Origin of the sequence: Leptolyngbya sp. FACHB-261, from assembly GCF_014696065.1 — a bacterium.
GTDB lineage: Bacteria > Cyanobacteriota > Cyanobacteriia > FACHB-261 > FACHB-261 > FACHB-261.
On the sequence record NZ_JACJPL010000026.1, the window covers coordinates 806,416 to 856,983 of the forward strand.

At 52.0% G+C, this 50,568-nt stretch carries 31 protein-coding genes and 1 pseudogene (1 of these 32 only partly in view); 11 read left to right on the top strand and 21 right to left on the bottom strand.

Going from position 1 to position 50,568, the window contains the following annotated elements; translation table 11 throughout:
- The 3 genes from H6F94_RS19590 to H6F94_RS19600 form a co-directional block, all read right to left on the bottom strand.
- On the bottom strand, positions 1-301 hold the beginning of the coding sequence (locus H6F94_RS19590) for a GAF domain-containing protein (protein ID WP_190803895.1). It extends 4,244 nt beyond the left edge of the window; 301 of the gene's 4,545 nt are visible here — the first part of the coding sequence; it begins with the start codon at positions 299-301; its stop codon lies off the left edge, out of view.
- 375 nt (positions 302-676) lie between these two features.
- Positions 677-1,807 (bottom strand): hybrid sensor histidine kinase/response regulator, encoded by a 1,131-nt coding sequence (locus H6F94_RS19595; RefSeq protein ID WP_190803896.1) that lies wholly within the window; start codon positions 1,805-1,807, stop codon positions 677-679.
- Between the two features lie 4 nt (positions 1,808-1,811).
- On the bottom strand, positions 1,812-4,025 hold the full coding sequence (locus H6F94_RS19600) for a histidine kinase dimerization/phosphoacceptor domain -containing protein (protein ID WP_190803897.1): 2,214 nt from the start codon (positions 4,023-4,025) through the stop codon (positions 1,812-1,814).
- A 560-nt stretch (positions 4,026-4,585) separates the two neighbouring features.
- On the opposite strand from H6F94_RS19600, the gene H6F94_RS19605 reads away from it, so the two are divergent.
- Complete coding sequence (locus tag H6F94_RS19605) at positions 4,586-6,730, top strand: sensor histidine kinase (RefSeq protein ID WP_190803898.1); 2,145 nt, start codon at positions 4,586-4,588, stop codon at positions 6,728-6,730.
- Positions 6,731-6,827: 97 nt separating this feature from the next.
- On the opposite strand, the gene H6F94_RS19610 is transcribed toward H6F94_RS19605, so the two are convergent.
- Both H6F94_RS19610 and H6F94_RS33610 read right to left on the bottom strand, forming a co-directional pair.
- Positions 6,828-10,670 carry an ATP-binding protein gene (locus tag H6F94_RS19610; protein WP_190803899.1) on the bottom strand — a complete coding sequence of 1,281 codons (3,843 nt, stop codon included), beginning with the start codon at positions 10,668-10,670 and terminating at the stop codon, positions 6,828-6,830.
- 565 nt (positions 10,671-11,235) lie between these two features.
- Positions 11,236-11,333: pseudogene (locus H6F94_RS33610) on the bottom strand (DNA-binding response regulator); the annotation flags it as partial.
- A gap of 296 nt (positions 11,334-11,629) precedes the next feature.
- Between H6F94_RS33610 and H6F94_RS19615 the strand changes: the two are divergent.
- Positions 11,630-18,334, top strand: coding sequence for a HAMP domain-containing protein (locus H6F94_RS19615; protein ID WP_190803900.1), 6,705 nt, complete (start codon positions 11,630-11,632; stop codon positions 18,332-18,334).
- Positions 18,335-18,557: 223 nt separating this feature from the next.
- On the opposite strand, the gene H6F94_RS19620 is transcribed toward H6F94_RS19615, so the two are convergent.
- Both H6F94_RS19620 and H6F94_RS19625 read right to left on the bottom strand, forming a co-directional pair.
- Positions 18,558-19,673 carry a DUF1822 family protein gene (locus tag H6F94_RS19620; protein ID WP_199320513.1) on the bottom strand — a complete coding sequence of 372 codons (1,116 nt, stop codon included), beginning with the start codon at positions 19,671-19,673 and terminating at the stop codon, positions 18,558-18,560.
- Positions 19,674-19,680: 7 nt separating this feature from the next.
- Positions 19,681-21,153, bottom strand: coding sequence for a hypothetical protein (locus H6F94_RS19625; RefSeq protein WP_190803901.1), 1,473 nt, complete (start codon positions 21,151-21,153; stop codon positions 19,681-19,683).
- 1,170 nt (positions 21,154-22,323) lie between these two features.
- Here H6F94_RS19625 and H6F94_RS19630 point away from each other — a divergent pair.
- The 3 genes from H6F94_RS19630 (at position 22,324) to H6F94_RS19640 (ending at position 28,718) form a co-directional block, all read left to right on the top strand.
- Positions 22,324-22,542 (top strand): hypothetical protein, encoded by a 219-nt coding sequence (locus H6F94_RS19630; protein ID WP_190803902.1) that lies wholly within the window; start codon positions 22,324-22,326, stop codon positions 22,540-22,542.
- 598 nt (positions 22,543-23,140) lie between these two features.
- Positions 23,141-25,543 (top strand): two-partner secretion domain-containing protein, encoded by a 2,403-nt coding sequence (locus H6F94_RS19635; RefSeq protein ID WP_190803903.1) that lies wholly within the window; start codon positions 23,141-23,143, stop codon positions 25,541-25,543.
- A 643-nt stretch (positions 25,544-26,186) separates the two neighbouring features.
- Entirely contained in the window at positions 26,187-28,718 is a 2,532-nt protein-coding gene (locus tag H6F94_RS19640; protein WP_199320514.1) for a CHAT domain-containing protein, read from the top strand.
- A gap of 71 nt (positions 28,719-28,789) precedes the next feature.
- On the opposite strand, the gene H6F94_RS19645 is transcribed toward H6F94_RS19640, so the two are convergent.
- The 6 genes from H6F94_RS19645 to H6F94_RS19670 all read right to left on the bottom strand — a co-directional run bounded on the left by H6F94_RS19645 (position 28,790) and on the right by H6F94_RS19670 (position 36,254).
- The gene (locus H6F94_RS19645) at positions 28,790-29,590 is read right to left on the bottom strand and encodes a DUF928 domain-containing protein (RefSeq protein ID WP_190803905.1); all 801 of its coding nucleotides are present in this window, start codon (positions 29,588-29,590) and stop codon (positions 28,790-28,792) included.
- 18 nt (positions 29,591-29,608) lie between these two features.
- Positions 29,609-32,083, bottom strand: coding sequence for a CHASE2 domain-containing protein (locus tag H6F94_RS19650; protein WP_190803906.1), 2,475 nt, complete (start codon positions 32,081-32,083; stop codon positions 29,609-29,611).
- Between the two features lie 357 nt (positions 32,084-32,440).
- Complete coding sequence (locus H6F94_RS19655; protein WP_190803907.1) at positions 32,441-33,958, bottom strand: DUF2264 domain-containing protein; 1,518 nt, start codon at positions 33,956-33,958, stop codon at positions 32,441-32,443.
- 451 nt (positions 33,959-34,409) lie between these two features.
- A complete protein-coding gene (locus H6F94_RS19660) occupies positions 34,410-35,201 on the bottom strand; it encodes an intradiol ring-cleavage dioxygenase (RefSeq protein WP_190803908.1) in 792 nt (263 codons plus the stop codon).
- A 186-nt stretch (positions 35,202-35,387) separates the two neighbouring features.
- On the bottom strand, positions 35,388-35,720 hold the full coding sequence (locus tag H6F94_RS19665; protein WP_190803909.1) for a YnfA family protein: 333 nt from the start codon (positions 35,718-35,720) through the stop codon (positions 35,388-35,390).
- 87 nt (positions 35,721-35,807) lie between these two features.
- Positions 35,808-36,254 (bottom strand): GNAT family N-acetyltransferase, encoded by a 447-nt coding sequence (locus tag H6F94_RS19670; RefSeq protein WP_242041266.1) that lies wholly within the window; start codon positions 36,252-36,254, stop codon positions 35,808-35,810.
- Positions 36,255-37,196: 942 nt separating this feature from the next.
- On the opposite strand from H6F94_RS19670, the gene H6F94_RS19675 reads away from it, so the two are divergent.
- Complete coding sequence (locus tag H6F94_RS19675) at positions 37,197-37,523, top strand: hypothetical protein (protein ID WP_190803910.1); 327 nt, start codon at positions 37,197-37,199, stop codon at positions 37,521-37,523.
- A 36-nt stretch (positions 37,524-37,559) separates the two neighbouring features.
- On the opposite strand, the gene H6F94_RS19680 is transcribed toward H6F94_RS19675, so the two are convergent.
- The 4 genes from H6F94_RS19680 to H6F94_RS19695 form a co-directional block, all read right to left on the bottom strand.
- Entirely contained in the window at positions 37,560-37,808 is a 249-nt protein-coding gene (locus H6F94_RS19680) for a hypothetical protein (RefSeq protein ID WP_190803911.1), read from the bottom strand.
- A 91-nt stretch (positions 37,809-37,899) separates the two neighbouring features.
- The gene (locus tag H6F94_RS19685) at positions 37,900-38,196 is read right to left on the bottom strand and encodes a hypothetical protein (RefSeq protein WP_190803912.1); all 297 of its coding nucleotides are present in this window, start codon (positions 38,194-38,196) and stop codon (positions 37,900-37,902) included.
- Between the two features lie 338 nt (positions 38,197-38,534).
- Entirely contained in the window at positions 38,535-40,205 is a 1,671-nt protein-coding gene (locus H6F94_RS19690; RefSeq protein ID WP_190803913.1) for a ShlB/FhaC/HecB family hemolysin secretion/activation protein, read from the bottom strand.
- 352 nt (positions 40,206-40,557) lie between these two features.
- A complete protein-coding gene (locus tag H6F94_RS19695; protein ID WP_190803914.1) occupies positions 40,558-41,058 on the bottom strand; it encodes a heavy metal-responsive transcriptional regulator in 501 nt (166 codons plus the stop codon).
- A gap of 143 nt (positions 41,059-41,201) precedes the next feature.
- Between H6F94_RS19695 and H6F94_RS19700 the strand changes: the two genes are divergently transcribed.
- The 4 genes from H6F94_RS19700 to H6F94_RS33615 all read left to right on the top strand — a co-directional run bounded on the left by H6F94_RS19700 (position 41,202) and on the right by H6F94_RS33615 (position 44,553).
- Positions 41,202-41,396, top strand: coding sequence for a heavy-metal-associated domain-containing protein (locus H6F94_RS19700; RefSeq protein WP_190803915.1), 195 nt, complete (start codon positions 41,202-41,204; stop codon positions 41,394-41,396).
- 49 nt (positions 41,397-41,445) lie between these two features.
- Entirely contained in the window at positions 41,446-43,698 is a 2,253-nt protein-coding gene (locus H6F94_RS19705) for a heavy metal translocating P-type ATPase (RefSeq protein ID WP_190803916.1), read from the top strand.
- A 21-nt stretch (positions 43,699-43,719) separates the two neighbouring features.
- Complete coding sequence (locus tag H6F94_RS19710) at positions 43,720-44,244, top strand: cupredoxin domain-containing protein (RefSeq protein ID WP_190803917.1); 525 nt, start codon at positions 43,720-43,722, stop codon at positions 44,242-44,244.
- 123 nt (positions 44,245-44,367) lie between these two features.
- A complete protein-coding gene (locus H6F94_RS33615) occupies positions 44,368-44,553 on the top strand; it encodes a DUF3703 domain-containing protein (RefSeq protein WP_396426448.1) in 186 nt (61 codons plus the stop codon).
- A gap of 63 nt (positions 44,554-44,616) precedes the next feature.
- On the opposite strand, the gene rppB is transcribed toward H6F94_RS33615, so the two are convergent.
- Together rppB and rppA are read right to left on the bottom strand one after the other, a co-directional pair.
- Entirely contained in the window at positions 44,617-45,939 is a 1,323-nt protein-coding gene (gene rppB, locus H6F94_RS19720) for a two-component system sensor histidine kinase RppB (RefSeq protein WP_190803918.1), read from the bottom strand.
- Between the two features lie 12 nt (positions 45,940-45,951).
- Positions 45,952-46,647, bottom strand: coding sequence for a two-component system response regulator RppA (gene rppA, locus H6F94_RS19725; protein ID WP_190803919.1), 696 nt, complete (start codon positions 46,645-46,647; stop codon positions 45,952-45,954).
- Between the two features lie 175 nt (positions 46,648-46,822).
- Between rppA and H6F94_RS19730 the strand changes: the two genes are divergently transcribed.
- Positions 46,823-47,497 (top strand): DUF305 domain-containing protein, encoded by a 675-nt coding sequence (locus H6F94_RS19730; protein ID WP_190803920.1) that lies wholly within the window; start codon positions 46,823-46,825, stop codon positions 47,495-47,497.
- Between the two features lie 528 nt (positions 47,498-48,025).
- On the opposite strand, the gene H6F94_RS19735 is transcribed toward H6F94_RS19730, so the two are convergent.
- Both H6F94_RS19735 and H6F94_RS33620 read right to left on the bottom strand, forming a co-directional pair.
- On the bottom strand, positions 48,026-49,591 hold the full coding sequence (locus tag H6F94_RS19735) for a hypothetical protein (RefSeq protein WP_190803921.1): 1,566 nt from the start codon (positions 49,589-49,591) through the stop codon (positions 48,026-48,028).
- A gap of 264 nt (positions 49,592-49,855) precedes the next feature.
- Positions 49,856-50,248, bottom strand: coding sequence for an HAD hydrolase-like protein (locus tag H6F94_RS33620; RefSeq protein ID WP_396426446.1), 393 nt, complete (start codon positions 50,246-50,248; stop codon positions 49,856-49,858).
- Positions 50,249-50,568 lie beyond the last annotated feature (320 nt).

Consider the following 50,568-nt stretch of genomic DNA (forward strand, 5'->3'; position numbering starts at 1 on the left):
TTAAACCCTCTGGGCAGGGGTCGATATTGATTTCTAGCCAGAGATTTAAGGGCTCATGTAAAATTTCAAACTGGGCTCCTACCTGTTCAGCCATTGCACGGCGATATTCTTGTTCGATCTGGGTGCCAATGGACCAGGGCCACAACTCCCAGCAAGTTTTGCCAATCATTGCCTCAGGCGAAAGGTGATTAAGCTGAGCCATCTCCCGGTTAACCTGGGTGATCCGCCACTCGTGGTCAAGCGTCACTAACGCATCACCAGGATTTGCGGCGCCGAACTGCACAGAGGTAGCAGAGTTCATCTTTTGTAATGTTTCGAGCTCAAGTAGTTAAATTTGTACCTAAGGCTCCGAGAGCCGGTAAGCCCTTCTCCAATACTTATACTTACTTGAGATTTTAGAAGAAGCAGGGCAACAAGATGATAAGTATTGAGTCAAGACGCCGGGTTGGTGGACAGGAACAAATGGGGTGAAAGCAAACCCTGTTGGTCAGGTGTTTTCTAGAGCAAAGGTGAGCAGCTAAATCTTCTGCTATCTTCAATGCTTCCCGTACAAAACGCTTCCCGTACAAAGCCTGGAAGATAAAGCTTTAAAGATTTTCGCTGTTACTAAAGGAATTATTTTAAAATTGTTGGCTGACGGTTTTAGAATTTATTTAAAATTTAATGGCTTTGCTAATTAATGACTTAGTGGTTGATTGGCGACTAACAGATCACGATTGAGGGGCAGCTTCACGGTAAAAACTGTACCAGCGCCAAGTTCACTGTTGACTGAAATCTGACCCCGGTGTAACTCTAGGCATTTTTGGACCATCGTTAGGCCCAAACCCGTACCAGGAATCCTGCCAACATTCTCAGCTCGATGAAAAGCTTCAAACATGTGTAGTTGATCGGCTGGAGGAATGCCAATGCCGGTGTCTCTCACCTGGAAGACGGCCTCTTCATTGGGGCAGGAAAGCTCTAAATAGACATTGCCTCCCCGAGGGGAATACTTGATTGCATTAGAAAGCAGATTGCTCAGAATATGTCGCAAAAGATTGGCATCTAGACAAACATCCACGCACTGTCCCTGGCTCACGAAGACAATGTGATGGTCTGAGCTGGTTGTGAACTGTAACTCCTCAATCAATCCCCAACAGAAGCTCTCTAAATCAAGAGGAGCAGGGCGGAATTCTAATCTACCGCCTTCGGCTTTGCCAAGCGCTAAAACATCATTCAGCAGCTGATCCATTGCTTCAACAGATCTTTGAATTACATATAAATACTCCCGTCTTCTCTCTTCTGGTAATTCGCGATTGTGCCTTTCCAGTAACTGAGCCGAAGACAGAATAGAGGTCATGGGGTTACGAAATTCGTGAGCGACCATCGACCAGAAACGGGATTTAAGTTCGCTCAGCTCCTTTTCCTTCTGTAGGGCCACCCGAATAGCTACTTCCGATAGACGTCTGCGCAAGGCTACTTCAATTGCAGCATGGAGATCTCGTTCGTCAAAGGGTTTGACAATATAGCCGAATGGCTCTGTCAGCTTAGCCCGCTGCAAGGTATTTTCATCTGCATAAGCAGTCAAATAAATTACAGGAATATCAAAATTAGCTCGGATCTGCTCAGCCGCTTCTATGCCATCTAGGTTGCCCCTCAGTCGAACATCCATCAAGATCAAGTCTGGCTGTGTCTCGGCTGCTTTCCGAACCGCTTCTTCGCCGGAGGCAACGCTGCCTATGACGATGTAGTCCAATTTTTTTAAGCTTTTCTCGATGCCCTTAGCAACGATCCTTTCGTCTTCAACGATCAGGATTTTTACATTCGCCATATAATCACCCCTCTCCGCTTTCTAGCTCTGCAAACGTAACTGTAAAGGCTGTGCCCTGACCGCTATCAAGCTCAATATTTCCTTCCAATTGCTCTGTGAGGGTGCAGACCAATTCCAGGCCTAGAGACTCTGTGTTCCGAAAGTCTAAATTTTGAGGAAAGCCAATTCCATTGTCCCTGATGGTCATGGCAAATCTGTTGCCACTTTCTACAATGGTAATTAGAATTTCACTCTTATCACTGACCTCCGGGAAAGCATGTTTTAGAGAGTTAGAAACTAGCTCATTAATGATTAGACCGCAGGGAATAGCCGTATCAATATTTAGCCAAATATCTTTGGCTTCTACCTTGAGAGAAACCTCTTGTGAGCTTGCGGTATACGAACGCAATAAATTGCTAGACAAATCTAGGATATACTCTGCAAAATCTATCCGAGACAAATCCTTCGAGCGATATAGCTTTTCGTGAATCAGCGCCATTGACCGGATGCGATTCTGGCTGTCCTTAAACATTGTCAGAGCTTGTTCATCTTTGACATAGCCAGATTGAAGCCCTAGCAGGGTAGAGATAATTTGCAGGTTGTTTTTGACCCGGTGATGGATTTCTTTCAGCAGGAGTTCTCTCTCTGTGAGAGCTGCCTTAATTTGCTCCTCTGCTCGCTTGCGCTCAGCCAGTTCGGCCTGGACATGTTGATACAGCTCAGATTGTTGAATGGCAATTGCTGTGTGGGTTGCTAACTGCTGCAGTAGCTCAACTTCAAGCTGTCGCCAGCGTCTTGGCTCCGAGCAGTGATAAGCGCACAGCAGCCCCCACAAATGCTCTCCCTGAAGAATGGGAACGACAAGATTGGCCCGAATATCAAACAGTGCCAGAATGTCGATGTGGCATTGGGTCAAACCCGCGGCATAAATATCTTCAGTTGCTTGAATCCGTCCCTCTTTATAGAGGTGAGCGTAGTTCTTACCGAAGCAAGTGTCCTGAATCGTGCTGCCTAACGCAGGTTGCCAGGCATCAGCAACAGATTCGACAACAACAGTGCCACTGAAATCTGGGTTGAACTGGTAAATGAGCACTCGATCCGTTTGCAGGAACTGCCTGACCTCAGCCACAGCTGTTTTGAGAATCTCATCCAAGTTCAGAGATTCTCGAATGTGGAGCGCCATTGCCGTTAACAGGCGATTGCACTCAAGCTGCTCGAGTAGCCCAGAAGAGCTTTCGGCTGCCGGTTCGTCCAGGGCTGCGTTACTGGTTTTAGCCGCGTGTTTTTCGGCTTCAAACTGCTCGACTGAGTGCTGCAATTGCTCAACCGTGCTCCGCATTAGGTCTAGATCCAGCGTTTGCAGAATGCTCGTTGAGGTCACGGTACCTAGTAATTCGCCATCACTGTCGGAAACCAGGAATTGATGCATTTGTTGCTGCTGCGTTTGCCACAAGGCAGCTAGTACCGATTGCGAAGGATCGAACAGCGGTAACGGTGTGCTCAACCCTTGAACTGGCAGCTGCTCCAGCTCTAGGCCCAAAGCTCGAAGCTGGACAATATCGTGCTCCGTTATCAACCCTACTGGTACCGACCCTACTGCCTGTGCTCCCGCCTCCCCTCCTAACGCGGTCAGCAGCACAGAGTCGGCTTGATTCTCTGCCATCAGGCGGGCTAGATCTAGGACCGAGGTTGTAGCTGGTGCTTGCAGGACTGGTGTGGGCGTGACCTCCGCTAGCTGGCATGACTTTAGGAGTTCGTCCAGTTGTAGGACTCGCCGAATGCTTTCGAGGCTGATTAGGCCGGCCAGTTGTCCCTGTTGATCGAGCACGGGTAAATGGCGAATTCGGTGCTGACGGAGCAGCGCTAGAGCTGTGAAGATATCCTCAGCCTCAGATAGAACCAGATGAGTCGCTGGCTGGCTCATCACTTCCGCAATTTTCACCGCTTCTAAATCTTCATTTGAGGCAATGAGTTGAACGGCTTCCCGGGCTGTCAAGATACCGAGTAGCTGAGTGCCTTCTACAACCAAAATGGCACTGGCCCGGGCTTCAGTGAGCAGGGCTGAGTTAGGAGGCAGGCCCAAGCTAGGCAAGGCACAACTCCCCCGCGCTTTGCCCATGATGCCTACCGCCTCCAGCACACTGACATCGGGGGTCGCAGTCAGGGGGCGAGAGTCAATTGCAGGCTCAATGGCAAACAGGTTAACGGCTGAACTGCGAGTTGTGCGATTAAATTGCATAGTGGACTGGCTGCATAGCGTGACCTCGACCCAAGCCAGAGTAAACGGTTGTTGTCACTGTTGATTCTGTTGACTGTACTACCCTACCTCTTCACTCTAGTTTGGGACGATTCAAGGCCTGATGCCTCTCAGCTGAGGCAATCGCCCCAACTCGCACCATCCCTTGAGTACGAACTCAAAACCTCTTCTCTAGCTGATCATCCATTCCCAAAACTTGCAAGCCCCTCTAGGTTGGAGAACGTCATGCAGCTCGCCGTCTCAAACTCGTTCTTGCAATTCGCTCTCGCAGCAGGAAATTGCTTTAGAGGGCTTGCTGAAGCACCCGTTATTTTCGCTCGCATTGGCCTCAGATTCTCCAAGTCCGACAACGGCTCTCGGGTTGCCTTAGAACAGAACAATCACTACTCATAGAATGGAAACACAACCCGCTAAGGCAGGGTCAGTAATCTTACTGTGCTGATTAGGGTTGCAGTGTTTAGGGGAATGCTCGTGAAGTAGTACCTATCTTCACTTTCCTCCTAAAACGGAGGGTTAGAGTTCGCACTGAGGCCCGTTCAGACTTGCAAGCGCCATTCCCCCCTGACGAATCTACCAGGCTCAACGCACTGCACCAGTACGAGATTCTCGACACCGCTCCGGAATCAGACTTCGATGATCTCACTCGCTTGGCTGCCCACATTTGTGGCACTCCCATTGCCTTGGTCAGCCTCGTTGACGAGAACCGCCAGTGGTTCAAGTCGAAGGTGGGACTGGATGTCTGTGAAACTCCACGAGACGCTGCCTTTTGCGCCCACACAATTCTGCAGCCTGACCTGCTGATTATTCCAGATACCCTGGCTGACGAGCGTTTTGCTGCCAATCCCCTAGTTACGTCTGCCCCACACATTCGCTTCTACGCGGGCATGCCTCTGACCAATCCTCAGGGCTTCGCGCTAGGCTCGCTCTGTGTCATCGACCATAGCCCCCGTCAACTGCGCCCCGATCAGATAGAGGCGCTGCGAATTCTGGCCCGTCAGGTCATCACTCAGATGGAATTGCGGCGCAACCTAGCTGCTTTGCAACGCACAGCTTTAGCCCGTCAGCAGGCCGAGGCAAAATTGGCTGCTTCTCAGGCTCAACTGCAAGCGATGTTGGAGCACATGCCAGGCTTTGTTGCACTTAATGACCTTGAGGGTCAAATCCAACTCGTCAGCCCAGGCTGGCGGCAGTTATTTGCGCAAGGTCAGCCAGAGCCTGCCGGTCGTCACCTGAGCGAGTTTTTTGCGCCTGAGCGGGTTGCCCGGCTTTTAGCCGAGGACCAGGCGATTACCCAGGCAGGCAAAGCCATGACCTTCGAAGAGAAGATTGTCTGTGCTGATGGTTTGCACACTTACTTGAAGGTCAAGTTCCCCCTGCAAACCTCGGCTGGTGAGATTTACGGCGTGGGTTTGATTGCCCTCGATATTACTGAACGCCAGCAGATTGAGGCCGCTCTGCGGGAGAGTGAAGCGCGCTTCCGGATCATGGCAGACAGCGCTCCTGTCATGGTCTGGATGACTGACCCCCAGGCTTGCTGCAGCTTTGTCAATCAACCCTGGCTCGACTTCACAGGACGAAGCTTAGAGCAAGAGTTGGGCCACAACTGGGTTGAAGGAATACACCCAGATGACAAGCAATTCCTGCTAAGCACGTTCCTCTCAGCCTTCGATACCCGGCTGCCTTTTGAAACCGAGTACCGCTTGCGTCGTGCCGATGGCAAATACTGCTGGATTTTGGAGCGAGGTGTTCCTCGCTTCACGCCGGATGGCAGTTTTGCCGGTTACATCGGTTCCTGCCTCGACATCACTAATCGCAAACAGGATGAAGCTAAACTGCAAGCGCTCACTTGCCAGTTGCAACAGCAAAATGACCAGTTAGAAGAAGCTTCCCGCCTCAAGTCTGAGTTTCTCACCAACATGTCCCACGAGCTACGCACACCTCTGACATCTGTGCTCGGCTTCTCTAAGGTCTTACTAGAGCAGTTCTTCGGTCCCCTTACCCCCAAGCAGCAGGAGTATATATCCCTGATTCGCAGCAGTGGTGAGCATCTGCTGAGTCTGATTAACGATCTGCTCGACCTGGCCAAGATTGAAGCTGGCAAGCTAGATCTCAATCTGGAAGCGGTGGAGTTGGCACAAGTCTGCAAGTCCGCCATCCGGATGGTAGCCCTCAGAGCTCAGGCCAAGCAGCAGCAACTAGTGCTGAAGCTGCCCTTAGCCTGCGAGTGGGTGGTGGTAGACCCGCAGCGTGTGACGCAAATGCTGCTGAACTACCTATCGAACGCCGTGAAGTTTACGCCAGAAGGGGGGAGCATCACCTTGAGCACGCGTATTGCAACAGCCGCAGAGCTAGCTGATCAAAATCAACCAGCAGCTCAATCGGGAGTTCAATGGGGGGGAGGGAAAGATAGCTCAAGCTGTGAGCGTGTCTTAACCGCTGCTGACTACCTGGTCCTGTCGGTGCAAGATACCGGCATTGGCATTCCGGCAGAAAAGCAATACTTGCTGTTTGAGAGTTTCCAGCAGGTGGACGGCGGCAGCAATCGACAACATGAGGGAACTGGTCTAGGGCTAGCGCTCACTCGACGACTGGCAGAGATGCACGGCGGTACAGTGTCGTTTACTTCAGCGGCGGGGCAGGGCAGCACATTCTCCGTCTGGCTGCCTCTAGCTGCTCCTTTTGCATAGTTTTGTCCAAAACCTTCTGGCCAAGAGTTTATTCACCAACTCAAAATTTGTTCACTAATTCGCTTCCCGCAGGACAAGGGAAGACCGGGTTGGAGAATTAATCCTTTAGTGGTAACTGCACCGTGAAGGTTGCTCCCTGTCCCTCGCCCAAACTGTGAGCCCACACACTGCCGCCATGCAGCTCGACAATGTGACGCACAATCGCCAGCCCTAGCCCTAGGCCGCCATGAGAGCGGGTGATACTGCCATCAGCCTGACGGAAGCGCTCAAAGACATAGGGTAAGAACTCAGGCTTGATGCCCTTGCCCGTATCGCTGACCTGAAGCTGCACCCAGGTGGCGCTGTACTCTAGCTGGACCAGCACCATTCCGCCGCTAGGGGTGAACTTAATGGCATTGGTGAGCAAGTTCCACACAACCTGCTGCAAGCGGTTGGCGTCTCCTAAGACCTGCCTTTGCCCAAGATTGCCCTCATCTAACACCGCCTGAAGCTCGATTGCTTTGGCTTGAGCTGTTGGCTGGACGGTTTCCAGAGCCAACTCAATGACCAGAGGCAGGGCGACCGGTTGAAGCTCCAGGCGAAGCTGACCGCGGATGATGCGGGAGACATCTAGTAGGTCGTCGATCAGTTGGGTCTGCACCTTGGCATTACGCTCAATCGTCTCTAGAGCGCGGGCGGTGGTGGCAGCATTGAGCTTACCCTGTCTGAGCATTTGTGCCCAACCGAGGATGCCATTCAGCGGCGTGCGAATCTCGTGGGAGAGCGTGGTAAGAAACTCATCCTTCAGGCGATTGGCAGTCTCGGCCTGTTCGCGGGCTGCTTGCTCCCGCGCCAGCAGTTGAGCGCGTTCGGATTCCAGACGCTTTTGTTCTGTGACGTCGCGCAAGGTGACAGTGGCCAGGATAACTTCGCCTGCTTGATTTCGTACTGGCGTACCCCCATAACTACCGATCCAAACTCTGCCGGTATCGATACGCCGAACCTGCACTTCATAATTGCAAAAGGTCTCGCCTCCAAGTGCCCGTGCCAAAGGCCACTCTGCGATTGGAACTAACTCGCCGCTCAGGTTTCGAACCTCAAACGTATCGGGGAACTCTCTAAGGTGTCTGCGCACCTGCTCAACGCTGTCGTACTCATGGAGGGCCAGCGCTGTGGGGTTGAAGGTCAAAATATTGCCCTGTGGGTCAGCGATCACCAATCCCTCAGTCATGCTCTCAACCACGGCCTGTAACTGGGCCAGGTTTGCCTGCATGGCCTCGGTCGCCAATCTCAGCTCTTCCTGGGCTTGCTTCCGCTCAGTGGTTTCGTGGAAATAGATCGACAGGCCCTCTTGAGAGGGATAGAGGTGGACTTCAAACCAGGCAGCGAAAGGGGCGTAGAACTCTTCGATTTCAAGCGTGACTTGCTCAGCAACCGCCTGTCGCAAACTAGTTTCGAAGGCTGATCCGATAATTGCTGGAAATGCCTGCCACACGCTTTGCCCCAGCAGTTCCTCGCGGGGTTTGCGCAACAGCCGCTCTGCTTCCTGATTCACATAGATGTAACGCCACTCGTGATCCAGGGCGATGAAGGCATCTGAAATGCTTTCGAGAATATTGTCGATCCGTCTGCGGGCCGCCTCCCGGCGCAACTGGCCCATCTCTAAGGTGGCACCAACGCGGGCCAGCAGCTCGCGGGCAGAGAAGGGCTTGATCAGGTAGTCATCTGCTCCCACAGCTAAGCCTTCGACGGCCTCTGTCTCCCCAGCGCGAGCACTCAGCAGGATGATCGGCACCTCCCTAGTTTGAGAATCGGCCCGCAATTGCCGCACCAGTTCAAAGCCGTCTAGCCCTGGCATCATCACGTCGCTGAGAACGAGGTCTGGCATTTGGTGCCGAATCGCTGCCAAAGCTGCCGCACCATCCGCCACCGTCGTTACAGCATATTGCTCACTCAGTAGCCGCCGGACATAATCGCGCATGTCTGCGTTGTCGTCGGCTAGAAGGATGCGAGACTGTTGCAAGTTGCGGCTTGCAGGGTGGCGGTTGGAGGTTGGAGGTTCAGGGGTGCCAATCGAGTCTGGTTGCCAAGCTTGGGTTTCTGCCTCGTCTGGTAACCAGCGCAGCGCTTCCTCAACAAAGGGAGATGCCCCTAGGGCCGTAGAGGCTAAGCTGCGAGCGGCGTTGATGCGCTCAGAGGGAAGGTGGGCAGTGCCAGTGGGAATGCTGACGGTAAACGTGCTGCCCTCGCCCAGAACGCTAATGACCTCCACCGTACCGCCATGCAGATGGACCAACTCCTGCACCAGAGATAGACCAATGCCTGAGCCTTCGTAGGTCCGGCCCTGTGCTCCTTGCACGCGATGGAAGCGATCAAATAAGTGCGGCAGTTCTTGCTGTGGAATGCCAGTGCCGGTATCGCGGACCGCTAGCTCAACCGCCTCTCCAGCCCAGTGCAGACCAACGGTGATTTCTCCCTCAAGTGTGAACTTGAAGGCGTTGGAGAGTAGGTTGAGAACGATTTTTTCCCACATTTCCCGGTCCACATGCACGGGCTCCGGTAGCGCGGGACAGTTCACCACTAGCCTTAGACCGGCTCGCTCAATCGCTGAGCGAAAGACACTAGCCAGGTCTGCGGTGAGGGTGGCGAGATCGGTGGGCTCATAGACGGCCTGAACCCGGTCTGCCTCAATGCGCGAGAAATCCAGAAGCGTGTTGACTAACTTGAGCAGGCGCAAGCTGTTGCGGTGCAGGACTTCGACGCGCTGACGCTGCTGGGGTGGCAGTGGCGCTTCGCTATCGGCTAGCGCGTCTTCCGCTGGTCCCAACATCAGCGTGAGGGGCGTGCGGAACTCGTGAGACACATTGCTGAAAAATGTGGTTTTAGCGCGGTCCAGCTCAGCCAGAGCTTCCGCGCGCTGCCGTTCTTCCTCGTAAGCCTGAGCATTGCGCACCAGAACTGACACCTGACCTACCAGCAGCTCGTAAAACGAGCGGTAGCCTTCGTCGAGGGCGCGATTAGGACTGACGCCTGCGATGAGCACGCCGAGCGGTTCAGCTTGCCTAGAGGAGGCAATCGGCATGACCAGAGCTGAGTGAACCAACTCTTGCCAGGGACCACCCGCCACAGCCAGGTGCTCGTCAACTGCCTCAACTAAGACAGTTTCGCCAGCACAGGCACGCTCTAGAGGCCGGATCTGGTTCTGCCCGCTGCGGAGGTCAACCAACTGTGGACTAGCAGCTTCGCCTACTGGAAGCCCCACCGCACCATGCAGGCGAAGCGTTTTGCCATCCGGTTCGTGCAGATAGAGGAGTGCAAAGGGGACATCGAGGGGGTGTGCGGCTATCGCTGCAACGATATCGAGGCAGGTTGCCTCCACACTGCGAGTCTCGCCTGCCTTCGCTGCCAAATCGCGCAACAGCCGCAGCCGCCGTTCGCCTAGAATTTGCTGCGTAACCTCGCTACAGACGGCAAGCATGCCGACGATTTGGCCGGAATCGTCCTCAGCGGGAGCGTGGGAAACGCTGAAGTAGGACTCTTCGCGGTAGCCGGAGCGCTCCATAACCAGCATGAGCGCCGGTAGCCAGTTGGCCACCCCTGTCGCCATGACTTCCTCGATCATCGGGCCGAGCGTGTCCCAGGCTTCGGCAAGGGTGATGCGAATGTCAAGGCCTAGCGCGGCGGGGTGCTTATCGCCGATCAGCTGAGAGTAGGCATCGTTGTAGAACTGAATGAGCTCAGGGCCCCAGGTAAGGACCATGGGATAACGTGAGGCCAACAGTGTTTTGACTAGCGATTTGAGGCTTTGCGGCCAGGTGGCCATCGGTCCCAGCGTAGTTTTGGACCAGTCGAAGCAGCTGATGCGCTCAGCCATGCCGCCACCCTTGGCTAAGACCGCTGCCGCTGTGGCATCATTCGGGGCTCCATTACCTGTCACCAAATCGTCTGGAGGTGAGGGCAAGTTAGAGCTTAGCTCCGAGGAGGCTCTACTTGGTTCCTCTTGAAGACTTGGTTCACCCTGAAACCGTGGTTGAGCAGCAGACTCCATGTTCACATTCTAGAAAGACTTGCCTAGTCAGACGGCTGCGTCTCCTTATGCCACTCTAACGAAAATCAGCTTGCACTCCTCTGGACAATTAGGGGCAAGCGTGACCGCTTCAGCTCTACTCTGTATCTATTTTGTCTCTATGTAAAGGTCATTAATTGATGATTTAACAATGCTATCTAACTCATTTTCTGGGCTGCTCTTATAGAAGCAGACAAACAGTAAAAGCAGCTCCCTGACCGCACTGCTATTTGCCTTGACACTGCCACTGTGGGTTTCAGAAATGCGTTTGGCAATCGCTACATCCAGGCCACTGCTATTGCCATGACGGCAGGGATTTGTGGTGTAAAATTGCGCGACAGTGTGGAGTAAAATGCGAGGTCATCAGCCCATTGTTCTACCGACTTGTGCTCAAGTTTATGATTAAGCTCATAGTTAAATTAATAATCAGGATTGATCATTAAGAGTGATTTGCCGAACGGCGTCGGAGCACAGCTCTAATACGGTTCAGGAGTTCACTGATATGAAGGGCTTAGTAATGTAATCATCTGCGCCTGCCTCAAAAGCGCGGACTTTATCAATTTTTTATACCCAAAGAGGGTGACGGTCGACTAATGTAACGGCGTAGAGCGATAGAAGATACAAAAAAACGGGTTGAGTTCCGCAAACTAAAGGAAAGGACAAACCGGGTGAATCCCTTCTGTTGCTGAATTAGTGAAGCAAGGTAATGATGCCTGCTGTCCAGCAGGTTCGTCCTGTAAAATACGCCAGATAATACTCTTTACCCCATTATCCCAGGCCTCTGCCGCCCCACAGAGCCTGAAACTGGGTCTTGAGTCGTGATCCACAGTCAGCGCTGCTTAAAGGATTTGAACATGTCAACCCAACAGTTAGTCAGAGAAGCGGGTGATCTCGACCCCCAACAGCTTCTGCACACTCTGGCGGCGGTTAAGAGAGGCGACTTCTCGGTTCGCATGCCTATTGACCAGGTTGGTTTAGCAGGCAAGATCGCTGACACGCTCAACGACATCATTGACCTGAACGAGCGGATGGCAGCAGAGCTAGACCGCATCGGTACCGTGGTTGGCAAAGAAGGCAAAATCCAAGAGCGAGCCTCTTTAGGTAGTGCAGGCGGATCCTGGAAGCGCAGCGTTGACTCGGTCAATACATTAATCACTGATTTGGTTCAGCCCATGGCTGAGACCTCACGGGTAATCCGGGCAGTTGCCAATGGCGATTTGTCGCAAACGATTGCGCCAGGTATTGAAGATCGACCGCTGAAGGGCGAATTCCTGCAAACTGCGCAGATCGTCAACACGATGGTGGACCAACTCAGTTCCTTTGCCTCTGAGGTCACCCGTGTGGCTCGCGAAGTGGGTACTGAAGGCAAACTGGGCGTCCAAGCCGAAGTGACAGGGGTTGCAGGCACCTGGAAGGACCTGACCGACTCGGTCAACTCAATGGCTGGCAACTTGACGGCGCAGGTGCGCAACATCGCCGAAGTCACCACAGCTGTAGCCAATGGCGACTTGTCCAAAAAAATCACCGTCGATGTCAAAGGTGAAATCCTGGAGCTGAAGAACACGATCAACATCATGGTGGATCAGCTCAACTCCTTTGCCTCTGAGGTAACGCGGGTGGCCCGCGAGGTAGGCACCGAAGGCAAACTGGGCGTGCAGGCTGATGTCAAAGGTGTGGCCGGGACCTGGAAAGATCTGACCGATTCGGTGAACTCGATGGCTGGCAACTTGACGGCGCAGGTGCGCAACATTGCCGAAGTGACCACGGCAGTAGCCAATGGTGACCTGTCCAAGAAGATTACCGTCGATGTCAAAGGCGAAATCCTGGAGCTGAAAAACACGGTCAACGTGATGGTGGACCAGCTCAACTCCTTTGCTTCTGAGGTCACCCGGGTAGCCCGCGAGGTGGGCTCCGAAGGCAAGCTGGGCGTGCAGGCCGAAGTGCGCGACGTGGCGGGCACTTGGAAAGACCTCACCGAGTCGGTGAATTTCATGGCGGGCAGCTTGACGGCTCAAGTGCGCAACATTGCCGAAGTGACCACGGCGGTAGCCAACGGTGACTTGTCCAAGAAGATCACCGTGGACGTCAAGGGCGAAATCCTGGAGCTGAAAGACACGATCAACGTGATGGTGGATCAGCTCAGCTCCTTCGCCTCTGAGGTCACCCGTGTGGCTCGCGAGGTGGGTACCGAAGGCAAGCTGGGTGTGCAAGCTGAAGTGCGCGGTGTGGCGGGCACCTGGAAAGATCTGACCGACAACGTCAACTCGATGGCTGGCAACCTCACGGGCCAAGTGCGGAACATTGCCGAAGTTGCGACGGCAATTGCCAATGGCGACCTGTCCAAGAAAATCACCGTCGATGTCAAAGGTGAAATCCTGGAGCTGAAAAACACGATCAACATCATGGTGGATCAGCTCAACTCCTTTGCCTCTGAGGTGACGCGGGTAGCCCGCGAGGTGGGCTCCGAAGGGAAGTTGGGCGGTCAGGCTGAAGTGCGCGGCGTGGCGGGGACTTGGAAAGACCTAACCGACTCAGTGAACTTCATGGCGGGCAGCTTGACAGCCCAGGTGCGCAACATTGCCGAAGTGACCACGGCAGTGGCGAACGGTGACTTGTCCAAGAAGATCACCGTGGACGTCAAGGGCGAGATCTTGGAGCTGAAGAACACGATCAACATCATGGTGGATCAGCTCAACTCCTTCGCCTCTGAGGTGACGCGGGTAGCGCGGGAGGTGGGTACCGAAGGCAAACTGGGCGTGCAAGCCGAAGTGCGCGGCGTGGCCGGGACCTGGAAGGACCTGACCGACTCAGTGAACTCGATGGCCGGCAACCTCACGGCCCAGGTGCGCAACATTGCCGAAGTGACCACCGCAGTGGCGAAAGGCGATCTCTCCAAGAAGATCACCGTCGATGTCAAGGGCGAGATCTTGGAGCTGAAGAACACGATCAACATCATGGTGGATCAGCTCAGCTCCTTCGCCTCTGAGGTGACGCGGGTGGCTCGCGAGGTGGGCACTGAAGGCAAACTGGGCGTGCAAGCTGAGGTGCAGGGGGTCGCTGGCACCTGGAAAGACTTGACCGATAACGTCAACTCAATGGCTGGCAACCTCACGGGCCAGGTGCGTAACATCGCCGAGGTTGCAACTGCGATCGCCAATGGCGACTTGTCCAAGAAAATCACAGTGCAAGTCAAAGGCGAAATTCTGGAGCTGAAGAACACGATCAACGTGATGGTGGATCAGCTCAGCTCCTTTGCCTCTGAGGTCACGCGGGTGGCCCGTGAGGTAGGCTCCGAAGGCAAACTGGGTGTACAAGCTGATGTCCGGGGTGTGGCCGGGACCTGGAAGGACCTGACCGAATCGGTGAACTTCATGGCGGGCAGCTTGACGGCTCAGGTGCGCAACATCGCCGCTGTGACGACGGCAGTAGCCAATGGCGACCTGTCCAAAAAGATCACTGTCGATGTCAAAGGCGAAATTTTAGAGCTGAAGAACACGGTCAACACGATGGTGGACCAGCTCAACTCCTTTGCCTCTGAGGTGACGCGGGTGGCGCGGGAAGTGGGCTCCGAAGGCAAGCTGGGCGTGCAAGCCGAAGTGCGCGGTGTGGCTGGGACCTGGAAGGATCTGACTGAATCGGTGAACTTCATGGCGGGCAGCTTGACGGCCCAAGTGCGCAACATCGCTGAAGTGACCACGGCGGTGGCCAACGGTGACTTGTCCAAAAAAATCACCGTGGACGTCAAAGGCGAAATTTTAGAGCTGAAGAACACGATCAACACGATGGTGGACCAGCTCAACTCCTTTGCCTCTGAGGTCACGCGGGTAGCGCGCGAGGTGGGTAGCGAGGGCCGGTTGGGAGTGCAAGCCTACGTGCGCGGCGTAGCCGGAACCTGGAAGGATCTGACCGATTCGGTGAACTCGATGGCCGGCAACCTCACGGCGCAGGTGCGCAACATCGCTGAGGTGACCAAGGCGGTGGCCAACGGTGACTTGTCCAAGAAGATCACGGTCGATGTCAAAGGCGAGATCTTGGAGCTGAAAGACACGATCAACGTGATGGTGGATCAGCTCAGCTCCTTTGCCTCGGAGGTGACGCGGGTGGCCCGCGAGGTGGGCACCGAAGGCAAACTAGGGGGGCAGGCGCAGGTGCGCGGCGTGGCGGGCACTTGGAAAGACTTGACTGACAACGTCAACTCGATGGCTGGTAACTTGACTGCCCAGGTGCGAGGTATCGCCAAAGTAGTGACAGCGGTGGCTAATGGCGACTTAAAACGCAAGTTAATGCTAGAAGCCAAGGGCGAAATCGAAACCCTGGCCGACACGATTAACGAGATGATCGATACCCTAGCCACATTTGCCGATCAGGTGACTACTGTGGCTCGTGAGGTGGGCATTGAGGGCAAGCTGGGGGGTCAGGCTAGAGTGCCAGGCGCTTCAGGAACCTGGCGCGATCTGACAGACAACGTCAACGAGCTAGCGGCCAATCTAACCACGCAGGTACGAGCCATCGCAGAGGTGGCCATCGCTGTAACCAAGGGCGATTTAACCCGGTCGATTGCTGTGGAAGCGCAAGGCGAGGTTGCGGTCCTCAAAGACAACATCAACCAGATGATCGCCAACCTGCGCGAGACCACGCAGAAGAACACCGAGCAAGACTGGTTGAAAACCAACCTGGCGAAATTCACCCGTATGCTGCAAGGTCAGCGCGATTTGCTGACCGTTTCCAAACTGATTTTGTCGGAACTGGCGCCGCTGGTTTCGGCCCAACATGGGGTCTTTTACTTAGTTGAAGAAGGCATGCGCGATCGTGCCGGGCAGGACCCATTGCAACTGCCCGCCTATCTCAAACTACTTAGCACCTATGCCTATCGTGAGCGCAAGCGCTTGGCCAATCGGTTTGAAATGGGCGAAGGTTTGGTCGGACAGTGCGCTCTGGAAAAGGAACGGATTCTGCTGACCGAAGTGCCGGATGATTACATCAAAATCAGTTCCGGACTGGGAGAGTCTGTGCCTCTCAATGTTGTGGTGTTGCCGGTCCTGTTCGAGGGTCAGGTAACCGCTGTGATCGAGCTGGCTTCGTTCCGGCACTTCAGCGAAATTCACCTATCTTTCTTCGATCAGCTCACCGAAAGTATTGCCATCGTGCTTAATACGATTGCAGCCAGTATGCGAACTGAGGAATTGCTCAAACAATCCCAATCTCTGGCCGAAGAATTGCAAACGCAGCAAGCCGAATTGCGCGAGACCAACAAGCGCCTAGAACTGCAAGCACAGTCCCTGAAAGCGTCTGAAGAACTGCTCAAGAACCAGCAGGAGCAATTGCAGCAAACCAATGAAGAATTGGAACAGAGATCGCAATTGCTAGCTCTGCAAAACCAAGAAGTTGAGCGCAAGAATCTGGAGATCGAGCAGGCCAGACGCTCTCTGGAAGAGAAGGCGGAGCAATTAGCTCTAACCTCCAAGTACAAGTCCGAGTTTCTGGCCAATATGTCCCATGAACTGAGGACGCCACTCAACAGTCTGCTAATTCTGGCGCGGTTACTAACCGATAACCCCGAAGGAAATTTGACTTCCAGGCAAGTCGAATACAGCCGCACCATTCATTCGGCTGGAACTGACTTGTTAGGGCTGATCAATGACATTCTGGATCTGGCCAAAATCGAGTCCGGCACGATGTCAGTGGACATTGACCAAGTGGTCCTGACTGAAGTCGCTGGTCAAATGGAGCGTAACTTCTGGCAAGTCGCTCATGATAAAGGTCTGAGTTTTATAACTGAACTGGCACCAGAGCTGCCGAGGGCAATTTATACAGACTCGAAGCGCTTACAACAAGTGCTGAGGAATCTGCTCTCCAATGCCGTTAAGTTCACCGAGCAGGGGCAGGTGCTGCTGCGCGTCTATCGAGCAACCCAGGGCTGGAGCCCTGAGCAGGAAACCCTCAACTACGCCAGTGACGTATTGGCTTTCTCAGTGGTCGATACTGGCATTGGCATTGCCACCGATAAGCAAAAGCTGATTTTCGAGGCATTTCAGCAGGCTGACGGTAGCACTAGCCGCAAATACGGCGGCACTGGCCTGGGCTTATCGATCAGCCGCGAAATTGCTCAGCTGTTGGGCGGCGAAATTCAGCTCAGTAGCCGTCTTGGCGAGGGCAGCACGTTTACGCTCTACTTGCCCCTGACCTACGTGCCCAATGCCGATGCCAGACGACGGTTACGCAATGCAGCCCCCACGCCGGTGAGCACGCCGACGCCAACCGAAACAACCATCCGTCCCTTGGCTCCGGCTGTTACTAATCCGCCGGTGGTTCCGCAACCAGTACTCCCTCAATCACAAACCACGATTGCCGATGACCGCAATGGCATTACGCCAGGGGAGCGTGTGCTGCTGATTGTGGAAGATGACCCTAACTTTGCGCGGTTGCTCTTGGATATGGCACGCCAACAGGGGTTCAAGGGTCTGATTGCGCAAGGCGGCAGTTCTGGTCTGGCTCTGGCCCGAGAATTTAGACCCGATGCCATCCTCTTGGACATCCGCATGCCGGGAATGGATGGCTGGACGGTCTTAGAGCGCTTGAAGCATGACCTAAACACGCGCCATATTCCAGTGCAAATCATTTCGGTGGAGCCAGGGCGGCAACGCGGTTTGCAATTGGGTGCTCTCGCTTATTTGCAAAAGCCCGTGAGCAACGAGGACCTGACTGAAGCGCTAGGCGAAGTCAAGGGGTTTATCGAGCGACCCGTGAAGAACCTCTTGATCGTCGAAGGGGATGAGATACAACGCCAGAGCATTATCAACCTGGTCGGCAACAACGACGTCTATGTCACTGCTGTCGGTACCGGGGCCGCAGCGCTAGAAGCCTTGAGAGCTGGGCCATTTGATTGCATCGTGCTTGATTTGGGCTTGCCCGATATGACCGGCTTTGAGCTGCTGCGCCAAATTCAGCAGGAGGTGAATCTCTGTAAGCTGCCGGTGGTGGTGTATGTCCGGGAAGAGTTAAGCGAGCAAGCCGACGCGGAACTGAAACAGATTGCCGAGACGATCATCCTAAAAGAAGTTCATTCGCCGGAGCATCTGTTGAATGAAACTGTGCTGTTTCTGCATCGCGTGCAAACTAGCTTGACCGAATTCCAGCGACAAATGCTGGAACGGCTCTATGAAGCGGAACCCGTATTGGCTGAGAAGACTGTATTGATTGTGGATGATGATCTGCGCAATATCTTCGCTCTCACCAGTATGTTGGAGCGCTATCGAATGAGGGTTCTCTATGCAGAGAATGGCAGAGATGGCATTGCCGTTTTGCAAAATCACCCTGAGATCGATGTGATTCTAATGGACGTGATGATGCCTGAGATGGATGGTTACGAGACCATGCAAACCATCCGTCAAATGAACCAGTTCAACTCACTGCCCATGCTGGCGCTTACAGCCAAAGCCATGCCAGGAGACCGGGAGAAATGCATCGAAGCGGGGGCTTCTGACTACATTGCCAAACCTGTTGATAGCGAGCAGTTGTTGTCGCTGTTACGGGTCTGGCTGTCCAATCGCTCGTCCTGATTTGCTGTTCTGATTCGCTGTTCTAATTTACGTTCGTGGCGTTAAAAGTGAGGCGCGACAAATTCTCCCCTCTGACCCCTCTCCCAATCAGACTTGGGAGAGGGAAACCGGCTCACTTTTTAACCACTACACATTGACCCCTTCCAACCCCCCTTAGCAAGGGGAGGAGCCGTAGACGGTGGGGTTTAATTGGTAGCTCTCATTTAGAAAATCGTCTCAGGGTTCAAAGTTCAAACTCTTCTCTGACACTGACATCGCCAAAGCTGACCTCGACACTGAAATGCTGTCCGGATGTCCCTCTGAAGGGTTTGAGTTGGATGTAATTGTCCTGGTTTCTCGATTGAACTTCTTGAAGAATTCTGTCAGTTTGAGATAACAAACTCAGATTGAGATTGGTGGGTAAGTACCTGGCTCCACCAACTGGATGCAGTTGAATCAAAACCCCGATTTTTTCCTGCGGTTCTCTAGTGGTTGTCACGAGCAGGGCAACACTTTGATCGTCTAGATGTATGCCCAGGTCAACTAATTTGCCGCGTTTCACACTGGTTTGCATCTGGCGAGTACTAATTGCGAGATCCATGCCTGGACCCAGCAACGAATCAAGCGCTTGCCAGCCTTCGTCCACCAAACCCTGTAGCCATTGGCCCAATTTGTTTACGGTTGCAGGGTTTGTGCCTGTTGGGTTTGGATTGGGCTGGTTTGGATCAGGCTGATTTGTAGTGATCGGGCTTGTAGTGGTTTGAGAAGATACCGCTTCAGTTGGGGCAACTGGTAAGGGAATCGCGTTTGGCTCTAGACAACGGCAGTAGACCAATAAATGATTGGGTTCGGCATCCCACAGAGACAGAGGTAGATGGTAAAAGCCGTTAGAAGGTTGCCGGTTTGTGCTTAGATAACTGCTTAACTGGTCATAACGCAGGAAGCCTCTAACTAATACCTGCTCCTCTTCTTCTGCGACCTCAAGCACAACATAGAAATGGGCAGCAAGTTCAGGAACCTCTAGTGAATTGCTGGGCACATTAACCAGTTCGTCCAATAGGTGCTCAGTGGTGATTAGGCCCAACTTAAACTCGCCAACTGTGAGATAGCAAATTGTCTGGCTAGCAGTTTCATCTGTGGCAATGCCTCGGCTGAGCCTTTGCTCGGGCAACCGTTCTTGCAGCCAGGTTTCAAAACCAGACAGGGCTAGCCCATTGAGATAACGTTGCCACTGGTTCTCTTCGTTAGTGGCGAGTTGGGCGTCGATTTGAGCCTGTTCAAAATGCTCTGTTTCGAGCCAGATTGTTGGCGGTAGAGAGAGCCTGAGGTCCGTTGGATTGACCAGTGAATCGAGCATCATCTTACTCCTAGTAGATGAGAATGCTGAGTACCGAACGCAATTGCTGGGCGTATACGCTGTCGAGTGAGCGGTTTTTACCTGCCCTGATTTCGGTGGCTGCTGCTTGGAAGATCTCTTGGTCGGCAAATGCCTCGACCTGCTCAGCCAAGTTTTTGAGGTAATCGGGGGCTGGGGGAAGATCAGTCAGGCCCATCGCCTGGGCCTTCTTGAGCATCTGGTCAAGGATCTGCTGCACAGTTCGCTCTCGAACTTGATTGAGTAGATCGCCGGGGTCCAGCACCCGTCTAGTTTGGTCCCAACTGCTCATGCCTAAGCGGGGCGTGATTTCTTTGAGTGAGAGTCCTTGCTCGTAGTAGAGTTGCAAGCCAGGAATTAGGTGCCGGGTTAGGGGGGCGTACTTGCGGCTGTTTTTCAGGCGTTCGATTCGGGCCCGAACCTCTTGCTCGACGGCTTGAACTAGGGCAATCCTGAGTTGTTGGTGCAGAAACTCTAAAAGCTCTTGCTGTTCCAACTCCAGTTCGTTGAGGGAGGTGTAGGGTAAATCTGGTCTGAGGGCGTAATTGCCAGTCTCTGCGTCATAGATATCGAGAGGTTCGCGGTAACTCCAGATGTCGAATTGCCTGAGCTGAGTGGCAGTCTGTTTGAGTTCTTGGAGCAGCTCTGCGGGTGTTTTAACGTTAACCTTGCGGTCTTGCAGGTGCTTCTGCATTTCCGCTAGTTGAGGGCCGGAGGGATCGGGGCAGCGCTTGAGTCCCTGTTGCCGTTGTTGCAAGCGGTCGCGCCGGTAGACGGCGTGGAAGACTTCGACTAGATGGCGTTCGCGAGCCGATAGGCGTTCGAGTTGTTTGGGTCTAGCCCGGTTTAGCAGGGCCCAGTCGCTGAGATGCTTAAAGCCAAAGTTAGATAGAAATTCTTTGAGTTCTGGGTTTTGTTTAGTGTGCAAATGGGCCCAATTGTCTAGGCTTAAGCTGGTGGGTGCATTGGGCTTGAAGGTTCTAAGAACTTCAACGGAGAAAAATTTATAAGCGGTTGTTTGAGTTTTACCTTGTTTATCTTGAATGAGTTGAGTTTTACCGTCTTTGTCTAAAAGAATGAGTGCTTTGCCGTCATCATTGAGCACGAAGGGTAGCAAGTCGCGGTAGGTAAAGGGCTTGTCGCCACCAAAGAGAGAGTCAATAGTTTTGCAGGCTTTGAGGATGGGATAGGAGACAAGGCAGCGCAGGCAAAGCCCAGCCTGGACGGCAGTGGTGGGGTCAGAGGGTTCGGTCTGATCAGGTCGGGTTTGAAACTGAGCCAGCAAAGCAGCTTGAATATCCTCGTTCTGTAGATGGTCTAGGTTTGAGGACTTCTGGGTCTTCAATTCCTGTCTTTGTTTTTGAAAAAAATCTTGGGCTAGAGGAACGGGGTAGCACTCATAGCCAACTCCCTGGTTGGCAGGATTAATGCGGCAAATTTTCCAATACTTCGATGCAATATCCATGCGGGTGACCTGTTCCTTGCCTCGGCTGAATTCCTCGTCTAGTGCATTAAACCTAAACCTACAAAAGATATGTAGATTCAGCCCCTTGAGCTAATGCAGTTTTCCTAACACTGGATCAGCACGACTAGAGTTGGTATGGATTAGTTTAGAATATCTGATTTAGCCTACGCCTCTGAGTAGGCTTTGATACCCATTGGTGTAAGTAATTGAGATGTCTGGGCTGCTAGTGGGTAAGAGAAGGCACTTGGGCTGGCAGGGGCCTAGTTATTTGAAGTGCTATTTGAAGTGCTATTCGAAGTGTTTTTTGAAACTTAGTTACTCAATAAAAGCTGACTCTCTTGCTGTTTTGACTGCCAACAAGTGCGTTGCAGGGTGCATCTAGGTTGCATAAGTTGGTCGAAGTGTACCTATGGAAAGGTGGAGACGAAAAAGTAAATGTGGTCAGTTTCAGGGCTGGCTTGGTCCTAGCCTCTGATGACTGGATGAACTGTTGTTAGGCTTCCGTGAAGAGTACGTCTTAATCGTTGTCAACCCACTCAGGCAAAAACCATGAAACTAATCTACAGGGCTCTTGTTCTTGAATATAAGCCCCTTCCTTCACAACTATACCGCAAGCCTCATGCAGTGAACTGGCGCTTTCAGATTCCGGGTGAGGTTTATGGGGAGCAACCAAGACCTGTAACTACTTATCGTCAACCCCGCGCTATTAACTGGCGGTATCAAGTTGCTGTGGAGGGCTAAATGCGAAATTATCTACAAACGGCCCAAACGGTGCATACTTCTCAGATTCAAGCTGGCAAACAACCAGATGCTGAGCTCAACGTTCTGATAGGGTGCTCCATTATGTTTTTTCCTATACTTGTTGCTTTAACGGTTTGTGGCTATCGAAGATATCGTGCTACGGCCTTGAAGCAGAAGATACAGCTGCTGGAAAGGTTGTGGTGCCTTGAAGCGGGAAAAACAATTTCTTAAAGCGAATGACTGACAGTAGAGCCAATCAAAACCAATCGCTATTTTGGAGGGCTAGAAGTCTGCTTTCAGTAAGCGATTGCGGCGATTTGGGTTAGAAGTACCCGGCAGGGTACTATACGCGCTAATGCAGGCTCTCTTAATCTTTAGATGTGAGCAAGTGACTCACGATTAAGTGCATTCAACTAACAGGAGAACAACATGGTTACTGATGAAACGAAGCTAAGCAGTGCTCTTGAAGCAAAGCTGTCTACAGTGCTCCCTGAATTGCAGCAGTTGCTTAAGGAGCATGGAGTAACGGAACCTACTCAGATTATTCTTAACGTTGGCTCGTCTAACTCAAGCTTGGCTTCTGAGGAAATTGGTACCAAGTGTACAAAAGCATGGGATTCGGTAAAGGAAGCTTGGGTATGCAGGTAAAGGCTTTTAGGATCTGCTGTCCTTTGGTCAATTCGTTTTGAATACTCTAAAAAGGAATCTTTTGGGAGTAAAGAGACTCTGAAATACGCCTATCTAGCCAGCAAATTCTGAAGACCAAGCTCTCGATTTTAACTTAGCTATTCAGTAGAGCGGTTCTTGCCTTTGGGAACCGCTCTATTGTGTAAGCATCTGCTAAACCTATACATTGCCCATTAAATTTTTTAGGGTCTGAATAAATAAGACAATTTGTTGGTCTGACTAGATAAGTAAGAGAAAGCATGAGTTCTGTTCATTTTTTTCTGATTTCTGAAATTAAGGAGAGCCTAGATATGCCCTTAAAACAGTTTTGTAAAATTCGCTGACCCTTGATCAATCTGTGTTAGATACTCTTGAACAGAACTTTCTTGGAGTCGGTAAACTTTGAGATGTATTAAGGTCGAGCAGCAGATTTTAGGGATTAAAGCTCTTGTTACCTGATTAGCTATGGGTGGTCTTTGCCCTCAGAGATTGCTCTACCATCAAGTATTGCTCAGTCTGCTCTCAGTACCGATCTGTAGTAGCTTTGACAGGATATGGTTTCTTTGAGAAAGCCTATCCAATGCCTCAAAGCAAGATCAGTAGATTCTGGCACCTGAAACTGTTCAGTTCTCTAGCAATCAGTGGCGTGCTTACCCTCTCGGCAAGTCGTGCCTGCGCTCAGGTGACGCCAGATGCAACACTGGGAGCGGAGCGCTCTGTTGTCCGTTCGGAGGTTAGCAATGGCTCTCCTCGTCAGCAGATTGACGGCGGTGCAACTCGTGGCACCAATCTGTTCCACAGCTTCCGATCCTTCAATGTCGGTGAGGGACAGAGTGTCTATTTCCGGAATCCTGCGGGCATCGAGAACATTATTGGTCGGGTGACAGGCAGAAACCGTTCTAATATCCAAGGCACGCTTGGTGTCTTGGGGGGCAATGCTAACTTATTTCTGCTTAACCCTAACGGGTTTATCTTTGGCCCCAATGCCCGCCTAGATATTAAAGGTTCGTTTGTTGCAACTTCAGCGAATGCCATCCAGTTTGGCAACCAGGGCTTCTTTAGCAGTTCTGCCCCTGGTTCTCCTCCCTTACTAACAGTTAATCCATCAGCTTTTTTGTTTAATCAGGTTGCTCATGGCTCTATTATCAATCGTTCAATAGCACCATCAGCAACTAGCGTAGGTGGGCTTCAGGTGGGTGATGGCCGTAGTTTGCTGCTATTGGGTGGCAATGTGAGCTTAGAAGGTGGAATGGTGAATGCCCCTGAGGGTCGGGTAGAGATAGGAGGAGTTACAGGGCCAGGAACAGTAGGGTTAAGTGTAGATGGCAGTGATCTGCATTTAAGTTTTCCTGATAACGTAGCGCGGGCAGATATCTCCCTAACTGCTGGTGCTGTAGTTGATGCGAGTGGTGAGGGGGGAGGTGCTATCCAGGTTCAAGGTAGACGCGTATCGGTTAGCGGTGGGTCTAAGTTAGAAGCTCTGACCCTAGGAGCGGAGCCAGGGGAAGACGTGACCGTGAACGCCTCCGAAGTTGTGGAGTTGTTTGGATTCTCTCGGCGCGGTACTTTAACGACTCAGGCTCGTGGTACCGGACGCGGTGGAGACATCACAATTCGCACGCGGAGGCTAGTTGTTCGAGGTGGGGCGCAAGTATCCACCGGAACTATTAGCGAGGGTGATGCAGGGCGATTAACGGTAAATGCCTCTGAATCTGTAGAGGTAGTAGGTACTGATGGTGAAGATGTCAATAGTGGTTTGATTGCTAACACTGCTGCTGCTGGAGATGCGGGTAGCCTAGAGATCAACACCAGAAGATTAATTGTTCGAGATGACGGATTGATATCGTCATCGGCTACTCTATTTCCAGGTCCTAATGGCGAAGCTATACCAGCAACAGGCCAAGGAGGTAACATCACCATTAATGCTTCTGAATCTGTAGAATTAGGAGATGGACAGATAGGTACGGAGACTTTAGGCCCAGGAGATGCTGGCAACTTAACCATCAACACTAGTAGGTTGTTAGTTGAGTCTGGGAGCTTTATATCAACTCAAGCCACATCGGGTGATGAATTCGAGGGCTATATACCAGATCTGAGCAAACTTACAGGAAACGCAGGCGACTTAACTATCAACGCCAGCAGCCTGCTTATTCAGACTGGGGGAACCATAGCAGCTAATAGCGAAACCTTAGGAAGAGCAGGCAATATTGCCATTGATGTCCGTGATACGTTGCAAGCCAACAACGGTAGGATCGCCACCTTAGCCAATCGATCCTCTGGCGGAGCAATTAACATCAGGGCAGGAGCCATCCGCTTAGAAGGCAACAGTAACATCACCACGAGTGTCCTTAGAGGTGCAGGTGGCGGTGGCGACCTCACCCTCAAAGCCCCCTCGATTTTTGCCTTTGGCGATAGCGATATCCTGGCTTACTCCAGAGACGGACGCGGCGGCAACATCACCCTCGACACCCTCGCCTTCTTCGGTCAGAACTACACTCCCGCCCCACTCAACATCGACCCAGAAACCCTCAACGACAATGGCCGCGTAGACATCAACGCCCAAGGTAGACTCGGCAGTGGCGTCGTTAACCTGCCAGAAGTGAACCCTCTTCAAGGCTTACTGGGACTGTCCGCCGAGCTGACCGATGTCTCCAACCAAATTGCCCAAAACTGTAGAGCCGACGTCATCGCCGGAACCAGCCAATTCCTGATCACCGGGCACGGCGGCCTACCCCCCGACAGCAGTGAAATGCTCAGCCGCGAAGCCGTCCTGGCAGACCTGGGCGTTCCCGCTCAACCCGGAGCGCAACAGGCAAGCATCTCTGCCCCTGCACCAACCCTCAATGCCTCTACCCCTCAACGCCTAGTGGAAGCCCAAGGCTGGGTGAAGAATGCAGAGGGCGAGATTATGCTCGTCGCTCAACCCCCCACCACCACGCTGCAAGCAAGCAGGCAAGCCACCAATACCTGCTCCAGCCCCTGATGCGCCTGCCTGGGATCGGAGAAGCCCCAGCCGAAATCGAGGAACGCTAATCCAGAGTCGAGAAACGCTCAAGCGGAATCGAAGAACGCTAACCCGGAATCGAGAAACGACTAAGTGAAATCGAGAAACACTGACCCAAAATCAAAAAACGCTTAGGCGAAATCGAGAAACGCTAACCCGGAATCGAGAAACGACTAAGTGAAATCAAAGAACGCCAGCCCGAAAACCAATCAATACTTACACGGAATCGGATAACGCTTAACCAAAGCTTATGAACTCTGGCCCCCGAAGCAGACGCCACCGCCAACTCAGCCGCCGCCTATACCTGCTCCTTGGCGCTTGCCTCGGTCTACTTGTCGCCCTCAGCCTTCAGCTACTCTCCGCCCAACCCAGCACCGGAGGACCCCTCCCCCAACCCCAACCCCCCAGGGAGAGGGGAGCCGGACCTAGTGTCAGCCACGATCTAAACGCTAACACTCTGCCTCCCCCTTCCCTCACAGGGAAGGGGGCCGGGGGGTTAGGTCTCCAAGCTTCAGCCTCCGGAGGACCCCTCCCCCGCAGGGAGAGGGGAGCCGGAGTTTTGCCTTCCCCAGCCCAACTCTTCCCTCAGTCTTTCCCCAACGACGAAAGAAGAACCAAAACCTTGCCTCCCCCTTCCCTCACAGGTTCCCTCACAGGTTCCCTTACAGGCAAGGGGGCCGGGGGCTTAGGTCCCACAGACTTAGCCAGCCAGGGCCGTAGCCTCTACGAAGCCGGACGGTTCGCCGAAGCTGCTGCTATCTGGCGACAAACGGTCCAAGCCTACCAGGCGCAGGGGGATCACTTGAACCAGGCAATGGCGTTGAGCAATCTTTCGCTGGCCGAGCAGCAATTGGGGCACTGGTCCGAGGCCAGCCAAGCCGTTACCGATAGTCTGCGTTTGCTTCAGGAGCCAAGTCGCGGCAATACCCAAGACCATTTGCGCATCCTCGCCCAAGCCCTAAATACGCAGGCTGGCCTGCAATTGGCTCAGGGCAACCCAGACCAGGCACTCACCACCTGGCAACAGGCCACCACTACTTACCGTCAAGTTGGCGATACGGTTGGCGTAGCGCGCAGCCAGATTAATCAAGCCCAAGCCCTGCAAGCCCTAGGGCTGAACCTGCGAGCAACCGAAACGCTCAACCAGATTAGCCAAAGCCTGGATTCGGCCCCCGACTCCCCCCTCAAAGCCGCCGCTCTGCGCAGTTTCGGCAACGCCCTGCGCCTGGTTGGTGACCTCGACCAATGCCGACAAGTGCTGCAACAAAGCCTTGCCATCGCCCAGCGCTTAAATTCGCCTGCGGATCTCAGTGCCTCTCTCTTCAACCTGGGCAATCTCAGCCGCGCCCAGCAGGATCCGCAAGCCGCCTTAGCCTTCTATCAACAGGCCGCAACTGCCTCAGCCGCGCCAACTAGTCAAGTTCAAGCCCAACTGAAACAACTCAACCTGTTGCTAGAGCTGAAGCGACTGGACGCCGCCCAAGCTCTCTGGCCCCAGCTTCGAGACCAAATCACCAGCCTGCCCATCGGACAGACCGCCATCTATGCTCAGGTCGATTGGGCGCAGAACCTAACCCGGCTCAAGCAACTGACTCCGGCTCAAGCTCCGACCTGGCTAGACATCGCCCAACCCCTGGCCAAAGCCATTCAGCAAGCCAAAAGCCTGGGCGATCCCCGCGCCCAATCCTACGCTCTGGGCAGTCTCGGTGCCCTGTACGAACAGACCCAGCAGTGGCCAAGCGCCCAGGATCTCACCCAGCAAGCCCTGCTCCTGGCTCAAGCCATCGATGCCCCCGATGTTGCCTACCAATGGCAGTGGCAATTGGGCCGCATTCTCAAAGCGCAGCAGCAAAACCAGGCCTCGATTGCTGCCTACACCGAAGCCGTCGGTAGCCTCAAAGCCCTGCGCAATGATTTGGCAGCGATCAACTCAGACATCCAGTTTTCTTTCCGCGACAAAGTTGAGCCGGTCTATCGGCAACTAGTCGATTTGCTTCTGCGACCTCAAGGCAGTGCTGAACCAAGCCTGCAAAACCTGACTCAGGCCCGCGTGGTCATTGAGTCGCTGCAACTGGCCGAACTAGACAACTTCTTTCAAACCGCCTGTTTACAGACAACCCCTGTAGTACTCGACCAAGTGGTTGACCAGGAAGACCCCACCGCAGCAGTTTTCTACCCGATCATCTTGCCCGACCGGCTCGAAGTCGTCCTCAAACTGCCCCGCCAACCGCTACGCCACTACAAGACAGCCATCCCTCAGGCCAAAGTCGAAAAGACCCTGGAAGACCTGCGCTTCAATCTCACACGGCCCTACGCCCTGCCCGAAATTAAAGCCCTCTCGCAACAGGTCTACGACTGGCTGATTCGACCCGCAGAACAGGACCTGACCCAGAGCGGCGTCAAAACTCTGGTGTTTGTCCTGGATGGGCTGCTGCGCAACATCCCCATGACCGTGCTTTATGACGGCCAGAATTATCTAGTGCAAAACTACGGGGTGGCGCTCACACCCGGTCTCCAGCTCCTGGGACCCAAGCCCCTGGATCGCCAAGAACTCAGAGCCCTAACTGCCGGGTTAACTCAGGCTCGTAACGGCTTACCGCCGCTCAACTACGTCAGAGATGAGTTATCCGAAATCCAGGCCGAGTTGTCCAGCGTGATGCTACTCGATCAGCAATTCACCGCCAGCAATCTGCAAACCCAAATCAACGCCTCTGCGTTTCGGGTAGTGCACCTCGCCACCCACGGCCAGTTTGGCTCCAAGGCCAAAGAGACGTTTATTCTGGCCTGGGACCGGGCGATCGGCGTCAATGAGTTTAACCAGTTACTCCAGAGCCGCAATCCCCGTCGCGCTGATCAGCCCGTCGAACTGCTGGTCCTCAGTGCTTGCGAAACTGCCGCAGGCGACCGACGCGCCGCTTTGGGACTGGCCGGTGTCGCCGTACGCGCCGGAGCCCGCAGCACCTTGGCCTCGCTGTGGACGCTGGATGATAAAAGCAGCTCGCTGCTGATGGGCAAGTTCTACCAGGGCTTGACCGATGCTGCCCTGACCAAAGCCGAAGCGCTGCGTCAGGCGCAACTGGCCCTGCTGAACAACCGGCAATACCGGCATCCCCGCTACTGGTCGCCCTATGTTCTGCTGGGTAATTGGCTGTAGTTCTAGTCCTAGTTTTAGTTCTGGTCTAGTCAAGCCAATCACCCACTCACATCAGCTAATCAGCCTTGAGGTTAGCGTTGAGGTTCACAGCAGCCCACCACCGGCTCTGTCGCCAGCTTGTCCAGGCCAATCGAACCCAACAAGTCTGCCCAGGTTCGAGCCAGGGCGGCGTTTTGTGGTTGAGTCCGTCGCAGTTCACCCAAGCTGGTTAGAGAGTCGTACCAGATGTCATTGGCTGCGTAGAGGGCGCTGCGCTGCTGTGGCGTAGCACTGGCGAGCTGGCGGCTAAGGTCGGCGCTGGCCGCGACCCGTCGCACCGAACCATCCACAAAGGTAATCGGATCGCCTGAGCGGGGCTTGATCACCGAGAAGTACCAGTGGTAAGCCCGGCCCACTTCTAAGGGCGTTCCGGTTTCGGGTAGGCGCACGCTAACCACCCCCGGCTGTCTCCCCACAGGGGCAAGCGTCGTGCGATAGATATAGCCATCCCGGTCATCCTTCAACACAAACTCCAGAGGGCAGGTTGTGTAGGGCACATAGAACCAGAAGGTGGGATAGGCCGCCGTAGTCAAGCCCCCACCCGCCTCGGCTGGCTCACTGGCCGAGGTTTGCGTGAGCGGCACCAAAGCCGTGAGCGGCTGCGGCCCAGCGGGACAGAGCGGATCGCGGGAGCCTGCCCCCTGCCGCCCACCCGGTAAGCCTGTTGAGGGGGGATGGGGGGGAGCATATTGTTTGGACCCGGCTGCTGGATTCGTCGGACTCGCCGCTGCGGGGGTGAAGGCTATGGTCGTGGGGCCGAGCAGGCTAACCAGAGTTGCTGCAAGGCCAGGGCAGAAAAATGGGGACTGGTAAAAGGCTTTAATTCCAGGCATATCAGAAACTCTTTAAATTCAAGATTTGTGCTGATGCAAGCGGTAGACCACAATGCTGCCGCTGGTTAGGGTTAGAGCCAAGGCTGGCGGAACCAAAGGCACCCAACCCCCCTGCTTGAGGAGGTAAAAACAAAGCCCCCCTAAGACTACAAGCGAAGCCGCCAGACCGGGATAGGCGAGAGAACGCCAACGCCAAATTAGAACACCGCCGACCATGGACCAGCCCCAAATCCAGAGAGCCTCGCCCCACTGGGGCCAGACCCACAGCATGGGTCGCCCGTCTAAAACAGCAGTGAGAATGTGGCTCACCATTTGAGCTTGGACAAGCACGCCTGCAACTTCCCGGTTCGCCTCTGGGTCCGCTTTGAGGGGCGTGCCGTGGCGATCCATGCCAGCCACATCCACACCAATCAGCACGATCCGGTCCTTAATCGCATCGGGGTTGATCCGGCCTTGCAGCACATCCTGCACCGTGACTCGCGGCACCAACTCGGCGGAAGCATCATGCACGCGGTAGTTGAGCAGAACTTGATAGCCCTGCGCATCAAATTTCTGGTAGCCGCCGGTGGGGACTTGCAGACGCTTGAAGACGACGTTACCGACCTGTAGGCTCTGGTCCGGCCTGAATTGAGCAGAAATTCCCTTAGCCTCTAAGTAATGAAAGGCGAGCTGAGCGCTCAGCGCATAGCGCGTGGTGCAGGCAGAGGTTGGGCTAGGGTCCAGGGTCAGCAAGTGGCGGCGCACTACCTGGTCAGGGTCTACCAAAACATCACTGAAGCCCAGACGCGAGCGAGGCATACCAGGCGGCGAACGGTAGCCTGGATCCGTGTTGCTGGCGACTTTGCAAATGCCCACCATCCGCTCTTGTTGCCGCAGGTACCGCATCAAGTCGAGGTAACCTTCTCCCTGAGGAATGTCGCGATAGAGATCTAGCCCAATCAAACTCGGTTGGCCTTGCTCCAGACGTTTAAGCAGCCGTAATAGGGTGTGATCGCTCAGCGGATATTCTCCCAATTGCTGAAAGTCGGCTTCAGTAACCCTCACCACTAGAACGCGCGGATCAAGGCCCTCATCCGGACGTAATTGCATCAGTTGATCAAAGGCTTGTAGCTCTAGAGGCTGAAGCAGCCCCAGCGCTCGCACAGCCAGCAAACCAGCCGTTACTAACAGACTGGCCGAGAATACCAGGCGAGCCATGCCCAGCCGACGCTGTCTTTTGGCAAGGGGTGGGCGAGCCGAGGGGGGACTTGCCGGTGGAGTGCTTGCCAGTGGAGCAGTTCCTAAGGGGGAGCTTGCCAGCTGGAAAGGTATAGGCGATCCAGGTATGGGCAGAGCATCAGCAGGAACGCTCGCTTGGCGGCACATGCTCTGCCAACTCACCGGTGCTTCGGCGGGGTTTTGACACAGAACCGGCAGCCAGGTTGCGCAAGGGAAATCTCCCTCCAAACCCTGCAACCGTTCCCGCGCCTCACGAACTGAACTGTATAGCGATTGGCCACCTGCAAAAGCTGTGAGGAAATATTGCAAAAATTCGTGGGCGACCACATCGGGCACCGGTTCCCGCATCACGATCACCTGCGGAATATGCCAGGCGACTAGCTCCCGAGCCAAACCCAATCCATCACAGGAATTGAAAATGGCTAATTTCAAGCCTCGGTCGATGGCTTTTTGCAGACCATATTTCAACTGCTCCAGCGTCAACTGCTCGGTTTGATTGAGCTGAAGCAGACCTTTGAGTTGATCAATCGGAGCATTGGGACAGTCGAGCTGAGTTGAGCTGTGCCCAGCAAAGAACAGAATGTCCCAGTCCTGCTGGAGAGCGTCGGAGAGTTCACGCCGTTGGGGCTCGACCAAAAATTGGGTTTCGGCCTGTGCTGATAGCTGCTCTAAAAAAGCCCGGTCCTTGCTGAGGTCAATGCCCTTGCTGTTGCCCAGAATCGCCAGGATTCTCACTTTGGGCTTGAGCGGCTGGACAATGGGCTGCCTCGGTCTCTGATATTCCAGCGCACTCAGGGCAACTTCGGCCTTGCGATAGTGCGCGAAGAAGTTCCATAAATGCCAGGGGATGCGCCGCAGTTGAGAATCGTTGGTTTCAACGATGACTCGAATTTCCTCACTGGGCTCCAGTTGTGTGCGCAGTTGTTGGTCAATATTGCGAAAGGACTCCGAGTTCAGCCAAGCATTAAGGCTATCGGCTAAGCGCTGGCATAGATCGCTAAATTCGACTTCAGAGACTTGAGTGACCGCGGCTTCCTGGATTTCAAAGCTGTCTTCCTGGGTGTGGGCACGCACCAACCAGGCAAGACGTTGATAGAGTGCGTTGTAGAGTAGCTGCCAGGTTTTAGTAAGGTCGGCTAGTTCGGGGGCGGCGGGTAGGGAGCCGGTGAACTTCATCGGGTGGGGGTTGCCTGACTCCCACACCTGGGCAGTCACCGTAGTAAAGCCACGGTGTAGATCTCCATTGCCCAGGCTTAGAACGACTAACTGGTCCATGCTGTCTTGGACACACCCGCCCGATTGCGAAATTTTAGTCGCAGAACTCCAGGTTACAGGAGTGAAGTTCAAATTCTAGTAGCCTTTACCTCCCTGTGACGGCTTTTCGGCCATATAATTCCCTGCCAACTGCTCCTGATTAATCCGCTCCTGCGTTGCCCAACTGCCCGCCGCAAACTCTGCGCTGTCAGGATTGCGCTTGCTAACCAGCCAAAGCCAAACCTACCCAAAGCTAACTCCCCGGTGCTGAGCCTCAGGGGTGGCCTTCAGCTTCAGGAGACCTTCCCTGCTTCAGCCTGCCAACGGTCGAGGTGCGCAGTGGTTTATCAAAATATTGTCCCGAATACTGGGTTGAGCCTATTGAGTCTTTTCTTGGGCAATCAGAGGATGGGCCTTACAGGCTACTACGGGTGAGGCGGTCGAATAGCTAGGGCGATGGTATAGCGCTCTGGAGTTCTCAGGTCGGAAAGGCCGCTGAAAAAAGAATTCCACTAATCTGTTCAAGCTTCCATATTCTTCGATTTTTGAGGGTCGGTTGCCTTGCTTCTTCAGCAAATTCAGCTCAATCTCTTGAGTTGAGGCATTGCCTTTGACCAACCAGCCGCTTGCCTTACTGGCCACCGAGAAGTCAGAGATTTCGATGGGGAGTCTCTCTGCTGATGGCTGCCAGAAAGGAACGAATCTGTCTACATAAAAAGCAGCAACTAGAGAACGCAAGGACCACAGACAACTGCCTGCTCCAGAATATTTATCCAGAACACTCAGGTTTTGACCGCAGTATCCCTGGGTGATTGTGCCGCTTTGTAGCGCACCCCGTTCTACAAAAAAGCGCCAAGTCAAATCTAGGGCACGGTAAGCCAGACCAGGGGACACCACCTCTGGCGCTAAGAGAGTGCCTGTGACCAAGGGGGCTGGCGCAGCGATTCGATAGCAGACACTTCTTCCCATGATGGGGAAGCCATTTTTACCAAATAGATATTTATAGAATTTTAGAAATTCGGCATGGGTTGTTCTAATAAAGTCTGGATCGAATTTAGGGTCAATTTGGTCAAGCCAAAAAAGGCTGTAATGAACCGCCCAAGCGTTGTAATAGTCGATGCCTTTAGGCGGGTCATTGAACCAACCTTCGCTCAAATAATTCTGCTTGTAACGTTGATATTGTTTGGCAATGACTGGGTTATAGGTTGGGTTGTTGATCCCTAAACCCTGTAGAGATTTCAAGGTGATCACAGGAAACAGCAACCAGTTGTTCTTGGCAACTTTTCGGTCTATAACCTGCTCTAGCCAGGTAGCGATCTGAGTCTTTTCCTGATTGGAAAAAGTCGGCCAAACAGATTCGCGGGCAATCCACAAACCCAAAGCTACGTCGGCTGCTTCAACGATGCGCTGATCGTGATTCTCAATCGTGCCCCAGTATTCAGAGTTTTGCCGATCGGTGCCAGCAACTAAGCCCTCATGTAGCAGTTGAATGAGGTCAAGCCGCTCACCGTCGATCTCGATCAGGTTGTCGTAACCAGAGGACAGCCAGGCAGCAGCCAAGGGGAAGAAGCGGGCAAAGCCTTCTAGGGCATCTACTTTTACGCCATGAGAACTGCCTGCGCCTGGATAGTAAACCAGGGCACCATTGGCAGAGCGGTATTTAACAAAGCCCAGGGTTAAGTATTGGAATAAGGCTTTGTAGCGGGTAGCGGGTGGTTCAGATTCTTCAGTCAGAAAGGTTTTTATAAGCCTGGCATCTGCTTGTTCATATCCCTTAAAGGGTTGAACAGCCTGACTCCAACCCTGAAGAGGCGGGTACCTCAGTCGTACGATTGTCCCAAAAACAACAACTATAAGTAGAAAAAACGCCGCCCACTTAACATTTCTCTTACTCATTGAAGGTTTTGCCCCACCCTGGGATGTCTATGCGCTTTTGGAAGCCGAACTGAAAGGAGCCTTAAAGGCTACACAGATTCAGTCCTGCTATCGTCTTGCTAATAGCTTTTGATTGAGGTTCAATCCCTATCCTTATGACTTAAGCCTGGTCAGCTAAGGAGTTAAGACTCCATAAGGCAGTAATTCCTTCACTATAGCACCATTGTGCCAGTAATTACCCTGAAGTGTCAGTATACCTGAACACTCGCGTGTGTTGTGAAACTTCGTGCCTGTCCTGACTCCTCAGTGAGCTGAGTTCAAAAAATCTGTATATTCGCTCACAGAATGAACTCTGGAAAAGCTGATGCCTACTGTCGCATTTTGCGTCACCCGCAGTGGATTTGGGATAGACAAAGCTCTGGAGATTTAGTCGTGCAGCTTGCCTCAAATTCATATCAAGCTATTTGCAGACCTAGATCAGCAGCCCAAGATCAAACGTTGCAGCGTAGCCTTGGCCAGTTTCAGTAAGTGTCAACAATAATTGATCGCCACCATTGCCAAAGAGTCCGTCCTCAGAGTTCTTCAGTGTGCGTTGTCCTTGCCTGGTGTAGGGTGCTTTTGCTCGCACTTGATCTGTCACTGCGTCATCGAAATAGAGCTGAGAGGTGAACTCGTAATCCTGACCTGAGTTTGCCTGGGTGCGTATTTTGAAGTGGATATGAACGGTTCTGCCTGGATACCAACCGGGATAGATGGTTGTGAACTGAACGGTTCCATTAGCATCTGTCACTTGATATCCGCGCAGGAACTTTTGGCCGATGGTGCTGAAACTGCGGTCGCTGACATCTGAATAGATGCCCTTTGCGTCACAGTGCCAGATATCTACGATTGCTCCTACGAGGGGTACGCAACGGGTGCTGCTGGCTTGAGAGATGCGTAATGTCAGTTGAAGCGGTACGCCATCTTTCACGGAACCATCAGAGGGCTCAGAACGGATGTCAGAGCGGTTGAGTCTTTCATCTACAAAATAGGGCCCTTCGGTCTGCTGCGGACGCACCACACAGCCAGGCAAGGCTGCACTAGACAAGACTGAACCAGGTGTTGGTGTTGCAGGATTTGCAGTAGATGATACTTGGGCGGAGGCTTGGCTGGAGCTAGATTTTCTGGGGATGCAGCTTACTAGCAGGGCAGCTCCAGATGCTCTCAATAGGGCCAATGCCTCTCTCCGCTTTAGAAGCCGACCGAGTTGGCGGAGGTTGTTCATGCCATTGCTCTCGAATGCCTTTACTGCTCTATTAAACTGCTTCAGAATGGGGGTTTGCTTCCTGCTTAAATGACAGTTTTGCCCTTGAGGTTTGCTCTTGAAGTTTACTATTAAGGTTTATATTGAGTTTTGCCATTACTGGATGGCTTTTAAGCTCTGGGTAAGTTTTGAGTAAGCTCTGAATCTCTAGCTTCTAGGGGCATACATGATGACCAAAACTCCTAGCAATGCAATCCCACCTCCTAACAGATCAAACTTGTCGGGAACAACCTGATCCACCAACCAACCCCATAAAATCGCCAATGCAATGAAGATGCCACCGTAGGCTGCATAGGCACGACCGAAGTTGACGGGTTGTAGAGTCGGAACGATGCCATAAAGGCCTAGTACCACTACGCCAATGACGGCTAGCCAAATGCTTTTTCCTTCACGCAACCACAACCAAAACAGGTAGCCACCGCCAATTTCACAAAGTCCAGCCAAGATAAACAACAATAAGGATTGAACCACTGCTTGCATGCGTTCACGTTTCTCTCTTGATGGTTGCGGATTCTTAGCTCATGCTAGGAGGAGATAGCTGTTGCTTCTGCTGTTGTCTATTTCTAATTAAGCTCTTTGTTTCACAAATTTGATCTGCTCATCCGCTTGAACTTCTGTAGGAATCCAGCCTAGGTGGAGGTAAAAGCCATAAGCTCTGAGCTTTGGGTCGTTGCCTGTGAGTAACCAGATCTCTTCACTCCCCTGTGCCCATAGCCATTCCTCGGCTCGTTGCATGAGGGCACGACCTGCGCCACGGCCTTCGAAAGCGGGCAGGACAAACATGCCAAAAATCATTTTCTCGGTTGAATTTGCAATTGAAAAGGCGATAGGTTGCTTGTCTATTTCAGCAATCCAAGCTCGGTAATCAGTTCGCAGAATCTCAGCGACTGTTTCTGGGGTGATTCCCAACTCAGCCAGCTCCTCGCGGGACTGATGATTCTCGATGACGCTAGTTCTGATGTTGAAGAGCGTCTCAACATCTTCAAGTCGTGCGTCTCGAATGTTCAAACTCATCTGAACCTTCCACAAGACATATACTTGCCCTCCTATCTTCAACAAACAGCAAGGTTCGCTTCAACGGGATGAACTTCTGGCAAAATCTCAGCAGGTTTGAGGGGAATTGTCTATGCAGAGTCGAGAAATGCCTGGTTTGGAAGCCTTGCAGCGAACTCTGAAAGCTTAACTGAGTGCCCTGTAAGCCTTACAGCCAATTCTGCATGCTTTACAGCCCGCTCTGCGATGCTTCCAGCCCACTCTGGAAGCTGTGCAGAGAACTCTGGAAGCTTAACAACCAACTCTGTAAGCCTTGCAGCGAGCTCTGAATCGAGTAATTACATAAGCGAACTTTATCTTTAGCTTCGCTTAACGATTAGCTGATCGGCGGCTTGCTTTCTCTCGCTTGCACAATGCTCGGCGCTCTGCTAATCTGTGCTGCATCGCACTGAGCGGAGCTTTTGCCTATTGCCAATCGCTGATAATTCACTAAAAAAATTTAGCGCTGCCGAGAAGTTATAAGCCAACTCCTGGGCAGCTAACCCCTCAACTGGTGTATCCCCAGTCAGGAGGCTAACGGGTGATTTTAACACCCATAGCCACCCCGACTTTGCGTGGTCACTTTGAGACCAAGACAGGGTGGCTAATCATTTGGCGGTATCCCGGTAAGGGCGAGGCAACCTCGCCCTTACCCACGACCGCATTCTGGCCCCCCTAACCCCCCAATTCTGGGGGGAACCGGAACTGATTCTTGTTACCGCACTAAACCATTCAAGTAAGGGCGAGAGAACCTCGCCCCTGCCCACGACCGTAGGGTTTCTAACCCGTCAATTGCAACCATGAACCTCGGTAGGGGCAGGGTTTCCCTGCCCGGTGCAACCTTGCCGCAATTGCAAGGGTTTTCCCCTAGGTTTCTTCTTTCTCTTTTACAACCCACATCGCATACACAAACTTCAATCCCCAATGTCACCCTCACATCTATCCCCTTCCCAGCGCCGCTTGCAAATTTGGGATTACATCAGTCGTCAACTCAAGCTAATGCCGCAACTCAAACTGATCTTGTTAATCCTAGCGAACTACACCGACCCGCAGAATCAAAAAGCGAATATTCCCGCGTCCTTGATCATTCGGGACTCTGGTCTGCGCGACGAAGAAATCAAGCGGTTGTTAGCGAGCTTGGAAGCAGCTAACTGGGTGGAAAGTACTCGTGTCCTGACCGATGCTGGGCGATCGGTCATCCTCTACAACCTTTCTGCCCAGTTGCTCAAGCAAGCTCTAAGTTCAAGCTAAGTTCAAGCTGAGAAGCTGAAAGTTGGGATTTTAAGGTCAAGCAGTAGGAGCCGCTAACCCCTGTTCCTCTGCTTGAATACGTTGCTGCATCTTAATGATCTTGGCCCGCAATTCTGCCCGCAACTCTTGCAAGGCTTCAATCTCTTCTTCAGCTTCCTCTAGACAAATGCAGAGTGTAGCTAGTGCCCGCTGCTGACCTTGAAGCTCCAGGGGGCGCTTCTGCGCCAAACCTGGGTGTTGAGCTAAAGCTTGGCAGGGTTCACAGATTGGGCTGGAGACAATCATTTGCAATTTCCTCATTTGAACTTGAAGTAACTATGGCCTAAGCAACTTGTTGAAAAACAGCTGTTGAAGAACAGCTACGGCTAGCTCTGTACTAGAGATTTTCGATGTGTCCAGTATTAACAGAAAGGACATTAACAGGAAAGATAACAGAGTAAAGAGAAGGATCAACCCGGTCCTCAAATTGCAGGTCTAAAGCTTGCTCTTGCAGGGTTGAGAAGTGAGAATTTTCAGAGCGAGCTTGCTCAAGCTCTCCTTGTTTACCAGAAACCCAAAACGCTTGCATGAGAAGCTCAAGCTTTGACCGGGCAATGGAAAACGATTGTTGCAGGTATTGCTGAAGAGACTGTTGGTTGTTCGCTGGCGCTGGGATTGGGTTGAACGTGCTCATATTCAATCTCCTTCACAACAGTGGTTTGTTCCAGGCGCAATTAGAGTGTGCACTTTTCTTCTGGCTTGCAACAGGCAAACTCAGCCAGTAAACCCCTAACTTAAGGGCTTAGCGATCTAAACCTCGTCGGCAGCCCGCAGCACAATCTTGCCGCGAGTCAGTTGCCTGACCTGGGCTGAACCGAAACCGCTGTCCCTCGCACGCTTGCCCTCCGCAGCCTGTAGGTTGCTGCCGCCGCTGTCCTAATCTTGCCCAGATTGCAAAAAGGCAAAGTAAACCTGCGAGGTGCCAACTTAAGGTTTGGACGCAAGGCCGGTTAAAGCTCACTTAGAGCCCAGCTAAAGCCCGTAGGACACACTAAAGTAGATGCCGTCATCCTGGAGGCTATCGCGGCGGTCCTCTATATCGACAAAAGGCAATGCAAAGTCGAGCCGCAGGTTCAGCGCTGCTAGGGGTTGCCAGAGAATGCCCAAACCGATATCGCCCAAAAGCCTCTGACCCTGCAGGAAGTTGGGATTGTCAGGGGTATTCCAGACATAGCCCGTTTCCACAAAGGGAGCAAGCTGCAACGTTGGGTCACCTAAGGCATTGCGCAAAACCGGGATTCGCCCCTCTACGGACAAAGACAGACCATTATCTCCCGCTCGGACATTGGGTCGGTAGCCCCGCAGCGCTTGACCGCCCCCTAAAAAAAATTGCTGGGAAGGCAGCAAGGGATCAGGGGTCAGTTGCAAAGCACCTCGTACAATCAACTGATAATCATTGCCCAACTGCTGAAAGCGCTGCACCTGACCTAGCCAGCTAAAAAATTCGCCGTCTGGAATGCTGCCAGGATTCTCAGTTGCATCTAAAATGCCTAAACCCAGACTCACTTGAGATTGCAAGGCCCAAGCGCCCTGAGTATCGCGTCTCACATAATCCTGGCTGAACCTAAGCACCCGCGTTCGGCTAAAGCCATTCTCATCGGGGCCAATACCAAAGGGGTTGGGGAAGTTCTCGAACAGAAAAGTTTGGCTATCTTGAACCGTGAATCCTAAAGACAGAGCAAACTCTTCCCGCAGCGAACGAATCAACGGTTGGCGATAGTTGATTTCGTAAAACTCACCGCGACTGCGAATGCCAAAGGCAGCAAAATCACGATCTGTAATTCGGGCTGAACTCTGGAAGGTGCGCAGTTGTAGAGCACCTCCCAGAGGGTTCAGGGGGAGACGATAGCTAGCGTCGTAAAGGTTTAGGGCAGCTCTAGGGAAATCCGCTAGATTGAGGCCCACGCCATAGCCAAAGGCAATTTCATCGCCTACTCCCGTCAAGTTTTGATAGCTCAGCGCGACATTAACTTGTTGCGGCGCAATACTGGGAGAAGAATAATTGTTGAAGCCAACTTCTGCATTGAAAGGCTTAGCTTCTATAACCTGGATAATCAAAATACTCTGACCAACGCCAGTTCCAGCTTGTAAACTAGCCTCCACACTTTCAAGCAGAGGATCAATTTTGAGGAGCCGCAATTGCTCTTCCAGCCTGCTGGTATTCAGAGGTCGCCCAGTGCCAAGTTGAATGCGACGACGCACATAGTTTGGATTGAGGCGTTGAGTGCCCTCCACCCGGATCTCTTCAATTCCTCCCTCAATTACCTGAATACGTGTTGTCTCAGTATTCAAGCTTTCAAAATCGAGTACAGCTCTAGAAGTAATGTAGCCCCGTTCCGCATAGAGCCTGCTAATTGCATCTACTGCTGCGCTTAGCTCTTGAAGGCTGACCGTGCGCCCTTGCAAGGGTTGAACAATGGGATTAAGAATTTCTGGGCCGAAGATAGTGCTGCCTCTTACCTCAAGCTGGCGCACTTGAACCAGCGAGGTAGGGGAAGGTGAATTGAAGGGAGGTTCGCTGGGGGCGTCTGGTGATTCTGGTAATTGGCTGAGAGTAGGTAAGCCGTCACTCGGGGCAGCCCAGACCGCCGGAGCAGCCAGCACAGAAACTAAAAGAACTAAAGCTCCTACATTCGCAGCCACACCTCGAGCCTACTTTGAAGTAGGGAAGCTCTGTACGCCCCCCACGGTAATGCCAAGCCTGTGAAAATGCAAATATTCGATTTATTTTTGCTAAAGTTATTTTTGCTAAAAAGTGTGCTGTTTTGAGCGAGTATTTTGGGTTCGCCTATCTCACGCTACTGTGTTCTCCGGCTAGCTTGACCAGCGCCGACTGATGCAAATTCTTTGAAGTTTTTGCAAGAAGAAACTCAATGGCTAGTTTAAATATTCCGTGCAAACGTTCTCGACGCTAATGCTGTCCTAGTGCCCGACTCATTGACTCTAGAGACTTGCGGACCTAGAAAATTTGGTAGGCTCTGCCATTGAGTCACTCCTAATGGCTAATCAGATTGTGAACCGGCACATCGCCGTAAGTGACTTCCTCAATCAAGTGGCAAAGCTCCTGGCTACGAGGAGCGCTCAGAGGTTCATCTGCCCATTTGTCTCGATAGGTCTCCAGTTCCGCCTTTAAGGTTGTTGTGCGATAAATCTGTTCCTCAAGGTGGGAAATCTTCTGATTCAGTAGATCCTGAACCATAGGACAAGCAGAATCACCCCGACGACGAACACCTAGAATCTGCTGGATTTCGGAGAGCGAAAATTGCAGAGACTGAGCTTTTCTGATGAATTGGAGCCTCCTGACCGCTTCGCGATTGTAATAGCGGTAGCCACTCTCACTTCTGGAAGCTGGTTCTATTAAGCCTAAAGTTTCGTAATAGCGGATGGTGCCCACGGCTACCTCCGCTTGCGTTGCTAGCTCGCCGATCTTTAGCAGCTTAGAGTTGGACGACTGATTTGACGACTCAGTTAAAGAACCTTTGGTAAAAGCAACCATAAACTCTCTTTTCTAACCTTGGGTCAATTGTAAACTCTCAAGCCGACTATAGAGTCAAGCGTTGGAATGAGGCTCGGCTACCCCTTGACTCTATAGTCGGCTGAAGGCTTCAGGATAGAGCTATCTGAAATTAGGTATTGACTATGTCGCTCCAACTCAAAGTCCCCAGCATGGCCTGCTCTGCCTGTAGCAGCACCATTACCCAAGCCATTCAAGCCGTTGATCCGACAGCTATTGTGCAAGCTGACCCGAAAACCAAGCAGGTGAACGTGGAAACGCAAGCTTCTGAGACCGCCATTAAAGAAGCAATCGCTGCTGCTGGCTACCCAGTTTCTTAAGTCTAATCCAATCAAAATACGGCTCAAAAACAGTTGAGGTTTTATTGCTATGGATACCCTCACCCTCAAACTGCGAGGCATGAGTTGTGCCTCCTGTGCGGCCAACATTGAACAAGCCCTTCAATCGGTCCCCGGCGTAGTTGGCTGCACGGTTAACTTTGCCGCAGAACAGGCCAGCATTGAATATGACTCTCGAAAAACTGGTCTGGATGAAATTCAACATGCAGTTGATGAGGCCGGTTACGCAGCCTACCCTATGCAAGAGATGGCAACCGGAGAAGACGATGCTGAGAAATCAGCCCGTCTAGCGGAGTTGCAAGATCTCAGACGTAAGGTTTGGCTAGGAGCAATCATTAGCGTTGTGCTGTTGGTCGGTTCCCTGCCAGCGATGACGGGGCTCAATCTGCCCTTGGTTCCTGCTTGGCTACACAACCCCTGGCTACAACTGGTTTTGACTGCGCCTGTGCAATTTTGGTCTGGTTACGCTTTCTATATCAATAGCTGGAAAGCGCTGAAACGCCACACAGCCAACATGGATACGCTGATCGCCCTTGGCACCAGTGCAGCCTATTTTTACTCCTTGTTTGCCACGCTCTTTCCCGGTTTCTTAATTGCCCAAGGTCTAATGCCGGAAGTGTATTACGAAACGGCTGCAATTGTGATCACCTTGATCCTGTTAGGGCGACTCCTGGAGAATCGAGCCAGGGGCCAAACCTCTGAGGCCATCCGCAAACTCATCGGTCTACAGGCCCGAGATGCTCGTGTGATTCGCAATGGGCAGGAGATAGATATCCCGATCCAAGAAGTCGAGATTGGGGATCTAATCCTCGTGCGGCCAGGCGAAAAAATTCCGGTAGATGGGGAAGTCATTGAAGGAGCTTCCAGCGTGGATGAAGCGATGGTGACCGGCGAGAGTTTACCGGTCACAAAGCAGCCTGGCGATGAGGTAATTGGGGCCACGATCAACAAAACGGGCAGTTTCAAATTCAAAGCTACCCGAGTCGGCAAAGACACCGTATTAGCTCAAATCGTCAAGCTAGTTCAGCAAGCTCAAGGCTCCAAGGCCCCGATTCAACGCTTGGCAGACCGGGTAACAGGCTGGTTTGTGCCGGTGGTCATTGGTATCGCAATTCTCACCTTTGTAATCTGGTTCAATGTCATGGGCAACCTGACCCTGGCCCTGATTACTACAGTCGGTGTGCTGATCATTGCCTGTCCCTGTGCCCTGGGCTTAGCCACACCAACCTCAGTCATGGTTGGCACTGGTAAAGGCGCAGAAAACGGCATCTTAATTAAGGGCGCTGAGAGTCTAGAGCTGGCCCACCAAATCCAGGCTATCGTGCTCGATAAAACGGGCACCCTCACAGAGGGCAAACCGGCAGTTACCGACTTTGCCACAGTTGGAAATTTATCTAATAGCAACAAATTAGATCTTCTAAGGTTAGCTGCCGCAGTTGAGCGGAATTCCGAACATCCTCTGGCGGAAGCTGTGGTTAGGTATGCGCAGGGTCACAAATTAGAAATCCCAACAGTGCAAAACTTTGAGGCCATTGCTGGCAGTGGAGTGCAGGGCAGGGTTGAGGGCCATTGGGTGCAAATCGGAACTCAACGCTGGTTAGAGGAGTTGAGAATCGAAACCCATTCTCTGCAAGCAGATAAAACAACTTGGGAAGGTTCTGGTAAAACCGCGGTTTGGCTAGCCGTTGATGGCAAAATGCAGGGACTGATCGGTATCGCTGATACCCTCAAGTTATCTTCAGGTGCAGCAGTTAGAGCTTTACGGAAACTCGGCCTAGAGGTTGTGATGCTGACCGGAGATAACCGCTTAACCGCTGAGGCAATCGCTAAACAGGTGGGCATTACTCGGGTATTTGCAGAAGTTCGACCCGACCAAAAAGCAGCTCAGGTCCGGGCCCTGCAAGCAGAAGGTAAAGTCGTTGCAATGGTTGGGGATGGCATTAATGATGCCCCAGCCCTAGCACAAGCTGACGTGGGGATTGCCATTGGCACCGGAACTGATGTAGCGATTGCGGCCAGCGATATCACGCTGATTTCTGGCGACTTGCGAGCAATTGTGACTGCCATTCAGTTAAGCCGAGCAACTATGCGCAATATTCGGCAAAATCTCTTCTTCGCTTTTATCTACAACGTAGTAGGAATTCCTATTGCCGCCGGAGTTTTGTTTCCCATTTTTGGCTGGCTGCTCAATCCAATTATTGCAGGCGCAGCGATGGCCTTTAGTTCTGTTTCTGTAGTCACCAATGCTTTGAGGCTGCGGAATTTCCAAGCCAAAGTTGTTTAATAATCGGGGAGAGGTTAGCTGATGCTCAACGAAAGCAAGATGTTAGGGAGCCTGGCTAGCTTGGGATTTTTGCTGAGTGCCACCTCAAGCATGGCAGTAGCCCAAACACCAATGGCAATGCCATCCCATTCCTCAGAACAAACCAGCGAACTCCGTCAAATCGAGCAGCCTTTGGCCTTAAAGGTCGGGGTTACTTTAGGCGGTTTAGCCTTGCTCGGCTTAGAGGTCTGGTGGTTTCTGCTCAGTAAGCCAAAATCCCAACCAGCCCAAGCCCATGAGGGCATACAAGAGATGGCAATCACGGTGGAGGGGGGGTATGAACCTAGCAGAGTCGTTGTGAAGGCAGGTCAGCCGGTCAGGCTTAACTTCTTGCGTAGAGATCCCAATAGTTGTCTAGAGAAAGTCCTATTACCCGATTTTCAGATTGCTGAATACCTGCCTCTCAACCAAACGATTTCAGTTGAATTCACGCCAGAGAAGCCAGGTCAGTATGTATTTACCTGCGACATGAATATGTTTCGAGGGGTAGTAGAAGTTCGAGATTGATTTACGTGAGGATGAATATGAATCCATTTGTTAGGGTGACAGATGCCAGTCGCTTAAGCTGAGACGAAACATCTATGACGAGTTCCCTTTTGTCAACCAAGACTCATACTCCGCCAGTTCGACATAGAGATCCGAAACTCACAAGCCGCCATTGAAGCTGGAGATTTTGAGACAGCCTGGGTGACAATGCAAAGGGCGCATATTCTTGGTCAGGCTTACTTTCTGCCTTATGCAATCGCTCATTGGCAGATGTTGAAACTAGCGTTGAGGCAGAGAGATGCCAGAGAGATTTCTGGCTTATCTCGCTGAGCAAGTATTGCTTGTTTGGGATTCAAAAGTAAGCAATGCAGCTAATTCTCATGAGTAATGACCTTAGCTTGATGCTGCCTCTAACCTCGGAAGCGTTACTGTAAAGCGGCTTCCCTGCCCCAATTGGCTCTGCACTTCAATCCTGCCCCGATGCATTTGAGCAATTGCCAGAGAGATTGCTAACCCCAGCCCTGCACCGCCAGTATGTCGAGAGCGGGCAGCATCGACCCGATAAAGACGATTGAAAATGTGAGTCTGTGCTTCAGCTGGAATGCCAATACCAGTATCTTCAACTTGCACCAGGACCGAAGAGTGGATTTGCTTTAGATGAACTGTCACCCTGCCGCCAGCAGGCGTGTATTGAATGCCATTAGTAATCAGATTTGTAAATAGGCGGTACAACTGCTCTTCATTGCCTAAAACGTAAGCAGGCGAGGTGTTGGCAACATCTATGTTCAACTCAACTGCTGCTGATTGAGCTAAGGGAGCCAACTCTTCCTGCAAGTCAGCAATCAGGTCATTTAGGCAGCAAGGCTGAGTGGCAGTGAGTCCAACTGTTGTGTCCGTACGAGATAGCAGCAGCAGATCAGCAACCAGTTGATTAATCCGGTTGTTCTGACGCTCGATGGCTTCCAGGGTTTCCAGGCTGATTTCCTTGCCTGCATAGGCTTTGCTTATGGCAGTCTGAACCAGCGCGCGAGTGGCTGCTAGAGGCGTGCGCAACTCGTGGGCCGCGTCATCGGTGAATTGCTCCATTTGTTGGTAGGAGCGGTAAATGGGTCGCATGGCCAGCCCTGCTAGCCACCAGCCTGATACTCCCACCAGTAGCATTGCCCCTGGGATGCTTAGGAACAGGATGATCTGCAATTGTTGTCGGTGCGCATCGAATTCAGCCATCGAACGTCCCAGTTGAACATAGCCCCAGACTTGTCCATTGGGGTTGTGTAAGTAGTCGTCGATCTGACGATAGCGGCTGCCGTCAGTCGCTGTTAGAGTTCGCCAGCGCTGCTGTTTCAAAGGGGTAGTTGGTAAACCTGAGGGCTGGAAATGGGATTGAGCCAGAATCTGGCCTGAGGGGTCTGCTAAGCGAATGTAGTAGTTTTGCTGACGGGTCACTCCCATCAAGTTGGTTTGATGAACCCCGGCAGCCGACAGAACGTTCAAGATCTCAGGTTGAATTTGACCGGGTTGTCCTAATTTAGGTTGCAGGTAGTCATGAAACGTGCCTGCTAGATCCTCGACTGTTTGGTCGAACCACCAAGTCTCGACTAATGCTAGACAATGATAAAAAAGTAGCCCTCCAGTCAGAACTGTTGCGCCCATCACTCCTGCGTACCAGCCTGCCAAGCGTAAACGGGTGCTTCTAAATAGCTTGTCTAGGGTCATAAATTAGGGTCATCAATCTGGGACACCACTGCGGCTAGAATTCAAGCGATAGCCCACACCAAAAACTGTTTCAATCGGAGGTTTATGGCCTTGACTTGTCAGTTTGCGGCGCAGCAATCTAACCTGGGCTGCGACGATATTACTGGTAGGTTCAACCCCGGTTTCCCATAGTCGGCGGCGAATTTGCTCGCTGCTGAGCACTTGGTTGGGATGTTGCATAAAGTATTCCAGGAGTTGGAATTCTTTGAGCGTCAAACTGATTGCTTCGCCCTGCTGTTGAACACTGTGAGTGTTGTAGTCTAGCTCCAATTCACCCACTTTCAACTGATGCGACTGCAATTGGGGAGGACGGCGCAGTAGGGCTCGCAGTCGGGCTAGCAGTTCTGGGATATCAAATGGCTTAATCAGATAATCGTCGGCTCCTGCATCTAGCCCAGTGATTTTATCGGTTAATCGGTCTTTAGCCGTGAGCATCAGCACCGGCAGAGCATTGCCCTTTGAGCGTAGCAATTGACAAAGTTCTAGCCCAGACACGCCCGGCAACATCCAATCCAACACAGCGAGACTGTAGGGAATTGGTTCTGTGAGTAAATAGGCGCAAGCATCCTCACCATCCAGCGCCAAATCAACAACATAACCTGCATGCTCTAAGGCCTCTTTGAGAGCATGGGCTAAATCCGGCTCATCTTCAACCAGCAGTACACGCATAATAGTCTTGTTCTAACTCAATAATCTACCCAGAATCTAGGTCTACTCGGAAATCAGCAGCAACCCTTTGAAGCGACTCAAATTTCATAGGAATTTCATAACTTTGCGGTAGGGTAAGAAGTAAAGGCCCAATGTAAAGCCTACTCAACACAGTCAATTAAGGACAGAGAATCTTATGAACTCACTCTTAAAAGGCAGTGTCCTGCTTGCCCTCTTCGGTCTGACTCTAGCCGCTTGCTCACCTAGTAGTGCAACTAAACCTGCACCATCATCTGCTTCCCCTACTGCTGACAAGCAGATGATGGACCATTCCCATATGGGTAGCATGGGCGACAGCATGGGTAGCATGAGCCTAGGACCTGCTGATACCGAGTTCGACTTGCGCTTTATTGATGCAATGACCCCTCATCACAAAGGGGCGGTTGAGATGGCTCAAGATGCGCTTCAGAAGTCTCAGCGTCCTCAAATTAAACAACTAGCGCAGGCTATCATTGCGGATCAGAATCGGGAGATTAACCAACTGAAGCAATGGCGGCAAGCTTGGTACCCCAATGTAGGCAGTACTCCTGTTGCCTATAGCTCTCAGATGGGTCACACGATGCCCATGTCTCAAGAGCAGATGCAGAGCATGATGATGAACGGGGATTTGGGACCTGCTAATGCCCAATATGACTTGCGCTTCATCAACCTAATGCTGCCGCACCATGAGGGAGCGGTTGTAATGGCTCAGGAAGCGCTGAGCAAATCCCAGCGCCCCGAAGTTAAACGCTTAGCTCAGAGCATTATCGCCAGTCAGCAGCGAGAGATTAATCAGATGAAGCAATGGCGTCAGCAATGGTATGGACAGTAACTAGAGTTCGATGTGCTGGAAGTTTCTATTGCTCAATACAATCGGCTGTGAGGTTGCACTTAAGTTTCAGATCAGCTGTTGCTGAATGAACATGCATCCAGGCTCTTGATCTCCATCAAGAGCCTGGATAAGGACGCAGCGTACTGCCAGCCAATGGCGAGCTGCGGCAGGCACCCTTGGCCAAAGGGTGCCTAATTTTATTCATCTCAAACTACGAGTTAGTGAAAAGTACTAGGGTCCGGCAGGAGTGAACCAACTGACTTCAAGCTCCTTGGGGGTGAATTGGTATGATATTGGCTATTTCAGAAGCTCACAACTGAAAAGAATTCTGCTCCACCATCTTTAACAGGATCTAAAGAGAAATTCATCTTCAAGTGGTTTTCTTAAGTCGAGAAGCTAATAAGCCTATAAAGATCTAGGTCCTAGCGTTAGTCCGCTAAGACTTGAGGCAAGATACTTGATGTGAGAATGCTAGAAGATACTATGGTCTTGCTGGGACGGACAGCCGCTCATGCTGCGTTCGTGATCTTACGTTATAGTCAGGTAACCCATGATGGCAAGATTGTTGATGGCCATAATCAGGACGAGGAGTAGCAATCCCACTTGGTAATAGTGCCGCGACAGAATCTCTCGATTCACAGCCAACAAAAGAACTGGAAATGTGAAGTGGCTAGTGTAGAGAAACAATTCCTGCACGCCAAAAATGGAGTGTAAGGCCAGATTAAACAAAACGCACAGCGCCACGCCAGTGAACCAAAATGGCTTTTTTTGATACGAAAAGATGTTTGCAAGCAACCCAATTCCAAATAGGCTAAGCCAGAGACCAACACCTATTCCACCCAGGATGTTGTAATCCAACGGCTGGTTGAAAAATGTACAGACAATTTCGATGACTCCTTGCTTTTCTGGCGTGGGCAACTTCAGGTTTGGCTCAAACGCAGGGAACGCCGATACAAAATTGAGCATGAAAAAGTTTTTGAATAGCTCTGAGATCACGGCGAATGGCTGAGTCAGGATACCAACCGCCATATACTCAACTTTACTTTTAACTGTGTCTGCAAAGAAAAAATATTGTGATCCAGGCAATAGCTTTCTTTGAACGAGCGCTAGCACTACACCAATCGATATAACCGCTCCAATATACTCTGCTGTAAGCTTTAATAAGCCCTTGCGTCTCTGCTGTAATAATGTGAGTACAAAACAGATAATGGCCTGAGCAAAATTGGTAATAGTAATACCAAATGATAGCAATCCCACCAAGACCCAACCCCAAGGATAGACTCTACCTGTTTTAAGGCAGATCAGAAATAGGCTATGGACTAGTACGATACTGAGAGCCGCAAATCCATAGGATTCTGGAACGGCACCGAACACCAACTGGCTCATGCTGACACCAAAAACGAGCGCCAGCAACAGGGCGGCACTATACTGTTCGGTTAATAGCCAAAAGCAGACGGCAGACAGCGATACGGCTAAGGCACTCCATAGAGCGTTTAGGATAACAGCAGCGGTCGCCCCAGTCCCCGTTAACTGATAGAGCAAGAACCCCCAGGGATCAATCAGTAGCGGTGTCAAGGGATGAGCACCTTCATGGTTTTTATTCCAACCCAGCGATGTCCAATCCCGAATTTGCTCTAAATTATCGGCTCCCCAAAATACGTAGCGAGTGTGATTAGGTGCTAATGAAAGGCCTAAGACACAATATAGACTAAAGAAAACAATAAAGAGTCCAGCGAATAAACTAATGCTTTGGCTAGAGCCGAGAATTTTCTGGCGAGTGAACTCAAAAAACTCACTTGCAATTTTTGGTTTTGGGTAAATCAGCATCCGCCGTGCAAAAGAGATGCCGAAGGCGAACAGAATGGCTAGGCCATTAACGGTGAAAAATAGTTGGTCAACTTTATCAGCATAATACTCTAACGAATTTTCAGTGCGATTTGAGAATGGTTTGAAGATAAAAATAGACTGTCCGTTGTATAACGCTTCAATAATCGGATGAGCAATTAGCCAATAAACAACAATCTCCACCAAAAACAGCGTGATCAAGAGAGCCAATGGCTTGTTTTTAACGATCCAGTGGTGGGGAGGGTTCATGGTTGTCTCCAACGTCGTTTCAATCGATGTCAGCAGGAGTGAGTTGCTACAGGCTTGCTGATGGCGATCGCCACCACGCCATTAACCATCAAACCAATGCTCTGCCAGCACGATAGAGTAGTCTTTTCATGCAAAATTCATGTGAAATTCATGCAAAATGGCCGTACTCCACAATGAGTTAGCATCTGCGTCGAAATGACACAGCTCGGCACGGATGGGACATGGGATTCGCACAGGTTCCCCAAAGAGCCGTTCCCCTCAGTGTTAGGGATGCGGTAACGTAGCCACTTGAATAGAGCGCCAGCCGCTCAGCCACGCTTCTAGTGCATCGGTGTGACGGCTATCGCTAACTACCATCACCTGGTGACAAGAAAGCTGCATCCTATCCAGCGCTGCGCAGAACGAAAACGGTAATGGCTTTTTTTTCTGGGCTAATTGCCAAGAGGCCCAACTGCTCAGATCAGCATTTAACTTGATATCGCCGTTTGCTATTGGACGATATGAGAAATCGCACTCCTCGAGATTTGGCATGAAGCCATACCTCTGTCTCTGGAGACAGTGCTCATTTTGCAAAACAATCGGATCAGCCAGGTCTAGGGTAAGGGCGCAGAAGAACCGTTGCATACTTACTGGTTCGTACTTACTGGTTGTATACATACTGAATAGAGAATCAAGCTGAATTTGCCTTAGTTTTTGCTGAGGATTTGACTAGAAACCTGTAGATAAGGCCATAGAGTTTTAAGCTCAAGTTCTCAGGTAAAAATAAGGTTTGGCACTAGTTTTCAGAGCCATAATTAAGCTTCTGAGATCAAAATATAGGCAATCCAGAGTGGAATTCCACATCTACAGTCCTGCTCATGAGCCCAACGAAAGGAAGCCTTTATGTCTGAGAGTTTACTCCAGATGCCACCCGTCATTCTGCCTGAGGTTATACCCATTTTCCTACCTCAGCCCAAATTTAAGCTTGGTGAATCGGT

Excerpts from the sequence above, each read along its gene's own strand:
- H6F94_RS19595 (WP_190803896.1), bottom strand. The coding sequence starts at position 1,807 with ATGGCGAATGTAAAAATCCTGATCGTTGAAGACGAAAGGATCGTTGCT.
- H6F94_RS19600 (WP_190803897.1), bottom strand. The coding sequence starts at position 4,025 with ATGCAATTTAATCGCACAACTCGCAGTTCAGCCGTTAACCTGTTTGCC.
- H6F94_RS19615 (WP_190803900.1), top strand. The coding sequence starts at position 11,630 with ATGTCAACCCAACAGTTAGTCAGAGAAGCGGGTGATCTCGACCCCCAA.
- H6F94_RS19620 (WP_199320513.1), bottom strand. The coding sequence starts at position 19,673 with ATGATGCTCGATTCACTGGTCAATCCAACGGACCTCAGGCTCTCTCTA.
- H6F94_RS19625 (WP_190803901.1), bottom strand. The coding sequence starts at position 21,153 with ATGGATATTGCATCGAAGTATTGGAAAATTTGCCGCATTAATCCTGCC.
- H6F94_RS19630 (WP_190803902.1), top strand. The coding sequence starts at position 22,324 with ATGGTTACTGATGAAACGAAGCTAAGCAGTGCTCTTGAAGCAAAGCTG.
- H6F94_RS19635 (WP_190803903.1), top strand. The coding sequence starts at position 23,141 with ATGCCTCAAAGCAAGATCAGTAGATTCTGGCACCTGAAACTGTTCAGT.
- H6F94_RS19645 (WP_190803905.1), bottom strand. The coding sequence starts at position 29,590 with ATGCCTGGAATTAAAGCCTTTTACCAGTCCCCATTTTTCTGCCCTGGC.
- H6F94_RS19650 (WP_190803906.1), bottom strand. The coding sequence starts at position 32,083 with ATGGACCAGTTAGTCGTTCTAAGCCTGGGCAATGGAGATCTACACCGT.
- H6F94_RS19655 (WP_190803907.1), bottom strand. The coding sequence starts at position 33,958 with ATGAGTAAGAGAAATGTTAAGTGGGCGGCGTTTTTTCTACTTATAGTT.
- H6F94_RS19660 (WP_190803908.1), bottom strand. The coding sequence starts at position 35,201 with ATGAACAACCTCCGCCAACTCGGTCGGCTTCTAAAGCGGAGAGAGGCA.
- H6F94_RS19665 (WP_190803909.1), bottom strand. The coding sequence starts at position 35,720 with ATGCAAGCAGTGGTTCAATCCTTATTGTTGTTTATCTTGGCTGGACTT.
- H6F94_RS19670 (WP_242041266.1), bottom strand. The coding sequence starts at position 36,254 with ATGAGTTTGAACATTCGAGACGCACGACTTGAAGATGTTGAGACGCTC.
- H6F94_RS19675 (WP_190803910.1), top strand. The coding sequence starts at position 37,197 with ATGTCACCCTCACATCTATCCCCTTCCCAGCGCCGCTTGCAAATTTGG.
- H6F94_RS19680 (WP_190803911.1), bottom strand. The coding sequence starts at position 37,808 with ATGATTGTCTCCAGCCCAATCTGTGAACCCTGCCAAGCTTTAGCTCAA.
- H6F94_RS19685 (WP_190803912.1), bottom strand. The coding sequence starts at position 38,196 with ATGAGCACGTTCAACCCAATCCCAGCGCCAGCGAACAACCAACAGTCT.
- H6F94_RS19695 (WP_190803914.1), bottom strand. The coding sequence starts at position 41,058 with ATGGTTGCTTTTACCAAAGGTTCTTTAACTGAGTCGTCAAATCAGTCG.
- H6F94_RS19700 (WP_190803915.1), top strand. The coding sequence starts at position 41,202 with ATGTCGCTCCAACTCAAAGTCCCCAGCATGGCCTGCTCTGCCTGTAGC.
- H6F94_RS19705 (WP_190803916.1), top strand. The coding sequence starts at position 41,446 with ATGGATACCCTCACCCTCAAACTGCGAGGCATGAGTTGTGCCTCCTGT.
- H6F94_RS19710 (WP_190803917.1), top strand. The coding sequence starts at position 43,720 with ATGCTCAACGAAAGCAAGATGTTAGGGAGCCTGGCTAGCTTGGGATTT.
- rppB (WP_190803918.1), bottom strand. The coding sequence starts at position 45,939 with ATGACCCTAGACAAGCTATTTAGAAGCACCCGTTTACGCTTGGCAGGC.
- rppA (WP_190803919.1), bottom strand. The coding sequence starts at position 46,647 with ATGCGTGTACTGCTGGTTGAAGATGAGCCGGATTTAGCCCATGCTCTC.
- H6F94_RS19730 (WP_190803920.1), top strand. The coding sequence starts at position 46,823 with ATGAACTCACTCTTAAAAGGCAGTGTCCTGCTTGCCCTCTTCGGTCTG.
- H6F94_RS19735 (WP_190803921.1), bottom strand. The coding sequence starts at position 49,591 with ATGAACCCTCCCCACCACTGGATCGTTAAAAACAAGCCATTGGCTCTC.
- H6F94_RS33620 (WP_396426446.1), bottom strand. The coding sequence starts at position 50,248 with ATGTATACAACCAGTAAGTACGAACCAGTAAGTATGCAACGGTTCTTC.